General features: G+C 72.6%; 60 protein-coding genes. 24 read left to right on the top strand and 36 right to left on the bottom strand.

What is annotated here, in order from left to right; genetic code table 11:
* Positions 1-141: 141 nt before the first annotated feature.
* From mshC to ACPYN7_RS16460, 3 genes are all read right to left on the bottom strand, one after another.
* Positions 142-1,425 carry a cysteine--1-D-myo-inosityl 2-amino-2-deoxy-alpha-D-glucopyranoside ligase gene (gene mshC, locus ACPYN7_RS16450; protein WP_058874932.1) on the bottom strand — a complete coding sequence of 428 codons (1,284 nt, stop codon included), beginning with the start codon at positions 1,423-1,425 and terminating at the stop codon, positions 142-144.
* A 100-nt stretch (positions 1,426-1,525) separates the two neighbouring features.
* On the bottom strand, positions 1,526-2,356 hold the full coding sequence (locus ACPYN7_RS16455) for an undecaprenyl-diphosphate phosphatase (protein ID WP_058874933.1): 831 nt from the start codon (positions 2,354-2,356) through the stop codon (positions 1,526-1,528).
* A 102-nt stretch (positions 2,357-2,458) separates the two neighbouring features.
* Positions 2,459-2,824, bottom strand: coding sequence for a hypothetical protein (locus ACPYN7_RS16460; RefSeq protein ID WP_058874934.1), 366 nt, complete (start codon positions 2,822-2,824; stop codon positions 2,459-2,461).
* Between the two features lie 40 nt (positions 2,825-2,864).
* Between ACPYN7_RS16460 and ACPYN7_RS16465 the strand changes: the two genes are divergently transcribed.
* The gene (locus tag ACPYN7_RS16465; protein ID WP_058874935.1) at positions 2,865-3,098 is read left to right on the top strand and encodes a DUF5703 family protein; all 234 of its coding nucleotides are present in this window, start codon (positions 2,865-2,867) and stop codon (positions 3,096-3,098) included.
* A 27-nt stretch (positions 3,099-3,125) separates the two neighbouring features.
* On the opposite strand, the gene ACPYN7_RS16470 is transcribed toward ACPYN7_RS16465, so the two are convergent.
* The 3 genes from ACPYN7_RS16470 to ACPYN7_RS16480 form a co-directional block, all read right to left on the bottom strand.
* Positions 3,126-4,367 (bottom strand): acyl-CoA dehydrogenase family protein, encoded by a 1,242-nt coding sequence (locus ACPYN7_RS16470; protein WP_424348357.1) that lies wholly within the window; start codon positions 4,365-4,367, stop codon positions 3,126-3,128.
* Positions 4,368-4,444: 77 nt separating this feature from the next.
* Positions 4,445-5,779 carry a M20/M25/M40 family metallo-hydrolase gene (locus tag ACPYN7_RS16475; protein ID WP_424348358.1) on the bottom strand — a complete coding sequence of 445 codons (1,335 nt, stop codon included), beginning with the start codon at positions 5,777-5,779 and terminating at the stop codon, positions 4,445-4,447.
* A gap of 50 nt (positions 5,780-5,829) precedes the next feature.
* Positions 5,830-6,261 carry a hypothetical protein gene (locus tag ACPYN7_RS16480; RefSeq protein WP_424348359.1) on the bottom strand — a complete coding sequence of 144 codons (432 nt, stop codon included), beginning with the start codon at positions 6,259-6,261 and terminating at the stop codon, positions 5,830-5,832.
* Between the two features lie 418 nt (positions 6,262-6,679).
* Between ACPYN7_RS16480 and ACPYN7_RS16485 the strand changes: the two genes are divergently transcribed.
* Entirely contained in the window at positions 6,680-7,855 is a 1,176-nt protein-coding gene (locus ACPYN7_RS16485; protein WP_424348360.1) for a CAP domain-containing protein, read from the top strand.
* A 49-nt stretch (positions 7,856-7,904) separates the two neighbouring features.
* Here the strand turns inward: ACPYN7_RS16485 and ACPYN7_RS16490 are convergent, their stop codons facing one another.
* Positions 7,905-8,912, bottom strand: a complete 1,008-nt coding sequence (locus ACPYN7_RS16490; RefSeq protein WP_424348361.1) for a zinc-dependent alcohol dehydrogenase family protein — start codon at positions 8,910-8,912, stop codon at positions 7,905-7,907.
* Positions 8,913-9,025: 113 nt separating this feature from the next.
* Complete coding sequence (locus tag ACPYN7_RS16495) at positions 9,026-9,769, bottom strand: MBL fold metallo-hydrolase (RefSeq protein ID WP_424348362.1); 744 nt, start codon at positions 9,767-9,769, stop codon at positions 9,026-9,028.
* 232 nt (positions 9,770-10,001) lie between these two features.
* Here ACPYN7_RS16495 and ACPYN7_RS16500 point away from each other — a divergent pair, with 232 nt between their 5' ends.
* The gene (locus tag ACPYN7_RS16500) at positions 10,002-10,205 is read left to right on the top strand and encodes a hypothetical protein (RefSeq protein ID WP_424348363.1); all 204 of its coding nucleotides are present in this window, start codon (positions 10,002-10,004) and stop codon (positions 10,203-10,205) included.
* A gap of 84 nt (positions 10,206-10,289) precedes the next feature.
* Here ACPYN7_RS16500 and ACPYN7_RS16505 read toward each other — a convergent pair whose 3' ends face one another.
* Both ACPYN7_RS16505 and ACPYN7_RS16510 read right to left on the bottom strand, forming a co-directional pair.
* Positions 10,290-10,988: a type 1 glutamine amidotransferase domain-containing protein gene (locus tag ACPYN7_RS16505; RefSeq protein ID WP_424348364.1), complete on the bottom strand. Its 699-nt coding sequence runs from the start codon at positions 10,986-10,988 to the stop codon at positions 10,290-10,292.
* 73 nt (positions 10,989-11,061) lie between these two features.
* Positions 11,062-11,934: an aldo/keto reductase gene (locus ACPYN7_RS16510; protein ID WP_424348365.1), complete on the bottom strand. Its 873-nt coding sequence runs from the start codon at positions 11,932-11,934 to the stop codon at positions 11,062-11,064.
* A gap of 97 nt (positions 11,935-12,031) precedes the next feature.
* Between ACPYN7_RS16510 and ACPYN7_RS16515 the strand changes: the two genes are divergently transcribed.
* Positions 12,032-12,922 carry an SDR family NAD(P)-dependent oxidoreductase gene (locus ACPYN7_RS16515; protein WP_424348366.1) on the top strand — a complete coding sequence of 297 codons (891 nt, stop codon included), beginning with the start codon at positions 12,032-12,034 and terminating at the stop codon, positions 12,920-12,922.
* On the opposite strand, the gene ACPYN7_RS16520 is transcribed toward ACPYN7_RS16515, so the two are convergent.
* Positions 12,897-13,508 (bottom strand): hypothetical protein, encoded by a 612-nt coding sequence (locus ACPYN7_RS16520; RefSeq protein WP_424348367.1) that lies wholly within the window; start codon positions 13,506-13,508, stop codon positions 12,897-12,899. The genes ACPYN7_RS16515 and ACPYN7_RS16520 overlap by 26 nt on opposite strands.
* A gap of 592 nt (positions 13,509-14,100) precedes the next feature.
* Between ACPYN7_RS16520 and ACPYN7_RS16525 the strand changes: the two genes are divergently transcribed.
* Positions 14,101-14,598: a hypothetical protein gene (locus tag ACPYN7_RS16525; protein ID WP_058874946.1), complete on the top strand. Its 498-nt coding sequence runs from the start codon at positions 14,101-14,103 to the stop codon at positions 14,596-14,598.
* Between the two features lie 27 nt (positions 14,599-14,625).
* Here the strand turns inward: ACPYN7_RS16525 and ACPYN7_RS16530 are convergent, their stop codons facing one another.
* Positions 14,626-15,216 (bottom strand): thymidine kinase, encoded by a 591-nt coding sequence (locus ACPYN7_RS16530; protein WP_424348368.1) that lies wholly within the window; start codon positions 15,214-15,216, stop codon positions 14,626-14,628.
* A gap of 166 nt (positions 15,217-15,382) precedes the next feature.
* On the opposite strand from ACPYN7_RS16530, the gene ACPYN7_RS16535 reads away from it, so the two are divergent.
* Both ACPYN7_RS16535 and ACPYN7_RS16540 read left to right on the top strand, forming a co-directional pair.
* Positions 15,383-16,114, top strand: coding sequence for a DUF72 domain-containing protein (locus tag ACPYN7_RS16535; protein WP_424348369.1), 732 nt, complete (start codon positions 15,383-15,385; stop codon positions 16,112-16,114).
* A gap of 98 nt (positions 16,115-16,212) precedes the next feature.
* Positions 16,213-16,416 carry a hypothetical protein gene (locus ACPYN7_RS16540; protein WP_058874949.1) on the top strand — a complete coding sequence of 68 codons (204 nt, stop codon included), beginning with the start codon at positions 16,213-16,215 and terminating at the stop codon, positions 16,414-16,416.
* Positions 16,417-16,569: 153 nt separating this feature from the next.
* Here the strand turns inward: ACPYN7_RS16540 and ACPYN7_RS16545 are convergent, their stop codons facing one another.
* The 7 genes from ACPYN7_RS16545 to ACPYN7_RS16575 form a co-directional block, all read right to left on the bottom strand.
* Positions 16,570-17,133, bottom strand: a complete 564-nt coding sequence (locus ACPYN7_RS16545; protein ID WP_424348370.1) for a DinB family protein — start codon at positions 17,131-17,133, stop codon at positions 16,570-16,572.
* A gap of 34 nt (positions 17,134-17,167) precedes the next feature.
* A complete protein-coding gene (locus ACPYN7_RS16550) occupies positions 17,168-17,467 on the bottom strand; it encodes a hypothetical protein (RefSeq protein WP_058874951.1) in 300 nt (99 codons plus the stop codon).
* 117 nt (positions 17,468-17,584) lie between these two features.
* The gene (locus ACPYN7_RS16555; protein WP_408669428.1) at positions 17,585-17,965 is read right to left on the bottom strand and encodes a winged helix-turn-helix domain-containing protein; all 381 of its coding nucleotides are present in this window, start codon (positions 17,963-17,965) and stop codon (positions 17,585-17,587) included.
* Between the two features lie 67 nt (positions 17,966-18,032).
* Complete coding sequence (locus ACPYN7_RS16560; RefSeq protein ID WP_058874953.1) at positions 18,033-18,524, bottom strand: hypothetical protein; 492 nt, start codon at positions 18,522-18,524, stop codon at positions 18,033-18,035.
* Positions 18,521-19,597: a TerC family protein gene (locus ACPYN7_RS16565; RefSeq protein WP_424348371.1), complete on the bottom strand. Its 1,077-nt coding sequence runs from the start codon at positions 19,595-19,597 to the stop codon at positions 18,521-18,523. Before ACPYN7_RS16565 ends, ACPYN7_RS16560 begins: the two co-directional genes overlap by 4 nt.
* Positions 19,598-19,926: 329 nt before the next feature.
* Positions 19,927-20,139, bottom strand: coding sequence for a hypothetical protein (locus ACPYN7_RS16570; protein WP_058874955.1), 213 nt, complete (start codon positions 20,137-20,139; stop codon positions 19,927-19,929).
* Between the two features lie 162 nt (positions 20,140-20,301).
* Positions 20,302-21,120 carry an alpha/beta fold hydrolase gene (locus ACPYN7_RS16575; RefSeq protein ID WP_058874956.1) on the bottom strand — a complete coding sequence of 273 codons (819 nt, stop codon included), beginning with the start codon at positions 21,118-21,120 and terminating at the stop codon, positions 20,302-20,304.
* A gap of 362 nt (positions 21,121-21,482) precedes the next feature.
* On the opposite strand from ACPYN7_RS16575, the gene ACPYN7_RS16580 reads away from it, so the two are divergent.
* The 4 genes from ACPYN7_RS16580 (at position 21,483) to ACPYN7_RS16595 (ending at position 24,085) form a co-directional block, all read left to right on the top strand.
* The gene (locus tag ACPYN7_RS16580) at positions 21,483-22,256 is read left to right on the top strand and encodes a hypothetical protein (protein WP_058874957.1); all 774 of its coding nucleotides are present in this window, start codon (positions 21,483-21,485) and stop codon (positions 22,254-22,256) included.
* A gap of 143 nt (positions 22,257-22,399) precedes the next feature.
* Positions 22,400-22,804 (top strand): hypothetical protein, encoded by a 405-nt coding sequence (locus ACPYN7_RS16585; protein WP_058874958.1) that lies wholly within the window; start codon positions 22,400-22,402, stop codon positions 22,802-22,804.
* Positions 22,805-23,039: 235 nt separating this feature from the next.
* Positions 23,040-23,420 (top strand): hypothetical protein, encoded by a 381-nt coding sequence (locus ACPYN7_RS16590; protein WP_058874959.1) that lies wholly within the window; start codon positions 23,040-23,042, stop codon positions 23,418-23,420.
* Between the two features lie 329 nt (positions 23,421-23,749).
* Positions 23,750-24,085: a hypothetical protein gene (locus ACPYN7_RS16595; protein ID WP_058874960.1), complete on the top strand. Its 336-nt coding sequence runs from the start codon at positions 23,750-23,752 to the stop codon at positions 24,083-24,085.
* Positions 24,086-24,237: 152 nt separating this feature from the next.
* On the opposite strand, the gene ACPYN7_RS16600 is transcribed toward ACPYN7_RS16595, so the two are convergent.
* Positions 24,238-24,432, bottom strand: coding sequence for a hypothetical protein (locus tag ACPYN7_RS16600; protein ID WP_424348372.1), 195 nt, complete (start codon positions 24,430-24,432; stop codon positions 24,238-24,240).
* 201 nt (positions 24,433-24,633) lie between these two features.
* Between ACPYN7_RS16600 and ACPYN7_RS16605 the strand changes: the two genes are divergently transcribed.
* The 6 genes from ACPYN7_RS16605 to ACPYN7_RS16630 all read left to right on the top strand — a co-directional run bounded on the left by ACPYN7_RS16605 (position 24,634) and on the right by ACPYN7_RS16630 (position 28,425).
* Complete coding sequence (locus tag ACPYN7_RS16605; RefSeq protein WP_424348373.1) at positions 24,634-25,191, top strand: GNAT family N-acetyltransferase; 558 nt, start codon at positions 24,634-24,636, stop codon at positions 25,189-25,191.
* A gap of 71 nt (positions 25,192-25,262) precedes the next feature.
* Entirely contained in the window at positions 25,263-25,919 is a 657-nt protein-coding gene (locus ACPYN7_RS16610) for a hypothetical protein (RefSeq protein ID WP_424348374.1), read from the top strand.
* A 26-nt stretch (positions 25,920-25,945) separates the two neighbouring features.
* A complete protein-coding gene (locus tag ACPYN7_RS16615; RefSeq protein ID WP_058874964.1) occupies positions 25,946-26,206 on the top strand; it encodes a hypothetical protein in 261 nt (86 codons plus the stop codon).
* A gap of 459 nt (positions 26,207-26,665) precedes the next feature.
* The gene (locus ACPYN7_RS16620) at positions 26,666-26,992 is read left to right on the top strand and encodes a hypothetical protein (protein WP_424348375.1); all 327 of its coding nucleotides are present in this window, start codon (positions 26,666-26,668) and stop codon (positions 26,990-26,992) included.
* 152 nt (positions 26,993-27,144) lie between these two features.
* Positions 27,145-27,534, top strand: coding sequence for a hypothetical protein (locus ACPYN7_RS16625; protein WP_058874966.1), 390 nt, complete (start codon positions 27,145-27,147; stop codon positions 27,532-27,534).
* Between the two features lie 42 nt (positions 27,535-27,576).
* Positions 27,577-28,425, top strand: coding sequence for a hypothetical protein (locus ACPYN7_RS16630; protein ID WP_424348376.1), 849 nt, complete (start codon positions 27,577-27,579; stop codon positions 28,423-28,425).
* Positions 28,426-28,609: 184 nt separating this feature from the next.
* Here ACPYN7_RS16630 and ACPYN7_RS16635 read toward each other — a convergent pair whose 3' ends face one another.
* Positions 28,610-28,792: a ferredoxin gene (locus ACPYN7_RS16635; RefSeq protein WP_424348377.1), complete on the bottom strand. Its 183-nt coding sequence runs from the start codon at positions 28,790-28,792 to the stop codon at positions 28,610-28,612.
* Positions 28,793-29,027: 235 nt separating this feature from the next.
* On the opposite strand from ACPYN7_RS16635, the gene ACPYN7_RS16640 reads away from it, so the two are divergent.
* Positions 29,028-30,218, top strand: a complete 1,191-nt coding sequence (locus ACPYN7_RS16640) for a cytochrome P450 (protein WP_424348378.1) — start codon at positions 29,028-29,030, stop codon at positions 30,216-30,218.
* Between the two features lie 459 nt (positions 30,219-30,677).
* On the opposite strand, the gene ACPYN7_RS16645 is transcribed toward ACPYN7_RS16640, so the two are convergent.
* The 6 genes from ACPYN7_RS16645 to ACPYN7_RS16670 all read right to left on the bottom strand — a co-directional run bounded on the left by ACPYN7_RS16645 (position 30,678) and on the right by ACPYN7_RS16670 (position 32,496).
* Positions 30,678-31,142: an ester cyclase gene (locus ACPYN7_RS16645; protein ID WP_424348379.1), complete on the bottom strand. Its 465-nt coding sequence runs from the start codon at positions 31,140-31,142 to the stop codon at positions 30,678-30,680.
* 203 nt (positions 31,143-31,345) lie between these two features.
* Positions 31,346-31,510, bottom strand: a complete 165-nt coding sequence (locus ACPYN7_RS16650) for a hypothetical protein (RefSeq protein ID WP_197412719.1) — start codon at positions 31,508-31,510, stop codon at positions 31,346-31,348.
* Positions 31,511-31,513: 3 nt separating this feature from the next.
* Positions 31,514-31,753, bottom strand: a complete 240-nt coding sequence (locus tag ACPYN7_RS16655; RefSeq protein ID WP_424348380.1) for a hypothetical protein — start codon at positions 31,751-31,753, stop codon at positions 31,514-31,516.
* A complete protein-coding gene (locus ACPYN7_RS16660) occupies positions 31,750-31,965 on the bottom strand; it encodes a hypothetical protein (RefSeq protein WP_424348381.1) in 216 nt (71 codons plus the stop codon). The genes ACPYN7_RS16655 and ACPYN7_RS16660 overlap by 4 nt, the downstream gene beginning before the upstream one ends.
* On the bottom strand, positions 31,962-32,153 hold the full coding sequence (locus ACPYN7_RS16665) for a hypothetical protein (protein ID WP_424348382.1): 192 nt from the start codon (positions 32,151-32,153) through the stop codon (positions 31,962-31,964). The genes ACPYN7_RS16660 and ACPYN7_RS16665 overlap by 4 nt, the downstream gene beginning before the upstream one ends.
* A gap of 205 nt (positions 32,154-32,358) precedes the next feature.
* Positions 32,359-32,496: a hypothetical protein gene (locus ACPYN7_RS16670; RefSeq protein WP_424348383.1), complete on the bottom strand. Its 138-nt coding sequence runs from the start codon at positions 32,494-32,496 to the stop codon at positions 32,359-32,361.
* Between ACPYN7_RS16670 and ACPYN7_RS16675 the strand changes: the two genes are divergently transcribed.
* The 4 genes from ACPYN7_RS16675 (at position 32,495) to ACPYN7_RS16690 (ending at position 35,136) form a co-directional block, all read left to right on the top strand.
* The gene (locus ACPYN7_RS16675) at positions 32,495-32,806 is read left to right on the top strand and encodes a hypothetical protein (RefSeq protein ID WP_424348384.1); all 312 of its coding nucleotides are present in this window, start codon (positions 32,495-32,497) and stop codon (positions 32,804-32,806) included. The two genes, ACPYN7_RS16670 and ACPYN7_RS16675, sit on opposite strands and share 2 nt — an antisense overlap.
* A gap of 349 nt (positions 32,807-33,155) precedes the next feature.
* Positions 33,156-34,115 (top strand): hypothetical protein, encoded by a 960-nt coding sequence (locus ACPYN7_RS16680; protein WP_424348385.1) that lies wholly within the window; start codon positions 33,156-33,158, stop codon positions 34,113-34,115.
* Positions 34,112-34,681, top strand: a complete 570-nt coding sequence (locus ACPYN7_RS16685; RefSeq protein ID WP_424348386.1) for a hypothetical protein — start codon at positions 34,112-34,114, stop codon at positions 34,679-34,681. The genes ACPYN7_RS16680 and ACPYN7_RS16685 overlap by 4 nt, the downstream gene beginning before the upstream one ends.
* Positions 34,678-35,136: a helix-turn-helix domain-containing protein gene (locus ACPYN7_RS16690; protein ID WP_424348387.1), complete on the top strand. Its 459-nt coding sequence runs from the start codon at positions 34,678-34,680 to the stop codon at positions 35,134-35,136. The genes ACPYN7_RS16685 and ACPYN7_RS16690 overlap by 4 nt, the downstream gene beginning before the upstream one ends.
* A 227-nt stretch (positions 35,137-35,363) precedes the next feature.
* On the opposite strand, the gene ACPYN7_RS16695 is transcribed toward ACPYN7_RS16690, so the two are convergent.
* From ACPYN7_RS16695 to ACPYN7_RS16735, 9 genes are all read right to left on the bottom strand, one after another.
* Positions 35,364-35,558, bottom strand: coding sequence for a hypothetical protein (locus tag ACPYN7_RS16695; protein WP_424348388.1), 195 nt, complete (start codon positions 35,556-35,558; stop codon positions 35,364-35,366).
* Entirely contained in the window at positions 35,558-35,752 is a 195-nt protein-coding gene (locus ACPYN7_RS16700) for a hypothetical protein (RefSeq protein ID WP_424348389.1), read from the bottom strand. Before ACPYN7_RS16700 ends, ACPYN7_RS16695 begins: the two co-directional genes overlap by 1 nt.
* Positions 35,753-35,833: 81 nt before the next feature.
* Positions 35,834-36,241, bottom strand: coding sequence for a hypothetical protein (locus ACPYN7_RS16705; protein ID WP_424348390.1), 408 nt, complete (start codon positions 36,239-36,241; stop codon positions 35,834-35,836).
* Positions 36,238-36,696: a hypothetical protein gene (locus tag ACPYN7_RS16710; RefSeq protein WP_424348391.1), complete on the bottom strand. Its 459-nt coding sequence runs from the start codon at positions 36,694-36,696 to the stop codon at positions 36,238-36,240. The genes ACPYN7_RS16705 and ACPYN7_RS16710 overlap by 4 nt, the downstream gene beginning before the upstream one ends.
* 127 nt (positions 36,697-36,823) lie before the next feature.
* Entirely contained in the window at positions 36,824-37,819 is a 996-nt protein-coding gene (locus ACPYN7_RS16715) for a hypothetical protein (protein WP_424348392.1), read from the bottom strand.
* 350 nt (positions 37,820-38,169) lie between these two features.
* Positions 38,170-38,535: a hypothetical protein gene (locus ACPYN7_RS16720; RefSeq protein WP_424348393.1), complete on the bottom strand. Its 366-nt coding sequence runs from the start codon at positions 38,533-38,535 to the stop codon at positions 38,170-38,172.
* Between the two features lie 114 nt (positions 38,536-38,649).
* On the bottom strand, positions 38,650-39,093 hold the full coding sequence (locus ACPYN7_RS16725; protein ID WP_424348394.1) for an Ltp family lipoprotein: 444 nt from the start codon (positions 39,091-39,093) through the stop codon (positions 38,650-38,652).
* 190 nt (positions 39,094-39,283) lie between these two features.
* Entirely contained in the window at positions 39,284-39,622 is a 339-nt protein-coding gene (locus tag ACPYN7_RS16730) for a hypothetical protein (protein ID WP_424348395.1), read from the bottom strand.
* Between the two features lie 68 nt (positions 39,623-39,690).
* On the bottom strand, positions 39,691-40,092 hold the full coding sequence (locus ACPYN7_RS16735; RefSeq protein WP_424348396.1) for a hypothetical protein: 402 nt from the start codon (positions 40,090-40,092) through the stop codon (positions 39,691-39,693).
* 180 nt (positions 40,093-40,272) lie between these two features.
* Between ACPYN7_RS16735 and ACPYN7_RS16740 the strand changes: the two genes are divergently transcribed.
* Together ACPYN7_RS16740 and ACPYN7_RS16745 are read left to right on the top strand one after the other, a co-directional pair.
* Positions 40,273-40,641 (top strand): N-acetyltransferase family protein, encoded by a 369-nt coding sequence (locus ACPYN7_RS16740; RefSeq protein ID WP_424348397.1) that lies wholly within the window; start codon positions 40,273-40,275, stop codon positions 40,639-40,641.
* 518 nt (positions 40,642-41,159) lie between these two features.
* Complete coding sequence (locus ACPYN7_RS16745) at positions 41,160-41,444, top strand: hypothetical protein (protein ID WP_424348398.1); 285 nt, start codon at positions 41,160-41,162, stop codon at positions 41,442-41,444.
* Positions 41,445-41,672 lie beyond the last annotated feature (228 nt).

A 41,672-nucleotide genomic window follows, 5' to 3' on the forward strand; every position in this document is an offset into this window, starting at 1 on the left:
CGCCGCCGGCCCCCCGCCCCCCCCCCCCCCCGCCCCGGGGGGGCGGCGGGGGGGGGGCGGGGGGCGGCGGCGGCCCCCCCCCCCCCCCCCCCCCCCCCCCCCCCCCCCCCCCGCGTTCCGGGAGCCGGTCCGGGACCGGCGTCAGAGCTCGATGCCGAGCCGGGCGTCCACCAGGTCCCGGACCAGCCGGGCGTCCGCCCCGCCGGCCCCCGGGGTGCCGGCGGTGAGGGCGGCGGCGGCCCACTCGTCCAGGGCGGCCAGCGCCGCAGGGGCGTCCAGGTCGTCGGCCAGGGCGGCGCGCACGGTCGCCAGCAGCGGGGCCGCGCTGCCCTCGGGGGCCACGGCCAGGGCGCGGCGCCACGCGTCCACGCGGGCGACGGCGCCGGCGAGCACGAGGTCGGTCCAGTACCAGTCCTCGGTGTAGCGGTGGGCGAGGATCGCGGTGCGGATCACGGCCGGGTCCACGCCCTGGGCCCGCAGCGCGGAGACGAGCACGAGGTTGCCCTTGGACTTGGACATCTTCTCCCCGTCGAGCCCGACCATCCCCGTGTGCAGGAAGTGCTGGGCCATGGGCTTTCCGGTCAGGGCCCAGCAGTGGCCGGCGCCCATCTCGTGGTGCGGGAAGACGAGGTCCGAGCCACCGCCCTGGACGGTGAACGGCGCGGGCAGGTACTCGAGGGCGATGAGCGAGCACTCGATGTGCCAGCCGGGGCGCCCCGAGCCCAGGGACGCGCCGTCCCAGGCGGGCTCGCCGGGACGCTCCACGCGCCACAGCAGCGGATCCAGCCGGTGCCGCTTGCCCGGGCGCTCGGGGTCACCGCCGCGCTCGGCGAACAGCGGCAGCATCTCCTCGGGCGAGAGGTGGGAGACGTCGCCGAGCACCCACGCGTCGGCGTCGTCGCCGGCCAGGGAGCCCACGGCCGCCACGTCGAAGTACACGTCGCCGTCCGGCTCCCCGTCCTGGCCGGGGACCCGGTAGGCGAGGCCGCGGTCCACGAGGCGCTCGACGGCGGGCACGATCCAGCCGACGGACTCGGTCGCGCCCACGTAGTGCTGGGGCGGGAGGACGTTGAGCGCGCTCATGTCGGTGCGGAACAGCTCGGTCTGCCCGGCGGCCAGCTCCCGCCAGTCCACGCCGGTGTCCCGGGCCCGTTCGAGCAGGGGGTCGTCCACGTCGGTGACGTTCTGGACGTAGTCCACCGGGGTGCCCGCGTCCAGCCAGGCGCGGTGCAGCAGGTCGAAGGCCACGTAGGTGGCGGCGTGGCCCATGTGGGTGGCGTCGTACGGGGTGATCCCGCACACGTAGAGGCTCGCCCGCTCCTGCCGGGGCAGCTCCACCCGCCGCCGCAGCCGGGTGTCCTGCACGGTGGGCAGGGGCGCCTCGCCGGGGAGGTCGGGGACGGGTCGCGCGGACCAGGCTTTCATGCTCACCTCGGGTGGTTCGGGGATCGGAGATCGGCGGCGCGGGGCCTCACCCAACCTACCGGACCGGCCGGCGCCCCCGGTCCGCCGGGTGACGCAGGGCTCAGGCGCTGATGACCCCGAGGCCCAGGAGCACGAAGATGGCCAGGCCCAGGGCGATGCGGTACCACACGAAGATCGTGTAGCTGCGGTTGGAGATGTAGTGCATGAACCAGCCGATGATCACGTACGCCACCGCGAAGGCGATGCCCGTGGCCACGAGCGTCTCCGTCATGCCGTAGGGTCCCGCCTGCGGCTGCCCCACCGTCTGGGCCAGCTTGTACAGCCCCGAGGCGAACACCGCCGGGATGGCGAGCAGGAACGCGTAGCGGGCGGCGGCCTCGCGGGTGTAGCCCATCAGCAGGCCCGCGGTGATCGTGCCCCCGGAGCGGGAGACCCCCGGGATCAGGGCCAGGGCCTGGGCCAGGCCGAAGAGCACGCCGTGCTTGACGGTGAGGTCGTCCAGGTGGCGGGCCTGGCGGCCCACCCGGTCCGCCACGGCCAGGAACACGCCGAAGACCACCAGCATCGTGGCCGTGATCCACAGGGAGCGGAACTCCGTGTCGATGTAGTCCTCCAGCAGCAGCCCGAGCACGCCGATGGGCAAGGAGCCCAGGATGATCAGCCACCCCATCCGGGCGTCGGGGTCCGAGCGCTCCACCCTGCCCACCAGGGACAGGCTCCACTGCTTCAGGATGCGGACGATGTCCCGCCAGAAGTAGATGATCACCGCGGTCTCGGTGCCCAGCTGCGTGATGGCCGTGAACGCGGCCCCCGGGTCGGCGCTGTTGGGCAGGAGCTCGCCCACGATGCGCAGGTGCGCCGAGGAGGACACCGGGAGGAACTCGGTCAGGCCCTGGACGAGGCCCAGAATGATGGTTTCGATCCAATTCACCCGGCCACCCTACGGCACCCTCCGCGCCGTCGACGGCGGGACAGGCCCGGACACGGCAGGAACGGCCCGCCGGGCGGGCCGTTCCTGTCGGTGCGGCGCGGCTCAGCGGCCGGTGCGCGCCCCGTCCGTGTCGTCGAGGTCCTCGTAGTCCTCCTCGTCGACGAGGTCCTCGTCGAGCATCTCGTTGTCCTCCAGGAGCTCCTCGTCGTCCTCGTCGTCGTCCGAGTCGTCGTCGGAGTCGTCGTCCTCGTCGTCGGAGTCCTCCTCCTCCGCGAAGACGGTCAGCGGGGTGACCTCGTCGTAGGCGTCGTAGAGCGCCTCCTCGTAGGCGTCGAAGGCGTCGGCGATGGCGATGTACGCGCCGTCGACGGCGGGGTCGTCGTCGCTGCGCCGGTTGGACGCGGCGACGAGGTGTTCTTCGAAGGCGCTCACGAGAGCCTGCAGCGCGGCACGAGGATCATTGCTCATGGAGTAGACGTTAGCGCTATTCCGTGCAGAATGGGGACCGATGAGAGAACAAGTCCGGACCAGCACGGCGACCGTCACCAGGGACGCCGACCAGCGCTACGAGTACCTCCTGCTGACCGTGGCGCCGCACGAGCTGCTCAGCGACGCGCGGGCCCGGCTCAGCGAGCACGCCGAGTACGGCAAGTGGGAGCTGACCCGCTCCGTGCTGCTCTACGGCGGCACCCGCAAGTACTGGCTGCGCCGCCGGGTCATCCGCGTGGAGCGCACCGTCTGAGCCCGGAGCCCCTCCCGCGGAAGGGGCTCAGCCGTCGACCGGGCCCAGCAGGGCCTTGGCCACGGCCGCGTGCACGGACTCGTTGTCGGAGGGGTGGTAGATCCCGGCGAGCACGTCCCGGTACAGCCGCTCCAGTTCCCGGCCCCGGGAGTACTGGGCGCCGCCGGAGGTGCGCACGGCCAGGTCGACGACCTGGCGGGCGGCCTCGGTGGCCCGGTGCTTGACCCCGGAGAACAGCAGGAACCAGCGCGCTCCGTGCTCCGGGGCGTCCGCGGTGCCGAGGGCGTCGACGTCCGCGGTGAGCCGGAGCAGCTGCAGCTCCACCCCGTCGCGCAGCAGCGCGGCCTCCGCGATCTGCCAGCGGACGTCGGGGTGCTCGGCCCGGGCCGGTCCTCCGCCCCGGGACCGCCGGGCGCCCGCGAGCTCCACGGCCAGCTCCACCGCCCGGTCCGCGATCCCGGTGTAGACCGCGGCCAGCAGCAGCTCGAAGCAGCCGAACACGCCCCACACCACCGGGTCCGGGTTCGGCCCCACGGGGGTGCGCGTGAGCACCTGCGCCGCCGGCATCGGCACCGAGCGCAGCACCGTGGTGCGGGACTGGGAGGCCCGCATGCCCATGGTGTCCCAGTCGTCGAGGACCTCGATGCCCTCCGCCGCCCGGTCGAGGAAGCCGAACACCAGCGGCGCGCCGGGCTCGGCGTCGTCGCGGGCGTGGACGATCAGCCGGGTCCACACGGGCGAGAGCGAGGTGAAGATCTTCGTGCCCGTGATCCGGTACCCGTCCTCGGTGGCCACGGCGGTGGTGTCGGAGTCGAAGAGCACGGAGTCGTTGCCGGCCTCGGAGATGCCGAAGGCGAAGATCTCCCCGGCCGCGGCCTGCTCGAAGATCCGCTCGGCCCGGGCGTCCCCGCGCAGGCGCAGGGTGTGCGCCACCCCGACCAGGACGTGGTGCATGTTGACGGCCAGCGCCGTGGCGGGGGCGGCCGCGGCGAGGCGCCGCTGCGCGGCGACCGCCTGCTGCAGCGTGAACCCGAGCCCGCCGTGGTCCCGCGGCACCAGCATGAGCGGATAGCCGATCCGCACCAGGTCCGCGAAGTCCTCGTCGCAGAACCGGTTCTCCCGGTCGTAGCCGGCCGCGCGCTCCCGGAACACGGCCAGCAGCTCGTCCGGCAGCAGCGTCTCGGGCACCTGGTCCTCGGGCACCTGGTCCTCGGGCGCTGGGGGCCGCGGCGGCACGGTGTCGGGCTGCGGTCCGGTGGTGTGGTCCATCTCGCTCCTGTCGGCGATGTCCTGAGATCTGGGCCCCGGCGACCGTTCCGGCCGGGGCGGAGGAGTCCGGTGCCGGGTCAGTACCGGGTCAGCAGCCGGTGCAGCACCCGGGAGCCGAACTCCAGGGAGTCCGTGGGCACGCGCTCGTCCACGCCGTGGAACATGGCCGGGAAGTCCAGCTCGTCGGGCAGGCGCAGCGGCACGAAGCCGTAGCCGGTGATCCCGAGCGGGTCCAGGGACTTGTTGTCCGTCCCCCCGGAGAGCATGTACGGCAGCACGACCGCCTCGGGGTCCTCGGCGTGCAGCGCGTCGACCATGGCGTCCACCACGGTGCCGGAGAACGGCACCTCGAGGGCGATGTCGTCGGACTCGAACTCGAAGGACACCCCGTCCCCGGCGAGCTCGGCGAGCTTCGCCAGGACGATCTCGCGCTGACCGGGCAGGTAGCGCACGTCCAGGCCGGCCTGCGCCGAGCCGGGGATCACGTTGACCTTGTAGCCGGCCTCGAGCATCGTCGGGTTCGCGGTGGTCTGCAGCGTCGCGCCCACGAACCGGGCCACGGAGCCGAGCTCGGCCAGCAGCCGCTGGGGGTTCTGCGGGTCGAACTCCACGCCGGTCAGCTCGGTGACGGAGTCCAGGAACGCCCGGGTGGTCTTGGTGAGCTCGATGGGCCACTGGTGCTCGCCGATGTTGGCCAGCGCTCTCGCGAGCCGGGTGACCGGGTTGTCGTCGTTGATCTGCGAACCGTGCCCGGCCGTGCCCTGCGCGTTGAGGCGCAGCCACATGAGGCCCTTCTCCGCGGTCTGCAGCAGGTAGGCCCGCCGGCCGCCGATGGTGGCCGAGTACCCGCCGACCTCGCTGATGGCGTCCGTGACGCCGTCGAAGAGCCCGCGGTGGTGCTCGGCGATCCAGTGGGAGCCGTACACCATGCCGGCCTCCTCGTCGGCGAAGAAGCCGAAGACGATGTCCCGCCGCGGCCGCTGGCCGGTGCGCACCATGTGGCGCAGCACCGAGATCATCATGGCGTCCATGTCCTTCATGTCCACGGCGCCGCGGCCCCAGATCATGCCGTCCCGGAGCTCGCCCCCGAAGGGGTCCACCGACCAGTCGGCGGCGATCGCGGGCACCACGTCGAGGTGGCCGTGCACGAGCAGGGCGTCGGCGGAGGGGTCGGTGCCCTCGATCCGGGCGAAGACGTTGGCCCGGCCGGGCGCGGACTCCAGGACGGTCGTCGGGAGACCGACCTCCTCGATCAGCCCGGCCACGTACTCGGCGGCCCTCCGCTCCCCCTTGGCGTCGCCGCTGCCGTAGTTGGAGGTGTCGATGCGGATGAGGTTGCGGCAGATCTCGACGGTCTCGCCCTCGGGCGACGACGCGGCCGCCGCGGCGGGAACGGTCTGCGGATCGGTCATGGCGGTCCTTCCTGGGGTGCCTGGTGGGCGGGGCCGTGCGCGGGAGGCGCTCAGCGGATGGCGGTGTCGCGGCCCGGGTAGCGCAGCAGCACGAGGCGTCCGGACTCCTCGACCACGAGGACCTCCTCCGTCTCCCCGGGGGAGTCCTCGGGGGCGACCTCGAGGCGGTGCCCGTCCGGGGTGTCGACGGCCTCGCCCTGGACGGCGAGCGTCTCGTAGCGGGAGGTGTCCGGGTGCCAGCGCTCGAGGTAGACGGGGCAGTACCGGGAGTTGCCCTCCGTGGCCCGGTGCACGAAGTTGTGGGACAGCAGCTCGCAGGCGCTGTCCCAGTCGCGCTGGGCCATGGCGTCGACGAAGGCGCGGGTGGTGCCCTCGGGGGTGTCGAGGTCCGGGCCGCACCCGGTGAGCCCCACGGCGGCGGCGGCCAGGCACAGCCCCAGCCGGCTCCGGACGCCGGTGGCGCGGGTGGCGTGGACGGTCATCGGACTCCTCTCCGGGGGTGCGCCCTCAGCCTATCGTTCCCCGCCCCTCGGGCCGGCCGGGGCACGGCCGACGCCGGCGCAGGGGCGCGGCGGGCGGGCGTGGCGGCGGACGGGCGGACCGGCCCGCGAGGACACCCGGCCGCCGCGTACCTCCCGTCCGCAGGGACGAGAACCGCCCACTATAACCACGGGAAAAGGCTCTCCGCGGGATATTCCGTGATGTCGCCGTTATTGTTCCGTGATAGACGAAACAATTTCACACATTTCGTATTTGCAATCGAAATTCCTTAGCCTTTCCCTGGGCGACTTCCCCAGCCCAATCTGTCTCGTCGTCCGGCCGGACGGCGATAGCCCCCCGCCGCGCGGAACCCCCCAATTCTTCCGTGCGCGCAGACAGACCCAGGAAGCAGAAGCACCCATGGCGAAACACCGCTGCGCCCCCGCGCGCCGTTCCGGCCGCATGGCCGCCCTGGCCCTCTCCGCCGGCATCGGCGTCACCACCCTCGCCGGCACGTCGCTGCTGGCCGGTCCGGCGGCCCACGCGGCCGCGCAGGACGTCGTCGCCGTCGACGCGGCCACCCGTCAGGCGGACGCCCAGCTGATCCTCGACGAGATCAACAGCTACCGCGCGTCCCTCGGCGTGAAGCCCCTCAAGTACTCCGCCACGCTGTCCCAGGTGGTGCAGAAGGAGTCCGACCGGCAGGTGGTCGAGGAGAAGTTCTCGCACAGCACCGCCTTCCTCACCGACCCCCGGACCGGGCCCTACACCAGCGCCAACGAGGTCATCGCCCTGGAGCACCACCGGGACGTGCGGGCCCTCGTGAAGTGGTGGAAGTCCTCGGCGGCCCACGACAAGGCGATCAAGGACCCGCGCCACGAGGTGATCGGCATCGGCCTCACCTACGCGGACGGCCGGCTCGAGAACACCGGGCAGCCCTGGCAGGTGCTCTCCACCGTCAACCTCTACGGGTACGCCAACGGAGGCGCCCCCGCGGACGCGTCGACGCGCGTGGACGGAGCTCCGGTGCACAGCTACGAGTCGACACCCGTCCAGACCCCTGCGGGCTACGGCGTGGCCGGCGCGATCGGCTCGAAGTACCACGCCCTGGGCGGTGCCGCGGTCCTCGGACAGCCCGTGATGCCCGAGCGCGGCGGTCTGCGCGGCGGGGGCGCCTATCAGGAGTTCTCCCTGAACGGGCGCAAGACCACCCTGTACTGGAGCCCCGCCACGGGCGCCCACTGGGTCGAGAACCCCACGGCCATCGGGCAGAAGTTCGTGGCGGCCGGACGGGAGAACGGCTACGGCTTCCCGACCACGGAGGAGCGCCGGCTGCCCGACGGCTCCTCCTACCAGGTCTTCTCCCGGGACGGCGTGCTCACCAAGGTGATGTGGACCCGGGCCCACGGGGCGCGCGCGGTCAACGAGACCGGCGCCATCGGCCGCGCCTGGAAGGCGGCGGGCTTCGAGCGGGGCTACGGCTACCCGGTCACCGACCCGATCCGCTACGGGGACACCGTCTACCAGCGCTTCTCCAACGGCTACCGGGTGAACTGGTCCTCGACCACCGGTCAGGTGTGGGTCACCGGGTGGTGACCCCGGCGTCCCGGGGCACGGTCCCCGGGACGCGGCCCGGGGGCCGTGCTCAGTGCTCGAGCACGATCTTGCCGAAGTGCCGGGCGGACTCCATCTCCCGGAACGCGTCGGCGGCCTCCGCGAGGCCGTGCCGCCGGTCGATCACCGGGTGCAGGCCGGTCGCCTCGAGCGCTCGCACGAAGTCGGCCTGGTCCCGCCGGCTGCCCACCAGCAGCCCCTGGAGCCTCGCCTGGCGGGCCATGAGCAGCGCCGTGGGGACGTCGCCCGCCGCACCGGTGAGCACGCCGATCAAGGAGATGTGGCCGCCGACGCGCACGGCCCGGATGGACTGCGCGAGCGTGCCCGGCCCGCCGACCTCGATGACGTGGTCCGCGCCGCGGCCGTCCGTGAGCTCCTGGACCGCGCGTCCCCACTCGGGCGTCTCCCGGTAGTTGAGCACGTGGTCCGCGCCGAGCTGCCGGACGCGGTCGAGCTTGTCGTCGGACGAGGACGTGACCACGACGGTGGCGCCCATGGCCTTGGCGAGCTGCACGGCGAAGACCGAGACGCCGCCGGTGCCCAGGGCCAGGACCACGTCCCCGGCCCGGAGTCCGCCCTCCACCACGAGGGCCCGCCAGGCCGTGACGCCGGCCGTGGTGATGGTCGCCGCCTCGGCGTGCGACCACCCCTGCGGGGCCCGGGTGAACCACGTGGCGGGCCGCACCACCGCCTCCCGGGCGTAGCCGTCGAGCCCGTCGCCGGGGACCCGCCGGAAGTCGCCGTCCACGGGAGGGCCGTCCTGCCACAGCGGGAAGAAGCAGGAGACCACGGCGTCGCCCTCCGCGAACTCCTCGACGCCCTCCCCCACGGCCTCGACGACACCTGCCCCGTCGGCGAGCGGGATCCTCCCGTCCTCGGTGCGCGTCCCGCCCGAGACCACGAGGTAGTCGTGGTAGTTCAGGGAGCTCGCGTGCAGGCGGACGCGGACCTCACCGGGGCCGGGCGCCCCGGGATCGGGCACGTCCTCGAGCACGATCCGGTCGAGGCCGCCGGGGGCGGAGACGGTCAGCTGCTTCACGGGTGGTCCTCCAGGCGGGGCGGGTTCGTCGGTCGCCGCCCACGATAGCCGCCGTGCCCCGACCTGTCATCAGCACGCTTCCTGTTGTTCCGGCCGGACCCGGGCGGTGCCGGTCAGTGGGCCCCCACCGCACGGGCGTGCCGGGCGGCCGCCTCGGCGCCCTGCGTCCAGCGCTCCCCGTGCCCGGGCAGCACGGTGTGCGCCCCGGTGGCGGCCACCGCGTCGAGGGAGTCCAGGGCCACGGCGGAGTCCTTGGTCGCCGCGGCGGCGATGATCTGCGGGCCGGGCCGGCCGGTGTAGGGGTCCAGCGTCACGAGGGCGTCCCCGCTGAGGACGGCCCCCCGGTCGGGCAGGTCCAGGACGCAGTGCCCGTCCGTGTGGCCCGGAGTGTGCACCGCCACGGGCCGGCCGGGGACGGGCAGGGCCGTCCCGGTCTCGAGCGGTCGCACCCCCCGGACGCCCTTGACCGCGAGGGCTCCGGCCGCCGCCATCCGCCCGAGCAGCGGCAGCGACCTCGGGTGCGTGACGGGGTAGAGGAACCGGTTGCGCTCGGGCCGGTACCGGTAGGGGTGGGCGGCCAGGTGTGCGTCTCCCGGATGGCCCAGGACGGGCAGCTGCCACTGCTCCTGGGCGCGGCGGGCGAAGCCCACGTGGTCGAAGTGCGCGTGCGTGAGGACCAGGGCCCTGACCTCGTCGGGGCGCCGGCCCCGCTCCTCGAGCGCCGCGAGCAGCATGGGCCACATGCTCGGCAGGCCGGCGTCCACGAGGGTGACGCCGTCCTCGTCCTCGACCAGGTAGCAGTTGACGTGGGCGTGGGTGATGCGGTGGATGCCGTCGGCCACCTCGGGGGTGAACATGGGTCTCCTCACTCGATCAGGTCATGGCGCAGGTCACACGATCAGTGTGCTGATCATACCCGGTGGTCGACGACACCGGTCGACAACACCGGTCCACGACACCGGCCCGGGAAGGCCGCTGCCGGACGGCGCACCCGGTAGCATGGGTCCCACCACGGCCGCCGTCCACGGATCCCCCCGGTCCGCCCGGAACAGGCCCTGGCCCCCGGCCTGCCCCCCGAAAGGTCCCGCTGTGATCGACCAGCGTCCCGATGCCCTGCCCTCCGTGGAGATCGTCGCCGTCCCCTTCCACCGGTTCCGCCGGCACCGCTGGGCCATGACCTTCGTCCCGGCCGGCGGCGGCAGCCCCGTCCGCCGCACGTTCCCGGACTTCCGGGACGCCGTGGCCGCCGCCCGCGCCCTGGCGCTGGAGCGTCGGGCGCCCGTCGGCGTCTGAGCTCCGCCCGGGCCGACCCCGGCAGACGCTGACCCGCCCGGCCCGCGCCGGGCGTCCGGCGCGTCCGGGAAGCCCGGGCCGGCGTCACTCGGCGAGCGCCTCCACGAGGACGTCGGCGACGGCCTGGCTCGACTGGGGGTTCTGCCCGGTGATCAGGTTGGCGTCGCGGATGACGTGGCTGGACCACGCGGGTCCGGTCTCCACGACGGCTCCCTTCTCCCGCAGCACGGTCTCCAGGAACCAGGGGGTGTTCTCCCCGGTGCCGCCGCCCAGCTCCTCCTCGTTGGTGAAGGCGGTGAGCCGGCGGCCGGCGAAGAGGAACGTCCCGTCGTCCTGGGCGCTGAGCAGCGCTGCGGGGCCGTGGCAGAACGGGGCGATGATCCGGCCGGCGCGGTCCGAGGCGGCCAGGATCCGGCCGAGCGAGGGGTCGTGGACGAGGTCCGCCATCGGGCCGTGCCCGCCGGGCAGCACCACGGCGTCGTAGTCGCTCTCGTCGACGTCGGCCAGGACGCGGGGCGCGGAGAGCTCCGCGTCGATGTCCTGCAGGTAGGCGCGGAGCTCGTCGGCCCGCTCCTGTCCCCCCGCCGAGTCCGGGTCCAGGCTGACCCGGTCCACGGTCGGGCGGCGCCCGCCCGGGGTGGCGAGGTCGACCGTGTGCCCGGCCGCCCGCAGGGTCCGGTGGGCGACGACGAGCTCCTCCGCCCAGAAGCCGGTGGGGTGCTCGGTGCCGTCCCGCATGGTGAGGGAGTCGGCCGCCGAGGCGATCAGCAGAACACGGGCCATGATGGGTTGCTCCTCAACTGGTGTCGGTCCGGCGCGAACTGGTGTCCGTCCGGAGCGGTCGGGGCCGGGGCGGTCAGCCCGCGGCGGTGAGCTCCTCGTCCGTGGCGTCGTCGAGCTCGAGCTCCGCGGCGCCCATGTTCTCCTCGAGGTGCTCGAGGGAGGCGGTGCCGGGGATGGGCATGACCACCGGCGAGCGCCGGAGCAGCCAGGCGAGGGCGACCTGGGCGGTGGTGGCGCCGAGCCGCTGGGCGGCCCGGTCGACGGGCCCGCCCGGGCGGGCCAGTTCCCCGGCGGAGATCGGGGCCCAGGGGATGAAGCCGATGCCGTGCTCCGTGGCGTGGTCCAGGACGTCCTGGGAGGTGCGGTCGGTGAGGTTGTAGCGGTTCTGCACCGTGGAGACGGTGAAGTGCCGTCCGGCGCTCCGGAGCTGCTCCACGGTGACCTCGGACAGGCCCAGGGCCCTGACCTTGCCCTCCTGCTGGAGCTCCCGCAGCACGCCGAACTGCTCCTCGGCCGGGACGGCCGGGTCCACGCGGTGCAGCTGGAGCAGGTCGAGGGCGTCCACCTTCAGCTTGCGCAGGCTCAGCTCGGTCTGCTGGCGGAGGTATTCGGGCCGCCCGAGCGGGGTCCACTGCCCGGGTCCGGTGCGGGCGAAGCCCACCTTGGTGGCGATGCGCACGCCCGAGGGGTAGGGGTGGAGGGCCTCGGCGATGATCTGCTCGCTGACGTCGGGGCCGTAGGCGTCGGCGGTGTCGATGAAGTCGACGCCGAGCTCCACGGCCCGGCGCACCACGCGCACGGCGTTCGCACGGTCGGCGGGCTCCCCCCACACGCCCTCCCCGACGATGCGCATGGCACCGAAGCCGAGCCGGTGGACGGTCCCGAGGTCCCGGAGCTCGATGGTGCGGGGCACGGTGCGGGCGGTGGTCCGGGTGTTTTCCGTCATGCGAGCCGCAACGAGTCCGCCCGCGGGCTTATTCCGCCCGGCGGGCCGGGGAGGTCGATAGGCTGACGGGGATTCCGGCACGACCGAGGAGGCCTCCGTGGACCAGGACACCGGCGAGCACGACGGCGAGCGCGGCGAGCAGCGCTCCGGGCGGCGCACCGTGGTGATCACAGGGGCCAGCGACGGCATCGGTGCCGCCGCCGCCCGCGAGCTGACGCGGCGGGGGCACGACGTCGTCGTGGTCGGCCGCTCGGAGGAGAAGACCGCGGCGGTGGCCGGCCCCCTCGGGGTCCGCCACTTCACCGCCGACTTCGCGCGGCTCGACGACGTGCGCCGGCTGGTCCGGGAGCTGCAGGAGTCCGTCCCGCGGATCGACGTGCTGGTCAACAACGCCGGGGGGATCTTCGACCGCCGCGAGCTGACGCCCGACGGGCACGAGCGGACGTGGCAGGTCAACCACCTGGCGCCCTACCTGCTCACCCGGCTGCTGCTCGACGGCCTCCTGGCGCACGGCGCGGCGGTGGTCAGCACCTCCAGTGTCGCGGCCCGGATCGGCCGGCTCTCGCCGGAGACCCTCGTGGACGGCCGGCGCTGGAGCCCGCAGCGGGCCTACGCGGACACCAAGCTCGCCAACCTCCTCTTCACCCGCGGACTCGACCGCCGGTACGGGGAGCAGGGGCTGGCCGCCGCGGCCTTCCACCCCGGCGGCGTGGCGACGAACTTCGCCTCGGGCACGAGCACCGCCCTGCGGTTCCTGTACAGCACGCGCCCGGGCCGCCGGCTGATGCGGACCCCCGAGCAGGGCGCGGAGACCCTCGTCTGGCTGGCCGACGGCGCCGCCGGTCGGGACTGGCGCTCCGGGGGCTACTACGAGAACAGGAGCCCGGCCCGCGCCCCGTCCCGGGCGGCCGACGACGCGCTCGCGGACGCCCTGTGGCAGCGCAGCGCCGAGCTCGTGGGGCTCACCCCGGGGCGTCCGGCCGGCTGAGCACCAGGGCGTCGACCTTCGCCCAGAGCTGCTCGACCGTCCCGTCGTTGACGAGGGTCGCGGTGATCCAGCGCGGGTCGATGCCGGCCTCCGACGGGTGCGGATCCTCCGCGGCGGACGCCCCGGGGCGCACCACGTGCACCACCCGGCCGCCCTCGGCCGTGATGGCGGCGGCCTCGACGTCGAAGCGCACGTCCGTGAACACGACCGGCCCGGCCAGCCGCCGTGCCGTCTCCAGGCCGCGGTCCGCCCAGACCGTCTCCCCGAAGACGGCCTTGCCGGCCTCGTTGCCGACCTTCTGCAGCAGCGTCCGGATCTCCCGGTGCACCGGGTCCCGCGCCTCGTCCTTGAGCAGGCCCCAGTTCCCGCCCGCCTCCGCCAGCACGGTGCCGAGCCGCAGCGGCCTGCCGTCCCGGACGCCCACGAGGGGGTCGAGCTCGGCGAGGAACAGCCGCAGCGGGTCGGCGAAGGCCACCCGGGCGTAGCCGTGGGCGGCCACGAGGCGGTCACCGCACGTGTCCTTGCCCGACTGCTTGCGCCCGTGCAGCCCGATCAGCCGCGGACGGGGGTCCGGTCCCTGCGCCATGACGGGCCTCCTCCGCTCGTGCTCGCTAGCGCTCCAGCGTACGGACGGAGGGGCGGGCGCGCACCGGTGCCGCGTGCGCCGGCTCCCTCGTGCCCCCGGCGACCCGGAGGTCCGCGCAGGAACTGGCCGAAAGGCCATGTGCGATCGAGAACGCCCTCGATAGAGTGAGCCCGGGCCGGGCACCCCCCGCCGGGCCCGGGCACCCACCCATTCCCCGGAAGGAACTGTCATGATCAGACTGGTCGGCGAGTTCGACGCGTTCTTCAACCCCAACTTCACGGCCATCCTCGGCATGTTCTTCGACCTGGTCCGCGCGGTGCTGCTCGGCGGCTGAGCCCCGGTCCACCACGCCCCGTCGGCGCCGCCGGACCTGCTCCGGCGGCGCCGACGTCGTCCCGGGCCGGGCGGCGACGTCGACCCGCGCCCTCGGCCGGGGCCGCGGCGGGCCGGGCGACGACGGCGGTGCGACCGCCGGCCCGCGCCGTGGGGCGGGCCCGGGAGTTCCCCGGGGTCTGCGCCGACTGCTACGTTCTGCGCATCAGGCACCCGGCGGAGCGGCCGCCACCGGTGCCCCGGCCCCGAGGAGGCTCTGGTGAGCCAGCACCACCACGTCGGCGGCGCCACCGGCATCGGCACCCGAGCCGTCGTCGTCCGCGGCGACCCGACCCTGCGCACCGAGCGGCGCACCGTCGTCGACGAGACCGACCGGACCGTCACGGTCGACGACGGCACCCGCTTCGCCAAGGCGACGGGTCTCGAACGACGTGCCCCGGAGCCCGGCCCCGGTGAGCACGGGAGCGCGCCCGCCCCGACCCGCCTCGTCACCGAGGGACACCCCGAGTTCGAGCGGCTGTGGGCGGACGCGGGGCTCAGCGCCTTCACCGACTCCGACCACGCCGCCTACGTCGAGGGGCTGATCGCGTCCAACCGGCTGGCCCGGCGCGGCGACGTGCACGCCCACTACGACGTGGCCGCCATCATCGACGAGCTCGCCGCCCTGCACCCCGACCTCGAGGCCATCCCCGAGGACCTGTTCTGGGCGGTCGTCGACCGGCACGGCCGCGAGGAGGACCGGGACACCACCCCGTGACACCGTCGCCGGGACCTCCCGCCCGGCTCAGCGCAGGCGCCCGCCGGAGCGGCGGAGGTAGCAGCCCGCGCACATCGACTCGTAGGACACCGCGACGCCGTCGATGGCCACCTGGTCGCCCTCGAAGACGGGCTCCCCGTCCACGGTCCGGGCGTTGAACATCGCCTTGGACCCGCAGCGGCAGATCGTGCGCAGCTCCTCGACGGTGTGGGCCACGGCCAGCAGGCGGGCCGCGCCGGGGAACGCCTCCGTGCGGAAGTCCGTGCGCAGCCCGTAGGCGAGCACCGGCACGCCGTCCAGCACCGCGATGCGCAGCAGGTCGTCGACCTGCGCCGGGGTGAGGAACTGCGCCTCGTCGACCAGCAGGCAGTGCACCGGCCCGAACTGCTGCACGGTGGCCCGGAAGCGCCCGCGCACGGCGTCGTCCGGAGCCAGGAGCAGGTCGACCCGCCGCGACTCCCCCAGCCGAGAGACCACGGTGTCCGCGCCCTTCGAGTCGACCGCCGGCTTGGCGACGAGGACCTTCTGGTCCCGCTCCTCGTAGTTGTGCGCGGCCTGGATCAGCACCGTGGACTTCCCGGAGTTCATGGCCCCGTGACGGAAGTAGAGCTTCGCCATCAGCGTGCTCCGGCGGGACGGGAGGCGGGGGTGGTCATGCGGGTGCTCCTGGGGTCGTGCCGGGTGTTCGGTGGGCGGCGGGCAGCGCCGTGCGTGCCGGTGAACACCCTACGTCGGCCCCGCGCGGTGGCCGGCACCGCCGGGGGATCCCGCTAGCCTGGAGCCCATGGGCTGGCACATCGGCACCTCCGGGTGGAGCTACGACTACTGGGAGCACGTCCTCTACCCCCCGGGCACTCCCCCGGCGAAGCGCCTGGAGCTCTACACCCGGGCCTTCGCCACCGTGGAGCTCAACGCGAGCTTCTACCGGTGGCCGCGCAGCGCCACCTTCGCCGGCTGGAACCGGCGGCTGCCGGAGGGCTTCCGGATGACGGTCAAGGCTCCCCGCGGACTGACGCACGCGAAGAAGCTCTACGCGCCCGAGACCTGGAGCCGGCGGATCTCGGAGTCCTGGCACGAGCTGCGGGACCGGCGCGGGGTGCTGCTCGTCCAGCTCCCGCCGGCGCAGGCCCGCGACGACGCGCGGCTCGACTGGTTCCTGGCCGGTCTGCCCGGCTGGCTCCCGGTCGCGGTCGAGTTCCGCCACGACAGCTGGGTGCACCCGGAGGTGTTCGAGCTCCTCCGGCGCCACGGGGCGGCCTACTGCGTGCTCAGCGGGGCCGGGCTGCCCTGCGTCCTGGAGGCCACGGCCCCGTTCGTCTACGTCCGCTTCCACGGCCCGGACCACCACCACCTCTACGCGGGCTCCTACTCGGACGAGGACCTGGCGTGGTGGGCGGAGCGGATCCGGGAGTGGGACCGCGACGGCCGCGAGGTGTACGCGTACTTCAACAACGACGGCGACGGCCACGCCGTGCGCAACGCCCTGACGCTGCGCGGGCTGCTCGACGGCGGCTGAGGAGCGGTCCGTGCCGGGTGCCCGGGCCGGAGCGCCCCGGCACGCACCGGCCGGGCATAGGATCGGGCCATCACCGTCGAGCAGGACAGGAGCCGGAGATGGACCGCTACCAGGAGCCCGCGGACCGCAACGAGGCCTACGCGGAGACGAGCCAGGAGAGGCTGGGCGTCCGCGACGAGGACTGGCTGACCGCCACCACGGACGAGAACAACAGGCGCGAGGGTGCCCGGCCCCAGGATGCGGGGGACGACGTCGTGCCCCCGGAGGACCCGGAGGACGGTCGCCCCGAGGACGACCGGTAGCCGCCGTCCCGGTTTGCACTGCCCCGGCGACGTCTTCCACCATGGAAGGCCTGCCTCCGGCACCGGGAGGCGGAACGTGTTGAAGGCCCGGACCCTGCGCTCAGCGGAGGGGCCGGGCCTTCGCAGTGCTCGGGGCGGCTCGGGACCCGCCGGTCATCGGGTGTGCACGTACAGATCGCGCAGCAGGGCGATCTCCGCGCCGTGGTGGATCAGCTCGCGGTTGACGTGCAGGACCAGCGCGAGCATCGGCAGGTCCGCGTAGGGGCCCTCCTGCGGTCCGCAGGGGAGGGCCAGGTCCGCCTCCGACAGCGCGTGCACCCCGGAGGTCCACCGGTCGAACTCCCGGTCGAGCTGGGCCAGCGCCTCGTGGGCGGTGCCGGCGTACGCCCAGGACTGGTAGGAGGCCTCCGGGCCGGCGAAGTGCCCGTGGCTGCGCACCGCGAGGACGCCGACCACGACGTGCGCCAGCCGCCAGGCGATGGTCGTGAACGGCGCGGGCACCGGTTCGGGATGGGCGAAGTCCAGCACGAGATCCCCGCCGCCCGTCTGCAGGGGCGTGCGCCGCTGCGTCCGGGGGTGGACCGTCCACGCGGTCCCGCCGGTGGGGTCGAAGAAGTACTCCTCGTCGGTGAGCCCGGCGAGACGGGGGCGCAGCTGGCCGGCCCAGTGCCGGTCGATCTGGTCGGCCGCGCAGGCGGCGACGTCGAGTTCGGTCATGGCGATTCCTCTCCGTTCGGGGCGGCGCCCGCGGCTACGGCAGGTCGCTGTAGCCGACCTCGTACTCGGTCACGTCCAGGACGCGCGAGCCCGAGGTGGCGGCGGCACGCTCCCGGATCCGTTCCACGGTCTGCCGGGTGGCGGCCAGGGCCGCTGCGTCCGCCCAGAAGGTGATCGAGACGGACCGGCCGGTGGTCCGCTCCACCAGGCTCAGGGATCCTCGGTACCCGTGCAGCGCCTGGATGCCCGGAAGGACCTCGGAGCGCAGCGCGTCCAGGCCGGAGTCGTAGTCCTCCGGATAGGCACCCTCGTAGGTGCTGACCCGTGCGTACATCGTCGACCTCCTCCCGCCGGTGCGGACAGGATACGCACCGGGCGGGGCCGGGCACCACCGGTCCCCGGCACGGGCGGCGTGGGCACGCGCCGGCGCTCCCGGGCCCTGCACGTCGGCTCAGGTTCCGTCCGGTGTCCCGCGGGAGACGCCGGGGGCGAAGACGGCCAGCAGCTCCCCGACCTCGTGGGCGGCCGTGGCCGGGTGGCGGAAGTGCCGGTGGACGTCGAGGGTGTAGTGGCTGCGCCGGCCCACCCTGTGCCGGGTGAGGTACCCGGCGTCCTCCAGGTCCTTGAGGATGGTCAGGGTGGCCCGCGTGGTGATGCCCACCTGGGCGGCGATCTCGCTCACCCGCACGTCCTGGGACTGGGCCACGGCCAGCAGGACGTGGCCGTGGTTGGTGAGGAACGTCCACGGCGGGCGCCCCGCCACCGGCCCTCCGGATCCGTCCGGGGCGGGAGGCGGGCTCGCGGCCGCACCGGGGTGGGAGCTGGAGGGCACGGTCGTGGATCCTTCCCGTCGGGAATGCCGATTCTACGACCCGGACGCCGGCGGGAGCCGATCCGGGTCAGAGCTCGGCCAGCCCGCGGGAGCGTGCCGGGCGGCGCACGGTGACCAGGGCCGCCGCGCCGGCCGCCACGAGCAGGACCTCGGCGCCGTGCCGGACCGTGGGCAGCGGCAGTCCCGCCGGGGTGACGACCACCGCGGCACCGGCCCGGCCGGCCGCATGGGCCAGGGCGATGGCCCGCCCCTGACGGGCACGGCGGAAGGCACAGGACCGGTGCCACACGACCTGGACCCGGGCGGGGACCCCGGCGGCGTCCAGGACCGGGCGAGTGCGGGCGGCGACGGCCTCGGCCTCGCGCAGCGCCTCCCGGTGCACCCGGGCGGCGATGACGGCGTCGGCGCTGAAGGCCGAGCGCAGCATCGGCACCAGCAGCAGCAGCAGCGGGCGGCCCTGCTCGGCGGCGATCCTCGCGGCGCAGCGGGCCACCGTGACGGACTCGGGGCCGTCGGTGACCACCGCGGCCACGGGACGGCGGGGAGCAAGGGCGGTCATCGGAGGTCTCCTTCGTGACGGCGGGCGGGCTCGGGGTCCTCCCGGAGCCCGGTGGCGGTTCCCGCGCGGCGGGCGGACCGGACCGGCTCCAGGGCGGCGTCCTCGGCCTCGGTGGCGACCCGGAACGGGGGCTCGGCCGGGGCCGGCAGCTCCCGGCGTCCCTGTCCCCGCGTGGCCCGCAGGCTGAGGACGATCGAGACCGTGATGATCGTGGCGACCACGGCCAGGGAGACCGGCGTGGGGACGTAGAACAGGTCGATCTTCAGCAGCATCTTGGCCCCCACCCAGATCAGGACCAGGGCCAGGCCGACCTTCAGGTGCACGAAGCGGTGCATGAGGTCCGCCAGCAGGAAGTACATCGCCCGCAGTCCCAGGATCGCGAAGGCGTTGGCGGTGAAGACGAGGAACACCTCGTCGGTGACGGCGAAGATCGCCGGGATCGAGTCGACGGCGAAGACGACGTCGGTGGTCTCGATCAGCACGAGCACCGCGAGCAGCGGGGTGGCCAGCAGAACCCCGTCCTTCCGGACCAGCAGCCTCTGCCCGTGGTAGACGTCGGTCATCGGCACGAAGCGCCGGAAGCCGCGCAGCACCATCGAATGCTCGGGATCCAGGTGCTCGTTGCGCTGACGGATCATCCGGTACCCGGTGTAGAGCAGGAACGCGGCGAAGACGTAGAGGATCCAGGAGAAGTTCTGGATCAGCACCGCCCCGGCGGCGATGAACACCCCGCGGAACACCAGGGCGCCGAGCACGCCGAGGAACAGCACCCGGTGCTGGAACTCACGGGGAACGGCGAAGTAGCTGAAGACGATCGCCCAGACGAAGACGTTGTCCACCGCCAGGGACTTCTCGATGAGGTATCCGGAGAAGTACTGCTGGCCGTACTCCGCGCCCCACACCTGCCAGACGACGGCGCCGAAGGCCACGCCGAAGGCCACCCACACCCCCGACCACACGGCAGCCTCACGCACGCCGATGACATGAGCGCGGCGGTGGGCGAACAGGTCGACCGCGAGCATCACCACGATGAAGCCCAGCACCGCGGCCCAGATCCAGAACGGGACATCCATGACGACAACCTTCCGATCGATCCGATCGGAGGTCTCTCCCGGCCCGGCACGGGCCCGTTCCGCCGGACCCTCAGGGCCGTAGTGACGACGGAACGCTGGTGGGATACTCCCCTCCCTGCACTAACCAGTGAAGCACACTTCACCTTTTTGCGGCAAGGGGCGCATCGGTACCCGCTCCGTCCACAAGGATCGGCCGGCCGGGATCCGGGTGTCGGCGGGGATCGTCCAGCTCGTCGTCATCACGGTGCCGCCGGACGGCCGGGCCCGCTCTGCCGGTGGGCTTCGTGGACCGGCTGCCCTCGGTCGGGACCGAGGACGATGCGGGAGGCTCAGAGCAGCGGCACCAGTCCGCTCCGCAGCAGGGGCAGCCCGCGCAGGCCGAGGTACCTCTCGATCGTGGTGACCGACGGCGCGGTCAGGTCCTCCTCCGCCTCCCACAGCGCGTCGCACTCGTCGCAGACCTGCACGACCTCTCCGGTGGCCTCCACCCGGTAGCGGGCCACCGTGCCGTACTCGCAGTCCGGGCACTCGTCGGTCTCCACGGCAGCTCCTCTGCTCACGCTCCCCGGCACGGCGCCGGGCGCTCATCGGATCGACGCGAGGACCCCGCCGCGCTGGGGCCAGCGCTCACGAGGTCCTCGGGTGATCAGATTGTGCACCCCCGGGGCCGGTGCGCGGAAGGGCTGCCGCGCACCCGCCGCAGCTCACGAGGGCAGGGCCAGGAAGGCCCCCACATCGGTCGGCAGCCGGCGGACCAGCTGCGTGGACAGGTGACCCCGGCGCGGGTAGAGCACCAGGTGTCCGCGCGGAGCCCGGGCGGCGGTCTCGTGCAACAGCTGCGGGGTGTAGAACCGGTCGCGCGCACCGTCCACGACCAGCAGCGGGCAGCCCAGTGCGGACATCCGGTCCCCGACGTCGAAGGCGTCCTCGGCGTCGATCGTCGTCAGCAGGTCCGGGTCGCCGCTGCCGAGCACGCGGACCCCGAGCAGCCACCCGAGGACGCCCAGCGCCCGGGACGTCGGTGCGGTGGCCCCCATGGTCGCCATGGTCAGTGCCCCGGCGCGCCGGACCTCCCCGCGCCGCAGGGACCGGGCGACCTCCTGCTGCACCCACCGCCCGCGCGGGCCCAGCCGGTGAGCGCCGGAGACGAGCACCAGCCGGCGCACCAGGCCGGGGTGGTCCAAGGCCAGCTGCAGGGCCACGCTGGCGCCGGTGGAGACCCCTACCACGTCGACCCCGCCCGTCTCCTCCGTGAACTGCTCCTGCAGGACCGCGGCGTAGTCCCCGGCGATCCCGGCCATGGTCGCCCCGGCCGGAAGCCGGTGCCGCCGGTTGATCCACCACACGGTGCGATCGGCGGGCAGGATGCGCAGCTGGGCGAGCTGCGCCGTCAGCTCCGCGCCCTCGGGCAGCCGGTGGTGGGCACTGAGCCCGGGAAGGAGCACCACCGCAGGGCCGGAGCCGACGCGCAGGAACGGCAGGCCCGGACCCAGGTATCCGCGGTCGGTCACGGTCCGGGCCATCTCAACCGGTCCTGGAGGGTCCGAGGGACGCCGACCGCACCGGGAACGTCCTCCGGACTCCGGCCGCCGGCGCGTCGCGTTGGGTGGGAGCTGCAGTCATGCCCCCAGTGTCCCGGGGCGGCGAGGCCGCCGCCAGAGCAGAACGGTTCGTGTCGTGCCCGACCCGGGGAACTGCGCCGAGAACGGACCCGAGGACCCGTCGTGGTGCACGGCGGTCGTGAAGCCGACCACCGTCGCCGCGGGGAAACCCGCTGCCCCGGCGGCTGCCGGGAGGAGCGGCCGGCGGCTGTTACGGTTCCACCAGCAGGCACCGGGCGAAGACGTCGCCCCCGCCTCCGACGCCACGAGGAGCACCCCGGCTGATGGACGAACGGCGGAGACTCAACCAGGGCGGCGCCGTGTACCCCGGTGCCCGGGCGGTGGTCGTCCCCGCCCGCACCGGAGCCACCGGTGAACCCACCACCCGCCGTGCGGTCGTGGCCGCCGACCGGAAGAGCTTCACCCTCGACGACGGGCAGGTCTACGAACGGCTCTCCGGGGCACTGTGGTCCCAGCGCTACTCCCTGGACATCGGCACCCTGCTGGTCCGCCAGGCCTGCACCGAGGGTGCGGCCCTGTTCGACAGCCTCTGGCGCTCGGCCACGGACCCGTCGCCGCGCACCGCGGCCGAGATCGCGCAGGCCCAGGACCAGGTGGTCCTCGAGGCACTGCGCGCCCGGCACCGGGTCCCGCCGTGGGCGAGGGCGGACTTCTACTACGACACGGCACGGGCCCGGGACGCGCTGGCCGGGCTGAGCGCGGACTTCACCCGGATCCCCGACGAGAAGTTCTGGGCCGTGGTGGAGCACCACCGCCGCACGCCCGCCGAGATCGCCGGCCTCACCCGGCCGGTGGGCCCGGACTGCCTCACCGCCGAGCACGGCACCTGCCGGCGGTGCCGGCCCGTGCACGTGTGGGCCTGGGTCGCCGAGCGCCGCTGGAGCCACCACGGCGGGGACCCGGCGGTGACCTACGACGTCGGGGCGATCCTCACCGCGCTGGAGCGCATCGACCCCGGGTACCAGCACACCCCGGGCCGTGTCCTCGACCGCGTCCTCGACGAACAGCACCGCGCGGAGCAGGGCGAATCCGGGTGAGCCCGGGACCGGCGGAGCGGCCCGCCGCGGTACGGAAACCAGCCGCCCGGAGCGGTCCGGCACGTAGGATCGGGCCAGTGGCTGCACCCGCGCGCCCGGTGCTGCCTGCTCGGCCTCCGGCCCCACCGACGAGAGGACGTCCCATGCGCCGCCCCCTTCCTGCTCTCCTGGCTCTCTCCGCCCTGGCGCTGACCGGCTGCGGGCCGACCGCCGCGGACATCCAGGCGATGGTGGACGGCAACACCGCCTACGACGACGCGCTGGCACTGCGCGAGGACGTCGTCGACGCCGGTGTGGAGTGCCCGGGCACGGACCAGCTGCGCGCCCCGGCCGATGCGTCGACCACCTTCCTCGACTGCGCCAACGGCGTCATGGCGATGGCCGTCGCGGGGTCCGAGGAGAGCATGGACCAGCTGCTGGGCCTCCTCCGGGACGAGCAGAACGCCTCGATCCTGCACGCGGGCAACTGGATCGTCATCTCGAGGGACGCGGCGCCGCTGGAGCAGCTGCAGGACGAGCTCGGCGGGCAGATCAGCACGAACCCCTGAGCGCTCGCGCTGGCGCCCCGGGCCACCGGATGCCTGCCGGCAGAAGGCGGCCAGCCCCGTCGCCGACAGGATCGTGCGTCCTGTCGGCGACGGGACTGTCGCCGCCGGCCGCACCGAGGACCCGTACGGGCTGAAGCGGCGCTGAATCCCCAGCCGGATCCGAGCGAGCCCTCAGCATCCGGTGCCACGATCGTGTGGCGTCGCAAACCGTGACGCGCCGCACACCTCGAGGATCATGGGCTCCCCCACTCTGACCCCCACTCCCCGCACCGGTTCCCACGGCGTCTCCCGCACGGGCCACCGGGCCTCTCCGCACACCCGTCCGCCCGGCATCGGAGTCGGCGCCTCCCCGCAGGTGCTGCCTGCGGTGCAGGCCACGACGCTGTCGCGCTACCGGGTGCGCGCGGACCGGCCGAGCCTGAGTCTGCGCGCCGGTGAGCTGGTGCTGTGCGCGGTCTACGAGCCGACCGTGCTCGGCATGGTCGTCCTGGTCCGGTACGAGTCCGACGGCTACGCACCGGGCGCGCTGCTGGCGGCCCGCGACCTCGCCCTCGTCGAGCACACCCGGATGCGCGCCGAGCCCGTGGCGTGGTCGGTGCCGGGTGTGCGCGGCTGACCCGTTCCTGCCCCGGGCGGACCGCACACCGTCGGTCCGGGCCCGCGAACAGCCGCCGGGGTGCACGAGCCGGCCGATCGCACCACGGTCACCGTGACCGAGGAGCCGGCCGAGGCACCGGCAGCCGTCGAGGGACCGTGCGAGCGTTGCCGACCTCGACCACGGTCGGCCTGCCTCCGGCACGGGAGACCGAACATGGTGGAGGCCCGTGCCCCTGATCGGGGTCCAGCCCTCCCCTGCCCCACCCCCGAAGCGGGGCATTCCCCTTCACACACAGATCTGGTGGACTGGTCGCGGATGGCGACGCGACCGGATGGGATGCGGCAGGCATGAAGGGCACGACGAAGCAGACGATCGGCACCGTGGTGCTGACCACGGGAGTCCTCACCGTGTTCAACTCCTTCGAGCTCCACACGGTGGGCCCGTTCTGGTTGGGCGGTTCGGTCACTGTCGCCGGCGTGCTGATCGCCGTGCTGGGGTGGAAGCTGATCTCCCGCGGGCGCGGTGACGTGGCCCTGGCAGACAGGCAGCGCAATGACGCGGACGTCGCCCGGCACCAGGCGTACTCGGCCGGTGGGACCGCACCCGGCCAGGGGCGGGGCGACGAGGAGGCCGGATCCGCCGAGACGGACTCCTCGCTCGAGGAACCGCCGGAGTCGCGGTAGCGGCTCGGAGCTGCTCGACCCCCAGCCGGCGCACGACGGTCCGGGTCCCCGGATCCGTCGCCTCCGCGCCGGTGCACCGACGTGGGGCTGTGCGGGCCGCCGGATCGCTTCCCGGCCGGGCCGCCACGGAGCCGTCCGCGGGCCTCCGGGGTTCAGTCCCCGGCCATCAGGAAGCCGCCGGCAGCCAGGAACAGCGCGGCCGAGACGGCCAAGAACCCGGCAGCGGCCCGGCGGTACCGGCCCTTGGGCATCGTGCCGCTTCCCCCGACCAGTCCCCGGGCCAGGAAGGCCAGGCCGGCGAACAGGAACCCGAGAGCGACCAAGTTGAGCTTCAGCGACGTCGGCATCAGCGGATCTTCGCTGTGGTCGCGCCCGTCTCCGCCATGTCGCCAGCGTAACGAAATGCGAGCGCGAGCCCAGGCAGCTCGTCAGGCGGTCCGTGCGTCAGGTGGGCTGCCGCAGCGCGGGCTGCTCTCCGGCAGGTCGGTCCGCCCGAGTTCCTCGAGGACCTCCTCGATGCCGCAGCGCACCGGCGCTACGCTCGCCCCATGTGCTCCCCCAGCATCACGATCCGGCCCGCCGCCTGCGACGACTACGAAGCGGCCGCCGAACTCAACCGGCAGGTCGCCCCGCACCGGGATCTGACCCGGGAGCAGTTCGAGCGGTGGCTGGGCACCACCACGGTCGCGGAGACCGGCCGGGGCGAGATCGTCGGGCTGTGCCACGGCAACCACTCCTCGGCCACCTGGCAGAGCTTCGTCGTGACGCCGGAGCCGCCCGCCGAGTGGCGGTGCAGCTACCTCGACACCCTCGTCGTCGCCCACCAGCACCGCGACCACGGCATCGGCGCCGCCCTGCTGGAGCGCTTCCTGGACGCCGCGCGGGCGGCCGGCAACACCTGGGTCGTGCTCCGCCCCGCATCCCCCGATCCCGTCCACGGAGTCGAGGAGCTGCTGGTCTTCTACGGGGCCGCCGGTTTCGTCCCGCTCCAGCACCGGCTCGCCCACGGCCTCACGCGCGCGCTCGTGCTCGGCCGGGCCCTGGTCGAGCACCCCGGACACACCATCGAGCCGCTGCAGGTCACCGCCACGGTCCCCGGCCGCTGACCCGCCCACCACATCCTGAGTGCGTGCACCCGGCCGTGACGCCGGACCCCCGTCCTGTGCCCCGGACCGCCGTGACCGACAGCCCGGTCCTCCACGTCCAGCAGGACGCGCGGCCGGACCTGTTCCGGCGCGGCGCCGCGCTGGTCGGACCGGTCTTCGCCGCGGTCGTCGTCGCGGTCCTGATCGGCGTGCCGATCCTGCTGACGGTGGCGTTCTGGAGCCCCTGGATGCTGTTCACACGGATCTTCGTCGCGGCCGGCCTCCTGCCGCTGGTGACAACGGTGCGGGCTGTGCGGAAGGGGGCCTGGCACCCTCCACCGCTCCAGCGACGTGCTGCGCGAGGTCGGCATCGGGACGACCGCGTCGGAAGTCCGGTTCCCGGTGGTTCCCCGGCGACGCCCGGACTCCGCCCCGACCCGGCAGTCCGGGGCGTTGCCGCATCCGGGGCCGGTTCCGCGCACTGGGGCGTCGAGGAGTCAGCTGCGTGGGCGCGGCCGGCTCACCGGTCCCGCTCCGGCCCGAACAGCGGTCCCACCGCTTGGTCCGGATCGGGAGCGCTCCGCACGCTCGCCGATCGGAAGGCCCCCATGGGTGACAACGCCGCCATCGAGACGATCTTCGGGCTCGTCCTCCTGATCCCGTGCGTGATCGGCCCGGGCCTGGTCGTCGCGCTGGTCGCCACATCGGTCCTCGCCCTGGTGCAACCGGGTCGGTTTCCTGCACCCTGAACCCACGAGCCCTCGAAGGAGTCGACATGCTGCCCCTGATGCCCGCAGAAGCACTCGACAGCCCGCCCCCGTTCGGTCTCGTGCTGGGGATCCTCGGCCTGGCTGTCGCCGCGGTGTGCGTGGCGGCTCTCCTGCGTCTCTACCGCCCGAAGCATCTCGACCAGCGCACCGGCACCGACGGCGGAACGGCCGCTGGGGGCTCCACCGCGGGATTCTGGGGCTACGGCGGCGGGGATTCCGGAAGAGGATTCGACGGCGGCGGGGGTGTGGGCGGTGGCGAGTGCTGACGCCGACCCACCGAGAGGCTGCGCCTGACGGTCACCCTCACCGCTGTCGAGTGGCCGGCCGTGGTTGCCTCTCCTTCGGGCCTCCGACGCTGACGATCATCCAGCTCGTCGTCGAGACTCCGATCCTGCGGCGGGAACCCGTCACCGGCAGGCGGCGAATCGCCGCGACCGTGCTGCCGGTGCTGCGGGGTCACCCGGTGACCGAGGCCCGCGTCCGTGCCGCCCGGTGGACCTTGACGGCGTGCTCACCGCCGCCGCGCCCATCGTGCTCCCCGAGACCGCTGATGGGGTGCAGGGGTTCATCATGATCGCCGGGCTCGGGATCGGTGCGGCTCTCTGGGCGTTCACCGGAACGCTGCCCCGGATCGCCGCCGGCGTCGGCCTCGGTTCCGGCCTCGGACTCCTCCCGGGCAGGCGCCGGGCGCGCATCCGGGGTCCGGCACCGCCCCCGGGAACTCCATGGCAAAGCCACTGCGCCGCGGACCCGCAGCGCGGGTGCTGACCGAGGGGGAGCGCGAGTCCAGCCTGTCCGCCGCCGACTGGTTCAACGGCACCCGGATGGCCGAAGGCAGGACCGACCGCGCCGGGGCACTGAAGCACATGCGAGAGACCATCGGCGGCTTCCCGCCCGAGCGATACGAGACGCAGCTGGACGCCGCCCTGGCCTGCTGCGACGCCCTGATCGACGAAGGCATCCGCAGACGAAGGCATCCGCAGGGGCCCCGGGTCCTGGACCCACGAGCTGAACATGGCCCGGCTGCGGGCCGCTCATCCCGGTTCCCGTGACCGGGCGTCGAGGGAAGCCCTGGACCGGAGCCACCTCGTCCACCGCTGATGCGCTCGGCCCCTGCGGCGTCCCTGGAGACGTTCTGCGGACGCGCGGACGGATCTACGATCTGTGCCACGGACATCGTCCCGGAGCTGAAGGAGGATTCACCATGACCGCCTACGACGCCCTGCTGGCCTTCCTGCGCGAGCACCTGGAGCGCGACTGCGGCGGTGACGTCCACGTGCTGCGGAGCAGCGTGGCCACCGCGATCGAGGAGCTGGAGCAGGGCACCGACACCCTCTACGCCCTGGTCGTGGCCTGGGGCCAGGACGCCGGGCCAGGATACGAGGGCCCGACCCGCTGGAAGGTCGTGGAGAGCGAGACCGGTGACGGACCGGTCTTCGCCTCGGGCTCCGTCACGGGCTTCACCGGGGCCGACGAAGGCCGGGCCAGGATCGTCCGGGCTGTTCGGGAGCACGGATTCGAACCGGTCGGCGCGTTCTTGTACGGGATCGTGCCCGGAAGCAGCGTGGCGATGGTCCGCCGGCGTCCGCGCTGACACCGGCCCGGGCCGCGACAGGATTCCAGGAGAGGCACGGGCATGGTCGCTGTGACGAAGTGGGTGACGGCCGGGTCCTCGACCGCGGTACTGGCCGGCGGGTTGATGCTGGGCGGCCCGGCGGCGGTCGCCGCCACGGACGACCCGGCCTGCGTGCAGACGTCAGGGCGCTTCACCGAGGCGCTGGGCGCCTACGGCATCACCGTGGCATCGGTGGTGGAGCTGGAGGAGACCTCCGCGGCCGCCGCGGACGCCCACACCCGGTCGGAGGCGCTGCGCGAGGCGGCGGCCGGGGAGCTGTGGGCCCAGCTGGGGATCGTGGACCGGGCCGATGACGAAGCCCGACCCGCGCTGTCGGCGGCCGAGGAGGCGCTGCGGGTGGCGCAGGCCTCCGGGAACGCCGCCGCGATCTCCGCAGCGGAAGACCAGCTCACCGCCGCCCGGGCGGCGCTGGCTCCGATCGAGGCGCAGGCCGCTGAGCTCATGGACGCCCTGGGAGTCGCCCTGAGCGCTCCCGAGGTGGTCGCCTCCCAGCACGCTCTCGACGCCGCCTACCACGAGCTGGAGACGCTCCGCTCGGGCCTCGGCCTCGACGAGGCCTCCGCCCTCCAGCTCGTGGGTCTGGCCGATCAGGTGCGCGACCTGTGCGGGGACCTCGCTGACGGTCCGCCCGTCGTGGACGCAGGGGAACCCGTCGCAGCGCCGGAGCCGGTCGCGACTCCGCCCGCGTCCGGCCCGGTGGCCGTCAACCCCGGCCTGAACATGGACACCGGGGTGTCCGCGGAAGCCGACGGAACCTCAGGGGCGGCGACCGCGGGTCTTCTCGCCGTCCTGGCGATCGCGCTCATCGGCGGGGCCGTTGCCCGGCGGAGCCGCAGCGGCCGGGCCTGACCGGATGTTCCGACGGGGTCCGATCACGCGGCCCGCAGCGGCTGTTCGGCCGGAGCCGCCGCAACCGCAGGACCTGCCGGGCTCGTGGTGACGCAGATGCGAAGGCCGGTCGCGCCGCGCTCGAGCGCCTCCGGGGCCGCCCTCGGTCTCGGAGTCAACACTCCCCCTGGGCACCTCGCACTCCTTATGGGTCGAGCAGGATCGCGGCGGCCGGGCAGGCCAGCGCGGCGTCTCGGACCGCAGCGTGCACGGCCTCTGGCGGTGCTGCATCGAGCAGGATCACGACGCCGTCGTCGTCGCGCTGGTCGAACACCTCCGGTGCCAGGGCGGCGCACTGCCCGGAGCTGCAGCACCTGGTCTGATCCACGCTGACCCGCATGGCCGCCTCCTCGTCTCCAGCCGACTCCGGGAAAATGTCGGCACCGTGTCGCGGGTGGCCGGGTCCCCGCCCTGCTGGAGGTAACAGCGGCGGCTGGAGCGCTCTTCCCCCGGACCTCTATCGTCGCTGGTCGTGACGCATATGGACGGTTTTCCGGCGGCTCGGTAGCGTGGACCTCCACGGAAGAAGCTGCGCCGTACGGTTACCAGGACTGAGGTGCGCCATGACCTCCACCGAACCCGTCGCCCTGCCACTGACCCGTCAGTGCCCCGACGCCCCACCGCCCGAGCACCTGCAATTGCGCGAAGAGGCGCCCATCTCCCGGGTCACCCTGCCCTCAGGGATGACCGTATGGGCGTTGACCCGCCACGAGGACATCCGGGCGATGCTGGCTGATCCGCGGTTCAGCTCCGACCGCAACCATCCCGGGTTCCCGGCCCCTACCCACGAAGCGATCCCGGTGTCCTTGAGCCTGCTCGGCATGGACCCGCCCGAGCACGGACCGGCCCGCCGGGCGGTGATGGGAGAGTTCACCCTCAAACGGATCACCGCACTCGGTCCGCGCATCCAGCAGATCGTGGACGAGCGCATCGATGTCCTGCAGGCCGGACCCCGCCCGGTGGACCTGGTGCAGACGCTGTCCCTGCCGGTGCCCTCACTGGTGACCTGTGAGCTGCTCGGGGTGCCCTACGCCGACCACGACTTCTTCCAGACCCGCTCGGCCACCCTGCTCTCCCGCAGCGTGGCGGTGCAGCAGATCCAGCAGGCACTGGGCGAACTGCTGTCCTACCTCGACCGACTGATCAGCGCGAAGGAGCAGGACCCCACCGACGACCTGCTGGGCCGCCAGATCCGCAAACAACAGGAGAAGGGCGGTGTGGACCATGAAGCCCTGGTCAGTCTGGCCTTCCTGCTGCTGGTGGCCGGTCATGAGACCACGGCGAACATGATTTCCCTGGGCGTGCTGGCACTGCTCGAGCACCCCGAAGACCTGGCTGTGGTCCGCCAGGATCCCAGCAGGACCCCCGATGCCGTGGAGGAGCTGCTGCGCTGGTTCACGATCGCCGAACTGGGGACCTCACGGGTGGCCCTGGAAGACGTGGAGATCGGCGGGGTGCTCATCCGTGCCGGGGAAGGAGTCCTCGGCCTGTCCAACACCGCCAACCGCGATCCGGAGGTGTTCACCGACCCGGAAGCCTTCGACATCGACCGGGGCGGACGCCACCACCTCGCCTTCGGTTACGGCCCGCACCAGTGCCTGGGCCAGAACCTCGCCCGCCTGGAGCTGCAGATCGTCATCAACACCTTGTTCCGGCGCATCCCCGACCTCCGGTGCGCGGTTCCCGTCAACGAGTTGCCCTTCAAGAACGACTCCGACATCTACGGCCTCCACGAGCTGCCCGTCACCTGGTGACCACGGTCGTCCAGGCACCCTCGATGACCGTGACTTCCGGGCACGTGGCCATCTCCTGTGCTCCTCGGGCCCGGAGCGCATCGCTGAGTGCACCTGCTGCTCTGGTTTCCCGGCCCGGCACCGCTCCCGGCTCACCCATCAGACGGGCGCGGTGCCGTACTGCACCGCCTGCGAGGGCTGGGCTCTTGTCCGCACACATGGAGGGCATGGAAACGACCACGAACGCACCCGCTTCACCCAGTGTCACCGACGCTGTCGCCGCCGGCCACGTCCCGGAATCCCTGGCCGTCCACGTCGCGCAGCTGGGCCTGGCCACGCTGGAGAAGCCGATGACGATCACCGAGGCCGCCGAGGCCGCCGCTGAGGACGGGTTCCTGACCGCGGTCGTGGAGGTCTCCCTCTACGCCCTGCTGGAGGGCCGGGCCAACGAGGAGACCGGGGCGTTCCCCGCCTGGTGGGTCAAACGATGCCGAGCTGCTGGGCCATGGACATCATGTCGAGGTAGCGGTGCTCCACCTCGGTCGTCCCGCTCTCGTCGTGCCGGTTGAAGACGGCCATGGGGACGGACACCCGCCGGCCAGAGAGCTCGACCACCCCCAGGGGAGTCGTCAGCGGCCCCGTGTGGGTGCCCACGAACAGCAGCCGCATCGCTGCCGTGGGGCCATCGATCGCCACCTCCTCGATCTCCAGCTTCATGTCCGGCATCGCGGTGATCCATTGCTGGAAATCCTGCTGGATAGCCGCTCGGCCACGTACCGGCTCAGGCGAGGCAGCGGTGTAGACGACGGCGTCCGGGGCGTAGGTGGCCGCAGCCCCTGCGGCATCGTGGGCATTGATGGATGCGATGGCGTGCTCGACCTGCTCCCGGCGGTCCATGCCCTCGCCCGGGACTGGTCCGACGACGGACTTGTGGGTGTCGCTCATGGTGATCTCCGCTTCTGGTGGACCCAGGCCCCACCTGCTCGGCAGGGCCGGCACTCGACGGTAGGCGCCGGCTGACTGGGGCACCAAGGACTCCGGCCGCATCGTCGCAGGCTCGTGACTCAGGGCGGATACATGACGCCTCCCATCCCGCCGACGGTCGCTCTTGTGCCCCACCACGAGCCCGGGAAACCTCGTCGCGTCGGCTACCGGCGCCGGGCCCGCCGGTCCTGCTGGACGACCGAGGCGATGAGACAGGCGAAGGCGACAGCGGTGAACCATGCGCCCAGGGCTCCTTCGAGCCCCAACCAAATGCACACAGCGAGCATCAGCCCCAGGAACGTCACGTACCACCGACGCGCCTTCGACACGACCTACACCTGCCGGTCGCCGGCGCGCTGCTGGGCCCGCCGACGGATCCGCGATCGCTGCTCCCGGGACCAGAACGGACGGAGCCCCCACCACAATCCCAAGGGGACAATCACCACGCCGACCAGGACGGCCGCACCCCATCCGTAGAGCAGTCCGACGACGACGATCACGAAAATGCTCAGCGTGTCGGTCAGCACGGCAGTCCACCACGCGCGCTGGGGCCATTGCCGTTCCTCGGTCATGGTTGGTGGTCCGGTCCGCGGCGGTGCCGACTCTGCCGCCACTCGTGGACGGGCAGGGACACGGCGATCAGCACCGCGGCCACGGTGAGCCCGGTCAGGGCCCGCTCGAATGCGGTCAGCGGCGGCCACGTGCCCACCTGCGCCAGTACCAGGAGCGCCGCGCCGACGAGCATCGCGATCAGGTGCCCGTGCAGGGACCGGTCCGGTGTCATGGCCTCTCCTGGGGGCCGGTCTCCCCGCCGCGACGGGTGCCGGGAGACCAGAGGTTGCTCAGCAGCAAAGCGGCCACGCCGATCGCGGTCATCCACCAGTTCCACTCGCCCAGGATCAGACGCAGCCCCACGATGAGGGCCACGATGATCGCCGCTTGGATGAGCACCTGCTGCCATCGCCTCGACACCCTGCACTCCTTCTCGCCCATCGCCTTGCTCGCTCGCATCGTGCCACGAGGAGACCGGGGCTGTCTGACCCCTCATCGGCGAACCGTGGTGCAGCAAGCAGGGACGTGCCGCACTCGGCAGCAGGAGCAGGTCGCGGCCGCCGGGTCGATGATGGCTCTCGGGTGCAGAGGAGGTTGCCGTGAACCCGGTCGATGTGGAACGTTTTCACGCCCACGTGCTCAAGGGCCCGACTCCCGATGCTTGCTGGTGGTAGCTGGGCGCGATCAGCGACGACGGGTACGGCCGGTTCTGGTTCAGCACCCCGGCCGGCCAGAAGGTCGTCTCCGCCCACCGCTTCGCCATGGCCACCGTCCAGGGCGGGCTGGAGGCGATCGAGGACCGGACCGCGCTGCACTGGTTCGATGTGCCGCTGTGCGTGCGCGCGTCGCTGCAGCCGACCACGCACCTGCTGCTGGGGACTGCCTCGGAGAACATGAAGGACCGGGCATTCGAAGGACGGACGCCTTCGTCGAACGCCGCGCGGTGGCGCCGGCTCGGCCGAGCTGAACGTGCCGCCCGGTCCCGGCACCTGCGCGAGCAACACGACTGGGACCAGGGCTTCATCCGCCAGCTGGTCCATGACGTCGACCCGAAGCACCGCATGCCGTTCTGACGCCCGAGCTCCTAATGCGCGGCCGACGACCGCCGGCGGTCTCCCGCGGCGGGCGTCCATGGCTCGGGCGCGGGCCAGTCTCATGTGCCCACCGGCGATGGCGGCCGTACCGAGGATCGGGCCGACGACCACCACCTCGTAGAACCCGAAGACGGCCGAGATCGCCCCGTAGGCCCAGCACAGAACCCCTGCGATTCACCCCACCCAGAGGAAGGCCTTGGCCGGCACCTCGTACTCGTAGGGCGGGGCCAGCGGCTCTGGGTCTCCTTCGAGCTCCAGCTTCCGGTGGCCCCGGCTGGCTCGGTGCATGAAGTAGCCGCAGACGCCGGCGGCCGCGGCGCCCGAGTTCGTGGACGCACCCGACGTACGGTCCGATGACTACAAGGGCAAGCTCCTCAACGAGATCGCCACCGACGAGGAGAGCCCTGCCGTGGACGACGAGAAAGGGAGAGCGATAGTGAGCGCACGTACCTCTGGGAGGAGGAGCGAGACGATGACAGTTTCCGCTGAGCACATCGAGTCCGCCGCGAAGGCTCTGAAGCTGGATCCGGATGTGCAGCGGAGGCTGACCGAGCCCTCGCAGTCCCGCGCTCTCCCGGTCCGCCTGCGCCTGCTGGGCCATGAGCCGATCTACGTCTCGACGCAGGAGACCGCCCGCGACCTGGAATGCACCGACCGCGCCTACGACGCCGTCACGACGGTCACCGCCGCCTGGCCGTCCACCGCCCCGCCGCCCACACCGGGCCGCAGGGCGGTGCCATGTCCTCTGTCGGGACCAGCCGCACGCATTCCGGGCATGACGACCTTCGTGAACCACCAGCACCCGCGCGCCGCCGCGGCGTTCCGCGCCCAGTTCGGCGCCGCACCGGATGCCGAGGTGGACGGGGAGTACTGCTTCGAGGGTCCGAACCGCCAGGTGCTCAAGATCCAGGCAACGGGTCGCGTCGCGGTGAACTTCCCCGGCCCGACCCGCTTCGCCGCCGAGGCGGGCACGCTCTCCGTGATGGAACCGCTGCCGCTGGGCCGACTCGGTTCTGACCTGGACGGCGAGGTTTGCCGTTGGCTGGTGGGCCCTGATGACTTCAACGCCGAGGACGCGCTGAAGTTCGCGCCTCCTATGGTTGCCCGGAACGTTTCGAGGCCATCGATGGGGCGATCCTCAGGCTCGAGCAGCGAAGGCGGCCAGACGCGTCCCTGCTCTTGCCGGTTCTGTTGTCGCCGTTGGCACGCCTGCTACGGTGCGACCAGCAGGCACCGGGCGAAGACGTCGCTCACCGCCTCCGACTCCCCGAGGAGCACCGTGCGATGAGCACTCCCACCTGGCAGAACTCCGAGATCCTCGCCGCCGCGGCCGGGCCCCAGGGCCCGCAGGTCCAAGCAGTCTTCGAGAAGGCGGCCGACATCGGGCTCGACGAGTCGCAGGCTCTGCGCAAGGCGTCCGAACTCCACCAGAAGTTCGTCACCGACAACGCCCCCGCCGAGGTCGACTACGACGCGCTCGGTCAGGCCGCCGTGAAGCTGGCCGTCAGCGCCGCAGTTGCCGCCGGACGCCAGGCCCCCCTGGACCTCATCCTCGGCTCGTGGCGGAGCCTTTCACAGGCGATCGCCACCGACCTGTTCCTGCAGATGCACCGGCACACCCGCCCCGACTCCACGCCGCCGTCCGGGGACGCCCTGGAGCACGCCGCCGCAGCCACCGCCACCAGCTTTCAGATGCCCGTGGCCCACGCCCTGATCGCCCTCGCCGCCCGGGACCTGATCGACACCGACGGCTTCCCGCAGGACGCCTACGACTTCCTGACCACCCCATGGAACTGGGCCTTCGGCGCCGCCCACCCCGACGACGACACCGGGGAGACGGTGCAGGGCTCGTGAGCGAAGACCTGGTCGCCTGGGCGCAGTCCCGTCCGCAGCCGCTCCCCGCGGGTCAGGTGCCGGCCGACGGGCGGATGACGCCGATCGAGCTGAAGATCGTGCGCGAGGCCCTGGGCCTGTCGCGCGAGCAGCTCGCCGCGGCGCTGAACGTCGGTCTGCGCTCGGTCGACGACTGGGAGTCCGGCCGCCGGCCCATCCCCGACGGGGTACGCGATGACGTCGAGCGGATCGAGGCGTACACCACCGAGGTCGCCGACCAGCTGGCGGCTCACCTGCTCGAGCACGCCGGGCCCGACCCGGTCTTCGAGGTCTACGACCGCGACGCCGACATGCCGGCCCTCGACCTGCCGGGCGCACCGCTGGCGCCCACGGCCCGGTGGTGGCGTACGGTCGCCTACCGGGTCGCCAAGGACGTGCCGGGTCTACGAATTGTCGAAGCGCCGAAGTATCCCTAATCGCCGGCGCCGCTGAACCCATGCTTGTGCACAGAAGTGGGGCTGCCGGGGCGCGGTCGGGCGCTTTAGGCTGAAGCTGTCGGTGAGCAGCTCACGAGCAGCCCGACACAGCGCAGGCCACGTCGGGGGCGTGGCCGCGCAGCACGCAGCGCCCCTGTCGGCGCGCGTCACTGTGGCGGCCCGCCTTCCCAGCCGGGCCGCCACAGTGCTGTCCAGGGTGCGAACCTTCAGTCCCCGGACATCAGAAAGCCGCCGGCGGCCATGAACAGCACCGCCGCGATCGCCAACAGACTGGCCGAGGCACGGCGATCCCGGCCCTTGGGCATCGTGCCCTTACCCTCGACCAGGCCATGCGCCATGAACGCCAGTCCGGCGGTCAGGAACCCGAGGGCGAGCAGGTTGAGCTGCAGCGACGTCGGCATCAGCTGTCTCCCGGGGTGAGCATGATGGCGACCAGCGTGCAGAGCAGCGAGGCGCCGATCAGCATGAGGGCGATCTTCCGGTCCCGGGCGCCCCGGTCCTTGCCACGGGTCTCGACCCACCAGCGGATCATGAACAGGAACCCGGCCAGCAGCAGCGAGTGGCCGACCGCCCGGAGGACCTCGTCCGCCGGCATCAGTCGGGCCCCGCCACGGTCACACCTGACTGGGACATGCCGCCAGCGTAGCGACGCGCGAGCGCGATCCCACGCGGTTGGTCAGGCGTTCTGTCCGGCGGGCAGGTAGCCGCAACGCGGGCAGTCGGCCTGCGGGTCGGTGATGTCCTGGACGAACGGCCGCGGCTTCTCGTCAGCCCGGTAGGCGGAGCTGATGAGCCGGTAGGTCTTCGGACAGGTGCACGGCTTCTGCCCGAGGAAGGCGAACAGGTCCCGCCGGCGGGCGTGCTGGCGCCGCACCTCGGCGTTGCCTGTGACGGAGACGGTCATCTCTGGGCGCACCCGCACGAGCGACGATGCCACGGCAGCGGCCTGAGCCAGCGGGTTGGTGGCGACCTCGCTGTCGGTGATCCGGGTGGTGTAGCTGGTGCCGTCGCCGCGGGTGACGGTCATGGTGACGACGGCCTGATCAGTGCCAGCCTGCACGGTGCCGGCGGCCACCGCGGTCACGAGTCGTTCTCTACCTCGTCGATCGCCTGACGGGTCTGCTCGGCGTCGAGGAGGTCGTAGTCGGGGAAGCCGGCGTCGTGCATCTTCGTCACGGTCGCCGCGTCCAGGGCGCGCTCGTTGATGCCGATGGTCGCCTTCGACTCCGGGCGCTGGGCCAGCACCGCGTCACCTCGCTTCACGGCGCGGTGGAAGGGGTCGAGCTCGTGGTGGTCGTCGTCGATGAAGACGCGGGTGGTGGAGCTGGCGTCTGGGTGGACGATGGTGAGCACGGCTACAGCCTGCTCGTAGGCGAGGACGGTCATGGGGTCTCCTGAGTTCGGGCGGTTCTGGGGCTGATGTGTGCGGCGGCCCTGGCTAGTGGTGGCGATCCCGGGTCGGCGTGTAACGATCAGCCCGCCCGGCAGAGGAGCAACCTCGACGGTCTCGGTGGTGGTGTCGGGCTTCGTGAGCGTCATGGTGGCAACCGTTGGACCTCCTCTAAAACAGTGGGCTGCGCGTACCACCCATGTTTGCGGGGGGCCATCACGACGAACGCCCCGGCTCCCGCGTCGAACGCAGGTGCCGGGGCGCCAGGGCAGGGTGTCAGCCGCCGATGTACTCGCCGGTGATCGAATCCACCGTGCCGGCTTCGATGCCCTCGCACTGGGAGCGGCCGCCGTCGGTGGTGGGCGTGTAGTGGATGCAGAAGGCGTCGTAGTACGGCATGCCGTCCTCCAGAGCCGCCAGCGCCTCCTCGTAGGTGAAGTTCTGGTTCGGGATCGCCCCGGGCATCGGCACCTCGGTTGGGCCGGATCCGCCCTTGGTGTCGTCGGCCGGCTCCGTGGGCCGGGCCTCGGGCGCGTCGGTGGCAGGATCCTTCGAGGGCTGCGCCTTAGCGGTCGGCATCGTGCCGCCCGGGGTCATCGGCATCTCGTCGCCGACGCCGTTGGGCTGGATGGTGATGCCGGTGATCTCCTCCGGCAGCTCGGTGGCGGTGGAGGCCATCCACCCGGTGGTGACCTCGAGCGGGGACGCGGCCCCGTCGTTGAGGTGCTGGTTGTAGAGCGTGGTGGAGCGGTCGTTGAGATCCGCCCCGATCGTCTCGTCGAGGACCGTGCCGTCGAGCAGCGTGTAGCCGTACTCGCCTTCGACCCCGCCCAGGGCATCGGTGTACTCCGGGCCCCACTCCCCGATGTGGCTGGTCGACAGGTCGTTGAACTCGTAGGCGGTGCCGTCCTCGTCGTAGAGGGTGATGGCGTAGACGGAAACCCTCTCGGTGCCTTCGCGGTTGTCGATGCCGATCTTGGCGTAGGAGATCGGGTCCACGTCGAGCTCCTTGCGCAGCTGCTCCACATCTTCCGGGCCCTCGACGGGGAGCTCCACAACGATCTCCGCGCCGTAGGACGTGGTGGCGGTGAACGTCTGGCCCAGCTCGTAGGTCTGCGGCGTCTCCGGGATGGCCGAGACGGAGGCATCGGCGGTGGCCGAAGGGGTGGCCGGTGCGGTGGAAGAAGCGTCCTGGCCGGAGCTGGAGGTGCAGCCGGCGAGGGCGAGGCCGGCGGCCAGGGCGAGGGAGGTGATGGCGGTGGTGCGGCGCATGGTGGTCTCTTCGCGATCGTGACGGGGTGGGGATCTCAGGGTATGCCGTGCGGGGATTCGAGGCGCTCAGGCGGCCGTGGCGAGAAGCGGTTGTGACACCGGCATGAAGCCCCGCACGCGGCGACTCCCGTCCCGACCAGCCCCCGGCAACGTCGTCAATAAGCCAGCAGGGCGCCACGCTGATCGCCGGTCAGGTTGAAGGCCGGGGAAGCGGTCGAGTCGACTTCTCGACGACCTCGCCAGGCAGCTGCAGTGCGCCCAGCACGTCGTCCGGATCGGGGGTCGGCTCGTGCGCCGGATCAGACATGGTCCCAGCCTCCCCGAAGACGACCCCGGAAGAGACCAGAGCCCTACCCCTCGCTGCTGTTGCCCACGGAACCTTCCTCCCCGTGTTGCCCACGGGCTTCCCGGTAGGTCACCAGGTAGATCCCGATTCCCACTATCCAGCCGGCGAAAGGGAAGTTTCCACTGCGGCCGAGGAGGCCGGACAGCACGGCGATGAGCCACGCGAGGCTGGTGAGCAGACCCCCGCCGACCAGCAGTTGACCCCAGCGGGTGCTCCTGGTGACAAGCGCGAGACCAGCGGAGGTCACGGCGGCGGCCGCGACTGCGGCCCATCCGAGCTGGGCGCCCTGAAGCAGCTGGACGGCCCCGGCCGCCAAGGACACCGCCGCGGCGACTGCGTACGCGCGCTGCCGCGCGATCCGCGCTGTCACGAGTCCTCCGTCTCCTGGTCGGCGCTGGGCGCTCGTTCACCACTCCGTGGCCCGGGTTGTCCTGGCGGTTTGATCTTCACCGCGCGGAGCCCCTGAGCCGGGCAGATCAGGGGTTCAGAGTCCGACCTGATCCACCCCGTACGTCGCCTGCTCGGCGGAGTACCCCTCGAACATCAGCTGTTCGATGAGACCGGACCGGGAGAAGGACGAGTAGTCGAGGTAGTCCTGAGCGGCCTTCGCCGCCTGGGCGTTGTAGTCGGTGTTGAGACTGTCGACCGCCGAGGTCGCGTCCGCGGTCGAATACCCCTCGAACTCCAGCTGCTTGATCAGCCCGGACCGCGAGAACGCCGTGTACTCGAGATAGTCCCTAGCCGAGCCGAGCGCGTTCTGCTGCGCCAGCGTCATCCCCGACTGATCAGCCTCGGAGGTGTCCTGGGTGACGGTGACCGTGGCCGCGGGGGTCGACGACGACGCCTCCTCGGCGCCGCACCCGCTCAGCAGCAGCAGCGCGGCGAGGCCGGCCGAGGTCACCAGGGCCGGGGTGTTGATCTTGTGCATCGTGGATCTCCTTCTGGCGCACCCGAGGCTCATCGCGGGCCGGTGCCAGGGCGTCGGCGGTGACGCCCTCGACCACTCTCACGTGCGTGATTCGCTTTCGTACACCCTCCCACAGGCTGAGCTGCCCCGTCTCAGATGACGGGGCCCTGATGACGCTGCTCGAGCATGTGGCCCCGGCGGCGGGACCGGCTCAAATCCGGCGGGAACGGCTCAGGTCGTCCGGGTGGATCTCCATGAGCTGCCAGCCGTCCTCGTGCCAGCCCACGATGCTGAGGTGCGCGGGTGTGATCTTGGCGCGCACTCCGAAGTCGCGCAGCACCGCCCGCAGCGCGTCCTCGTTGGTGAGGAACGGCCGGGCCGCGGTGAAGCGCCCCAGCGCCTCGTGGAAGGCGGCAGGATCGATGGCGGCGAAGCGCTCCAAGTGCTCGTTCAGCACGGCCAGCGAGACGCCCACCGGCCCGTCCAGCTCCGGGTCGGCCATCAGTCGCGCAGCCACGAACGCAGCGGATTCGGTTGGGTTCTGGGTCACGGGTGCCTCTCCTTCTCGGCGCGCCCCGGGGAGGGCATCCCCAGGCTACCGAGGAGCCCCATGGTCGCTCAGAAGTCGGCGCCGCCGGCGAAGGCCCGGGCGGCGGCGAGCACCACCGAGCTCACCTCGCCCACCGGGTGCTCCCGCAGCATCCACGCCGGGGCCCGGTCGTCCAGTGCCGGGTTGGCGCCCATGAACCACGCCTGCACGACGGCCGGGGTGCGCGTCGCCTCGGACAGCACGCCGGCGACCTGGTAGACCAGACGGAGCCGGTGCTCAACGACGTGAGTCGGCCGTCGTTCGCCGGCGGCCCACTGACGAACCGCCTTGGTGTCGGTGACGCCACCGAGGTATGCGACCAGCTGCGCGCCGAGCTTGTCCCGCAGCGCGACGACCAGGTGTGGGAAGGGCAGGGTCACCGATTCTCGATAGGCCCCCAGCCCTGGCGCGGTGGTCGGCGGGGGAGTCATGGATCTATAGTCCCCCGGGACTCGGACAATCCGCCAGGGCGCACACCTGCGAACATGCCCCACCGGATGCCCCGGTGAATGCCCCGGGAAACGCCCGGTTCGCCGTCACGAACCCGTCATGGGTGCGGATCCCGTCCAAATCCTGACGCGGCCGCCCGGACCCACCCATACCCTCTAGCCATGGTTGAGGTTGAAGTTCGCACCGCGGTCGTCGACGACTACGCCGCCCTGTTCGAGATCGACCAGCTGGGCACCTGGCCCTCGCTGCCACCCGAGCACTCTTTCGACGTGAACTGCCACGAGTACCTCGTCGCCGTCGTCGACGGGCGCGTGTGGGGGTTCCTGCAGGGCCATCACGACTCCACTGCCTGGGCAGCATGCGTGGTCTCCCCCACCCCGGCCGAGACCTGGACGTTCAGCACCGTCAGCTACTTCACCGTCCACCCCGACGCCCGCGCTCACGGTCTGGGCTCGGCGCTGCTGCGCGAGTTCATGACCCGGGCCCGCGCCGCAGGCTCCCAGTGGATGACTATGCACCCGGCCGAGTGAGGCACCGGCCGCGGCCTGTCGCCGGCGATGGCCGGCCTTGTGCGCCCGCGCCGGGCTGCGCTGGGTGGAGCCACTGGCGGTGCACCGCCGGCACTCCCCGACACTGATGGCCGCCCCGCTCACCGACACCCCGGCCCATCACTTCCGGGCAGCCTCCCACGCCCCGCAAACTCAGACCCGCCAGCGGAGCACCCGCACGAGGCGGCAGCCGGCGTACGCGGCCGCGTGACCGTTCTCTCCCCGTTGCCCGGCCCGACGGCCGACCGCGCCTGGATACGATGCTCCGATGCCTGAGATTCGACCCGCCCAGCCCAGCGACTACGAACCGGTGGCCGCCCTGTGGGCCCAGTACCACCGGCAGGCAAGCCTCACCGGGGGCGACTTCCTGGCAAAGCTGTCGACCTGCACGGTCGCCGTCGAGGACGACGTCGTGGTCCGGTTCTGCCTCGGCCACCACGCCTCCGGGACCTGGCTGGAGTGCCGCGCTGGGCGCGACGTTCCTCAACACGGCCCCCGAGGTGCCGGCCGGCGCCGGCGGGATGTTCTTCCTGCTGGCGATCACCCTGGCGGCCGCCGCGGTGGTCAACGGGTTCATGTGGCGGATCAGCCGTGCCAAGGCGCTCGACGAGGCGGTGTGGGTGGCGCGGCAGTCGGGCTACCGGATCGACGCCAACGAGGGCGGTCAGCTCAAGTGGCTGGACGCCGACGGGCGCATCAAGGTCGCCTATCTGATAGGGGACTTCGGCAGCTGGGACGTCGTGCTGCGCAGCGACCTCGTCTACGCCCAGGCCAAGATGGCTTGAGCCCTTCGTGCAACGCCCCGGTGTCAGTGCCAGGGCTTCATCGTCGTGCTGGGAGTAATCCACGTGGACGTTCCACCGAGGAGCTCCTGCAACTCCTACGCTGGTCCTCGTCGCACCGCACCGCGAAGCGGCCAGCGGGTCATCCCTGGAGCCTAGATGAGTAATTCCAAGGGGTGGGGGTCTTGGCGGGATGGGGCGAGGGTGCCCAGAATCGGCGTTGCTACCCGT

This window comes from Kocuria sp. CH-021, assembly GCF_049716185.1.
Classification (GTDB): Bacteria; Actinomycetota; Actinomycetes; order Actinomycetales; family Micrococcaceae; genus Kocuria; species Kocuria cellulosilytica.

Excerpts from the sequence above, each read along its gene's own strand:
- ACPYN7_RS16615 (WP_058874964.1), top strand. The coding sequence starts at position 25,946 with ATGCTGCCCCTGATGCCCGCAGAAGCACTCGACAGCCCGCCCCCGTTC.
- ACPYN7_RS16710 (WP_424348391.1), bottom strand. The coding sequence starts at position 36,696 with ATGACGCTCACGAAGCCCGACACCACCACCGAGACCGTCGAGGTTGCT.
- ACPYN7_RS16510 (WP_424348365.1), bottom strand. The coding sequence starts at position 11,934 with ATGACGGAAAACACCCGGACCACCGCCCGCACCGTGCCCCGCACCATC.
- ACPYN7_RS16535 (WP_424348369.1), top strand. The coding sequence starts at position 15,383 with ATGGGCTGGCACATCGGCACCTCCGGGTGGAGCTACGACTACTGGGAG.
- ACPYN7_RS16550 (WP_058874951.1), bottom strand. The coding sequence starts at position 17,467 with ATGTACGCACGGGTCAGCACCTACGAGGGTGCCTATCCGGAGGACTAC.
- ACPYN7_RS16655 (WP_424348380.1), bottom strand. The coding sequence starts at position 31,753 with ATGACCGAGGAACGGCAATGGCCCCAGCGCGCGTGGTGGACTGCCGTG.
- ACPYN7_RS16460 (WP_058874934.1), bottom strand. The coding sequence starts at position 2,824 with ATGAGCAATGATCCTCGTGCCGCGCTGCAGGCTCTCGTGAGCGCCTTC.
- ACPYN7_RS16740 (WP_424348397.1), top strand. The coding sequence starts at position 40,273 with ATGGTTGAGGTTGAAGTTCGCACCGCGGTCGTCGACGACTACGCCGCC.
- ACPYN7_RS16565 (WP_424348371.1), bottom strand. The coding sequence starts at position 19,597 with ATGGATGTCCCGTTCTGGATCTGGGCCGCGGTGCTGGGCTTCATCGTG.
- ACPYN7_RS16475 (WP_424348358.1), bottom strand. The coding sequence starts at position 5,779 with ATGACCGATCCGCAGACCGTTCCCGCCGCGGCGGCCGCGTCGTCGCCC.
- ACPYN7_RS16530 (WP_424348368.1), bottom strand. The coding sequence starts at position 15,216 with ATGGCGAAGCTCTACTTCCGTCACGGGGCCATGAACTCCGGGAAGTCC.
- ACPYN7_RS16595 (WP_058874960.1), top strand. The coding sequence starts at position 23,750 with ATGAAGGGCACGACGAAGCAGACGATCGGCACCGTGGTGCTGACCACG.
- ACPYN7_RS16605 (WP_424348373.1), top strand. The coding sequence starts at position 24,634 with ATGTGCTCCCCCAGCATCACGATCCGGCCCGCCGCCTGCGACGACTAC.
- ACPYN7_RS16520 (WP_424348367.1), bottom strand. The coding sequence starts at position 13,508 with ATGGCGCAGGGACCGGACCCCCGTCCGCGGCTGATCGGGCTGCACGGG.
- ACPYN7_RS16645 (WP_424348379.1), bottom strand. The coding sequence starts at position 31,142 with ATGAGCGACACCCACAAGTCCGTCGTCGGACCAGTCCCGGGCGAGGGC.
- ACPYN7_RS16470 (WP_424348357.1), bottom strand. The coding sequence starts at position 4,367 with ATGGACCACACCACCGGACCGCAGCCCGACACCGTGCCGCCGCGGCCC.
- ACPYN7_RS16560 (WP_058874953.1), bottom strand. The coding sequence starts at position 18,524 with ATGACCGCCCTTGCTCCCCGCCGTCCCGTGGCCGCGGTGGTCACCGAC.
- ACPYN7_RS16505 (WP_424348364.1), bottom strand. The coding sequence starts at position 10,988 with ATGGCCCGTGTTCTGCTGATCGCCTCGGCGGCCGACTCCCTCACCATG.
- ACPYN7_RS16580 (WP_058874957.1), top strand. The coding sequence starts at position 21,483 with ATGGACGAACGGCGGAGACTCAACCAGGGCGGCGCCGTGTACCCCGGT.
- ACPYN7_RS16620 (WP_424348375.1), top strand. The coding sequence starts at position 26,666 with ATGGCAAAGCCACTGCGCCGCGGACCCGCAGCGCGGGTGCTGACCGAG.
- ACPYN7_RS16485 (WP_424348360.1), top strand. The coding sequence starts at position 6,680 with ATGGCGAAACACCGCTGCGCCCCCGCGCGCCGTTCCGGCCGCATGGCC.
- ACPYN7_RS16575 (WP_058874956.1), bottom strand. The coding sequence starts at position 21,120 with ATGGCCCGGACCGTGACCGACCGCGGATACCTGGGTCCGGGCCTGCCG.
- ACPYN7_RS16725 (WP_424348394.1), bottom strand. The coding sequence starts at position 39,093 with ATGCACAAGATCAACACCCCGGCCCTGGTGACCTCGGCCGGCCTCGCC.
- ACPYN7_RS16685 (WP_424348386.1), top strand. The coding sequence starts at position 34,112 with ATGAGCACTCCCACCTGGCAGAACTCCGAGATCCTCGCCGCCGCGGCC.
- mshC (WP_058874932.1), bottom strand. The coding sequence starts at position 1,425 with ATGAAAGCCTGGTCCGCGCGACCCGTCCCCGACCTCCCCGGCGAGGCG.
- ACPYN7_RS16695 (WP_424348388.1), bottom strand. The coding sequence starts at position 35,558 with ATGCCGACGTCGCTGCAGCTCAACCTGCTCGCCCTCGGGTTCCTGACC.
- ACPYN7_RS16600 (WP_424348372.1), bottom strand. The coding sequence starts at position 24,432 with ATGCCGACGTCGCTGAAGCTCAACTTGGTCGCTCTCGGGTTCCTGTTC.
- ACPYN7_RS16700 (WP_424348389.1), bottom strand. The coding sequence starts at position 35,752 with ATGCCGGCGGACGAGGTCCTCCGGGCGGTCGGCCACTCGCTGCTGCTG.
- ACPYN7_RS16540 (WP_058874949.1), top strand. The coding sequence starts at position 16,213 with ATGGACCGCTACCAGGAGCCCGCGGACCGCAACGAGGCCTACGCGGAG.
- ACPYN7_RS16670 (WP_424348383.1), bottom strand. The coding sequence starts at position 32,496 with ATGGCGAAGCGGTGGGCGGAGACGACCTTCTGGCCGGCCGGGGTGCTG.
- ACPYN7_RS16590 (WP_058874959.1), top strand. The coding sequence starts at position 23,040 with ATGGGCTCCCCCACTCTGACCCCCACTCCCCGCACCGGTTCCCACGGC.
- ACPYN7_RS16480 (WP_424348359.1), bottom strand. The coding sequence starts at position 6,261 with ATGACCGTCCACGCCACCCGCGCCACCGGCGTCCGGAGCCGGCTGGGG.
- ACPYN7_RS16465 (WP_058874935.1), top strand. The coding sequence starts at position 2,865 with ATGAGAGAACAAGTCCGGACCAGCACGGCGACCGTCACCAGGGACGCC.
- ACPYN7_RS16715 (WP_424348392.1), bottom strand. The coding sequence starts at position 37,819 with ATGCGCCGCACCACCGCCATCACCTCCCTCGCCCTGGCCGCCGGCCTC.
- ACPYN7_RS16675 (WP_424348384.1), top strand. The coding sequence starts at position 32,495 with ATGGCCACCGTCCAGGGCGGGCTGGAGGCGATCGAGGACCGGACCGCG.
- ACPYN7_RS16545 (WP_424348370.1), bottom strand. The coding sequence starts at position 17,133 with ATGACCGAACTCGACGTCGCCGCCTGCGCGGCCGACCAGATCGACCGG.
- ACPYN7_RS16735 (WP_424348396.1), bottom strand. The coding sequence starts at position 40,092 with ATGACTCCCCCGCCGACCACCGCGCCAGGGCTGGGGGCCTATCGAGAA.
- ACPYN7_RS16585 (WP_058874958.1), top strand. The coding sequence starts at position 22,400 with ATGCGCCGCCCCCTTCCTGCTCTCCTGGCTCTCTCCGCCCTGGCGCTG.
- ACPYN7_RS16630 (WP_424348376.1), top strand. The coding sequence starts at position 27,577 with ATGGTCGCTGTGACGAAGTGGGTGACGGCCGGGTCCTCGACCGCGGTA.
- ACPYN7_RS16640 (WP_424348378.1), top strand. The coding sequence starts at position 29,028 with ATGACCTCCACCGAACCCGTCGCCCTGCCACTGACCCGTCAGTGCCCC.
- ACPYN7_RS16495 (WP_424348362.1), bottom strand. The coding sequence starts at position 9,769 with ATGTTCACCCCCGAGGTGGCCGACGGCATCCACCGCATCACCCACGCC.
- ACPYN7_RS16660 (WP_424348381.1), bottom strand. The coding sequence starts at position 31,965 with ATGACACCGGACCGGTCCCTGCACGGGCACCTGATCGCGATGCTCGTC.
- ACPYN7_RS16625 (WP_058874966.1), top strand. The coding sequence starts at position 27,145 with ATGACCGCCTACGACGCCCTGCTGGCCTTCCTGCGCGAGCACCTGGAG.